The sequence below is a fragment of the Myxosarcina sp. GI1(2024) genome (assembly GCF_053543375.1).
This window is the reverse complement of the sequence record NZ_JBKGTY010000003.1, coordinates 708,464-754,267: the sequence shown is the minus strand read 5'-3', so window position 1 is coordinate 754,267 and position 45,804 is coordinate 708,464. Positions and strand designations below refer to the sequence as shown.

The 45,804-nt window shown below is 40.6% G+C and carries 44 protein-coding genes, 1 tRNA gene and 2 pseudogenes (1 of these 47 running past the window's edge); 23 read left to right on the top strand and 24 right to left on the bottom strand.

All coding sequences use genetic code 11. The features are described from left to right. Positions 1-1,224 (top strand): IS701 family transposase (locus ACLFKQ_RS17090; protein WP_448998431.1); only part of this gene is annotated, 1,224 nt, incomplete at its 5' end. A gap of 694 nt (positions 1,225-1,918) precedes the next feature. Here ACLFKQ_RS17090 and ACLFKQ_RS17085 read toward each other — a convergent pair. From ACLFKQ_RS17085 to ACLFKQ_RS17075, 3 genes are all read right to left on the bottom strand, one after another. Beyond that, positions 1,919-1,990: transfer RNA gene (locus ACLFKQ_RS17085), tRNA-Thr, on the bottom strand. A gap of 128 nt (positions 1,991-2,118) precedes the next feature. After that, a complete protein-coding gene (locus ACLFKQ_RS17080; protein ID WP_449001059.1) occupies positions 2,119-3,330 on the bottom strand; it encodes a glycosyl transferase in 1,212 nt (403 codons plus the stop codon). Between the two features lie 2 nt (positions 3,331-3,332). Further along, positions 3,333-4,160: an HAD-IIB family hydrolase gene (locus ACLFKQ_RS17075; RefSeq protein WP_449000962.1), complete on the bottom strand. Its 828-nt coding sequence runs from the start codon at positions 4,158-4,160 to the stop codon at positions 3,333-3,335. A gap of 242 nt (positions 4,161-4,402) precedes the next feature. On the opposite strand from ACLFKQ_RS17075, the gene ACLFKQ_RS17070 reads away from it, so the two are divergent. From ACLFKQ_RS17070 to ACLFKQ_RS17035, 8 genes are all read left to right on the top strand, one after another. Next, positions 4,403-6,370: an alpha-amylase family glycosyl hydrolase gene (locus tag ACLFKQ_RS17070; RefSeq protein WP_449000961.1), complete on the top strand. Its 1,968-nt coding sequence runs from the start codon at positions 4,403-4,405 to the stop codon at positions 6,368-6,370. A 266-nt stretch (positions 6,371-6,636) separates the two neighbouring features. Further along, positions 6,637-7,077, top strand: coding sequence for an Hsp20/alpha crystallin family protein (locus tag ACLFKQ_RS17065; protein WP_449000960.1), 441 nt, complete (start codon positions 6,637-6,639; stop codon positions 7,075-7,077). Positions 7,078-7,180: 103 nt separating this feature from the next. Then, positions 7,181-7,618, top strand: a complete 438-nt coding sequence (locus ACLFKQ_RS17060) for an Hsp20/alpha crystallin family protein (RefSeq protein ID WP_449000959.1) — start codon at positions 7,181-7,183, stop codon at positions 7,616-7,618. Between the two features lie 353 nt (positions 7,619-7,971). Further along, entirely contained in the window at positions 7,972-8,976 is a 1,005-nt protein-coding gene (locus tag ACLFKQ_RS17055) for a DnaJ C-terminal domain-containing protein (RefSeq protein ID WP_449000958.1), read from the top strand. A gap of 151 nt (positions 8,977-9,127) precedes the next feature. After that, positions 9,128-9,547: a hypothetical protein gene (locus ACLFKQ_RS17050; RefSeq protein ID WP_449000957.1), complete on the top strand. Its 420-nt coding sequence runs from the start codon at positions 9,128-9,130 to the stop codon at positions 9,545-9,547. Between the two features lie 455 nt (positions 9,548-10,002). Further along, complete coding sequence (locus ACLFKQ_RS17045) at positions 10,003-11,748, top strand: extracellular solute-binding protein (RefSeq protein WP_449001058.1); 1,746 nt, start codon at positions 10,003-10,005, stop codon at positions 11,746-11,748. Positions 11,749-11,771: 23 nt separating this feature from the next. Then, entirely contained in the window at positions 11,772-12,488 is a 717-nt protein-coding gene (locus ACLFKQ_RS17040; protein ID WP_449000956.1) for a hypothetical protein, read from the top strand. A gap of 216 nt (positions 12,489-12,704) precedes the next feature. After that, entirely contained in the window at positions 12,705-13,409 is a 705-nt protein-coding gene (locus tag ACLFKQ_RS17035; RefSeq protein ID WP_449000955.1) for a substrate-binding domain-containing protein, read from the top strand. A 335-nt stretch (positions 13,410-13,744) separates the two neighbouring features. Here ACLFKQ_RS17035 and ACLFKQ_RS17030 read toward each other — a convergent pair whose 3' ends face one another. The 6 genes from ACLFKQ_RS17030 to ACLFKQ_RS17005 form a co-directional block, all read right to left on the bottom strand. Further along, positions 13,745-14,155 carry an ArsR/SmtB family transcription factor gene (locus ACLFKQ_RS17030; protein WP_449000954.1) on the bottom strand — a complete coding sequence of 137 codons (411 nt, stop codon included), beginning with the start codon at positions 14,153-14,155 and terminating at the stop codon, positions 13,745-13,747. A gap of 120 nt (positions 14,156-14,275) precedes the next feature. Further along, positions 14,276-14,446 carry a metallothionein gene (locus ACLFKQ_RS17025; protein WP_449000953.1) on the bottom strand — a complete coding sequence of 57 codons (171 nt, stop codon included), beginning with the start codon at positions 14,444-14,446 and terminating at the stop codon, positions 14,276-14,278. A 142-nt stretch (positions 14,447-14,588) separates the two neighbouring features. Beyond that, positions 14,589-14,960 (bottom strand): hypothetical protein, encoded by a 372-nt coding sequence (locus ACLFKQ_RS17020; RefSeq protein WP_449000952.1) that lies wholly within the window; start codon positions 14,958-14,960, stop codon positions 14,589-14,591. 161 nt (positions 14,961-15,121) lie between these two features. Further along, entirely contained in the window at positions 15,122-16,075 is a 954-nt protein-coding gene (gene secF / locus ACLFKQ_RS17015; protein WP_449000951.1) for a protein translocase subunit SecF, read from the bottom strand. A gap of 18 nt (positions 16,076-16,093) precedes the next feature. Then, entirely contained in the window at positions 16,094-17,500 is a 1,407-nt protein-coding gene (gene secD, locus ACLFKQ_RS17010; RefSeq protein ID WP_449000950.1) for a protein translocase subunit SecD, read from the bottom strand. 284 nt (positions 17,501-17,784) lie between these two features. Continuing rightward, the gene (locus tag ACLFKQ_RS17005; protein ID WP_449000949.1) at positions 17,785-18,420 is read right to left on the bottom strand and encodes a TetR family transcriptional regulator; all 636 of its coding nucleotides are present in this window, start codon (positions 18,418-18,420) and stop codon (positions 17,785-17,787) included. 120 nt (positions 18,421-18,540) lie between these two features. Here ACLFKQ_RS17005 and ACLFKQ_RS17000 point away from each other — a divergent pair, with 120 nt between their 5' ends. Both ACLFKQ_RS17000 and ACLFKQ_RS16995 read left to right on the top strand, forming a co-directional pair. Continuing rightward, positions 18,541-19,524: a Rieske 2Fe-2S domain-containing protein gene (locus tag ACLFKQ_RS17000; protein ID WP_449000948.1), complete on the top strand. Its 984-nt coding sequence runs from the start codon at positions 18,541-18,543 to the stop codon at positions 19,522-19,524. Between the two features lie 224 nt (positions 19,525-19,748). Next, positions 19,749-20,588 carry a carbohydrate ABC transporter permease gene (locus tag ACLFKQ_RS16995; protein WP_449001057.1) on the top strand — a complete coding sequence of 280 codons (840 nt, stop codon included), beginning with the start codon at positions 19,749-19,751 and terminating at the stop codon, positions 20,586-20,588. On the opposite strand, the gene ACLFKQ_RS16990 is transcribed toward ACLFKQ_RS16995, so the two are convergent. The 4 genes from ACLFKQ_RS16990 to ACLFKQ_RS16975 all read right to left on the bottom strand — a co-directional run bounded on the left by ACLFKQ_RS16990 (position 20,585) and on the right by ACLFKQ_RS16975 (position 24,183). Beyond that, positions 20,585-21,007, bottom strand: a complete 423-nt coding sequence (locus tag ACLFKQ_RS16990) for a hypothetical protein (protein ID WP_449000947.1) — start codon at positions 21,005-21,007, stop codon at positions 20,585-20,587. The two genes, ACLFKQ_RS16995 and ACLFKQ_RS16990, sit on opposite strands and share 4 nt — an antisense overlap. An 86-nt stretch (positions 21,008-21,093) precedes the next feature. Then, positions 21,094-21,828 carry an FkbM family methyltransferase gene (locus tag ACLFKQ_RS16985; RefSeq protein ID WP_449000946.1) on the bottom strand — a complete coding sequence of 245 codons (735 nt, stop codon included), beginning with the start codon at positions 21,826-21,828 and terminating at the stop codon, positions 21,094-21,096. 103 nt (positions 21,829-21,931) lie between these two features. After that, complete coding sequence (gene gntT / locus ACLFKQ_RS16980; protein ID WP_449000945.1) at positions 21,932-23,251, bottom strand: guanitoxin biosynthesis MATE family efflux transporter GntT; 1,320 nt, start codon at positions 23,249-23,251, stop codon at positions 21,932-21,934. Between the two features lie 119 nt (positions 23,252-23,370). Next, a complete protein-coding gene (locus ACLFKQ_RS16975; protein WP_449000944.1) occupies positions 23,371-24,183 on the bottom strand; it encodes a Tab2 family RNA-binding protein in 813 nt (270 codons plus the stop codon). A gap of 304 nt (positions 24,184-24,487) precedes the next feature. Here ACLFKQ_RS16975 and ftsH point away from each other — a divergent pair, with 304 nt between their 5' ends. From ftsH to ACLFKQ_RS16955, 4 genes are all read left to right on the top strand, one after another. Then, positions 24,488-26,440: an ATP-dependent zinc metalloprotease FtsH gene (ftsH, locus tag ACLFKQ_RS16970; protein ID WP_449000943.1), complete on the top strand. Its 1,953-nt coding sequence runs from the start codon at positions 24,488-24,490 to the stop codon at positions 26,438-26,440. Then, entirely contained in the window at positions 26,440-27,288 is an 849-nt protein-coding gene (locus ACLFKQ_RS16965; protein WP_449001056.1) for an RNA methyltransferase, read from the top strand. Before ftsH ends, ACLFKQ_RS16965 begins: the two co-directional genes overlap by 1 nt. Before the next feature lie 271 nt (positions 27,289-27,559). Next, positions 27,560-28,768, top strand: coding sequence for a serine hydrolase (locus tag ACLFKQ_RS16960; protein WP_449000942.1), 1,209 nt, complete (start codon positions 27,560-27,562; stop codon positions 28,766-28,768). A gap of 2 nt (positions 28,769-28,770) precedes the next feature. Then, a complete protein-coding gene (locus tag ACLFKQ_RS16955) occupies positions 28,771-29,481 on the top strand; it encodes a response regulator transcription factor (protein ID WP_449000941.1) in 711 nt (236 codons plus the stop codon). 224 nt (positions 29,482-29,705) lie between these two features. On the opposite strand, the gene ACLFKQ_RS16950 is transcribed toward ACLFKQ_RS16955, so the two are convergent. After that, a complete protein-coding gene (locus ACLFKQ_RS16950) occupies positions 29,706-30,689 on the bottom strand; it encodes a phosphoribosyltransferase (RefSeq protein ID WP_449000940.1) in 984 nt (327 codons plus the stop codon). Between the two features lie 419 nt (positions 30,690-31,108). Then, the gene (gene cax, locus ACLFKQ_RS16945; protein WP_449000939.1) at positions 31,109-32,215 is read right to left on the bottom strand and encodes a calcium/proton exchanger; all 1,107 of its coding nucleotides are present in this window, start codon (positions 32,213-32,215) and stop codon (positions 31,109-31,111) included. A 155-nt stretch (positions 32,216-32,370) separates the two neighbouring features. Here cax and ACLFKQ_RS16940 point away from each other — a divergent pair, with 155 nt between their 5' ends. The 3 genes from ACLFKQ_RS16940 to ACLFKQ_RS16930 all read left to right on the top strand — a co-directional run bounded on the left by ACLFKQ_RS16940 (position 32,371) and on the right by ACLFKQ_RS16930 (position 35,456). Then, positions 32,371-33,111, top strand: a complete 741-nt coding sequence (locus tag ACLFKQ_RS16940) for a cytochrome c biogenesis protein CcdA (protein ID WP_449000938.1) — start codon at positions 32,371-32,373, stop codon at positions 33,109-33,111. Between the two features lie 36 nt (positions 33,112-33,147). Further along, entirely contained in the window at positions 33,148-34,524 is a 1,377-nt protein-coding gene (locus tag ACLFKQ_RS16935) for a cytochrome c biogenesis protein (protein WP_449000937.1), read from the top strand. A 104-nt stretch (positions 34,525-34,628) separates the two neighbouring features. Then, on the top strand, positions 34,629-35,456 hold the full coding sequence (locus ACLFKQ_RS16930; protein WP_449000936.1) for an EI24 domain-containing protein: 828 nt from the start codon (positions 34,629-34,631) through the stop codon (positions 35,454-35,456). A 78-nt stretch (positions 35,457-35,534) separates the two neighbouring features. Here the strand turns inward: ACLFKQ_RS16930 and ACLFKQ_RS16925 are convergent, their stop codons facing one another. After that, positions 35,535-35,675: a photosystem I reaction center subunit VIII gene (locus ACLFKQ_RS16925; protein ID WP_449000935.1), complete on the bottom strand. Its 141-nt coding sequence runs from the start codon at positions 35,673-35,675 to the stop codon at positions 35,535-35,537. Positions 35,676-35,849: 174 nt separating this feature from the next. Between ACLFKQ_RS16925 and ACLFKQ_RS16920 the strand changes: the two genes are divergently transcribed. After that, positions 35,850-36,335, top strand: a complete 486-nt coding sequence (locus ACLFKQ_RS16920) for a photosystem I reaction center subunit XI (protein WP_449000934.1) — start codon at positions 35,850-35,852, stop codon at positions 36,333-36,335. Between the two features lie 177 nt (positions 36,336-36,512). Further along, complete coding sequence (gene psb32, locus ACLFKQ_RS16915; protein WP_449000933.1) at positions 36,513-37,235, top strand: photosystem II repair protein Psb32; 723 nt, start codon at positions 36,513-36,515, stop codon at positions 37,233-37,235. Here psb32 and ACLFKQ_RS16910 read toward each other — a convergent pair. The 3 genes from ACLFKQ_RS16910 to ACLFKQ_RS16900 all read right to left on the bottom strand — a co-directional run bounded on the left by ACLFKQ_RS16910 (position 37,232) and on the right by ACLFKQ_RS16900 (position 38,482). Further along, positions 37,232-37,624 (bottom strand): DUF4346 domain-containing protein, encoded by a 393-nt coding sequence (locus ACLFKQ_RS16910; RefSeq protein ID WP_449000932.1) that lies wholly within the window; start codon positions 37,622-37,624, stop codon positions 37,232-37,234. The genes psb32 and ACLFKQ_RS16910 overlap by 4 nt on opposite strands. A gap of 70 nt (positions 37,625-37,694) precedes the next feature. Continuing rightward, positions 37,695-37,883 (bottom strand): CPXCG motif-containing cysteine-rich protein, encoded by a 189-nt coding sequence (locus tag ACLFKQ_RS16905; RefSeq protein WP_449000931.1) that lies wholly within the window; start codon positions 37,881-37,883, stop codon positions 37,695-37,697. An 11-nt stretch (positions 37,884-37,894) separates the two neighbouring features. Beyond that, positions 37,895-38,482, bottom strand: a complete 588-nt coding sequence (locus ACLFKQ_RS16900; protein ID WP_449000930.1) for an antibiotic biosynthesis monooxygenase — start codon at positions 38,480-38,482, stop codon at positions 37,895-37,897. A gap of 155 nt (positions 38,483-38,637) precedes the next feature. On the opposite strand from ACLFKQ_RS16900, the gene ACLFKQ_RS16895 reads away from it, so the two are divergent. Further along, entirely contained in the window at positions 38,638-38,997 is a 360-nt protein-coding gene (locus ACLFKQ_RS16895; RefSeq protein WP_449000929.1) for a hypothetical protein, read from the top strand. Between the two features lie 6 nt (positions 38,998-39,003). On the opposite strand, the gene ACLFKQ_RS16890 is transcribed toward ACLFKQ_RS16895, so the two are convergent. The 3 genes from ACLFKQ_RS16890 to ACLFKQ_RS16880 form a co-directional block, all read right to left on the bottom strand. Next, entirely contained in the window at positions 39,004-40,197 is a 1,194-nt protein-coding gene (locus ACLFKQ_RS16890; RefSeq protein WP_449000928.1) for an MFS transporter, read from the bottom strand. Positions 40,198-40,256: 59 nt separating this feature from the next. Continuing rightward, entirely contained in the window at positions 40,257-40,628 is a 372-nt protein-coding gene (locus ACLFKQ_RS16885; protein WP_449000927.1) for a TSUP family transporter, read from the bottom strand. A gap of 579 nt (positions 40,629-41,207) precedes the next feature. Further along, positions 41,208-41,618 carry a rhodanese-like domain-containing protein gene (locus ACLFKQ_RS16880; protein WP_449000926.1) on the bottom strand — a complete coding sequence of 137 codons (411 nt, stop codon included), beginning with the start codon at positions 41,616-41,618 and terminating at the stop codon, positions 41,208-41,210. Between the two features lie 418 nt (positions 41,619-42,036). Here ACLFKQ_RS16880 and ACLFKQ_RS16875 point away from each other — a divergent pair. Further along, positions 42,037-42,909, top strand: a pseudogene (locus ACLFKQ_RS16875) (SDR family oxidoreductase). Positions 42,910-42,971: 62 nt separating this feature from the next. Continuing rightward, positions 42,972-43,838, top strand: coding sequence for an SDR family oxidoreductase (locus ACLFKQ_RS16870; protein ID WP_449000925.1), 867 nt, complete (start codon positions 42,972-42,974; stop codon positions 43,836-43,838). 223 nt (positions 43,839-44,061) lie between these two features. Here the strand turns inward: ACLFKQ_RS16870 and ACLFKQ_RS16865 are convergent. Next, positions 44,062-45,410 (bottom strand): annotated as a pseudogene (locus tag ACLFKQ_RS16865) (erythromycin esterase family protein). Between the two features lie 63 nt (positions 45,411-45,473). Then, positions 45,474-45,804 carry the 3' portion of a phosphoribosyltransferase gene (locus ACLFKQ_RS16860; protein ID WP_449000924.1) on the bottom strand. Its footprint extends 329 nt past the window's final position, so the window shows 331 of its 660 coding nt (coding positions 330-660); the start codon falls outside the window, past its right edge; its stop codon occupies positions 45,474-45,476.

Sequence of the window (45,804 nt, the reverse complement as noted above, 5' to 3'; positions counted from 1 at the left end):
AGATGGTGTCAAAAGTTTGATGATTTACTGAGAACTAAAGCGCAAAAAAGGGAATTCAGACATTATTTAGGAGGATTATTAGGGGAAAGTGAGCGAAAAAATGTATCTCAAATGGCTAAAGACGCAGTAGAGGTCACATACCACAAATTACACCATTTCTTAACTGAAGCAACTTGGTCAGCGAACAAGATAAATGAACGTCGCTTAGAAGTGATGAACAAGTGTAATCAAACGAGAATCAGTAAGGGATTTAGTCTAATTGTTGATGACTCTGGGCATAGAAAAAGTGGTAACTTTACCGCAGCAGTAGGTCGTCAATATATTGGGGAAATTGGGAAAACAGATAATGGCAATGTTGTAGTAACAACTCATCTATATGATGGCCAAAAAAGCTTACCTTTAGACATAGAACTATATCAACATGGTAATTCGTTGCCCGAAGGAAAGAAAGACAGAGAATTCAAGAAAAAACCCACCTTAGCCTTAGAATTAATCGATAAAAGTTTGAAGAGGGGATATCGACCAGGACTAGTATTAATAGATTCGTCCTATGGTAACAACACAACTGTTTTACTCGAACTGGAAAAAAAGAAATTAAAGTATATAGGAGGAATCGCTAAAAATCGTAATATTTTGGTTAAAACTCCATCAAATCAATTAGAAAAAATCAGAGTAGATGAATATGCTCAATGGTTATCTGATGAGGAATTTAAGGAGATTCAAATCCAGGGTGAAAAACCTAGAACCGTCTGGGTAGCAATAATAGAAGCAGAAATATCAAGGCTAGAAGGAATCAGAAAAATAGCTATCGTCATGAGTGCACCAATCTTTGAAGATGCTGAAGATATTGACTACTTACTCACAAATGTTGAGGGAGAAATAGTAACCGAGCAATGGATAGTTCAAACTTATGCTCAGAGAAACTGGATAGAAGTTTTCTATCGAGAAGCCAAGGGATGGTTAGGATTAAAAGAGTATCAAGTTAGAGATAAGAAGAGTTTGGAAAGACATTTTATTCTAGTTTTTTGTGCCTATACTTTTATCCTTTGGCATAAGCTTACTGGAGGTTTAAGAAGACGTTGGGCGAACAAACCTTTGGAGACATTTCCTGAAGCATTAGAAGCTTTTCGTACAGGTATATCTTATCGTTTTGTCCAATGGTTGAACCAAAATCGCGACGTATTCGTAGCTTATAAAGCTAGTTTGGGCTTTGTTTGGGCTTGATTTTTGTTTAAGTACCGTTATCACAATACCAAATTCATGACTCTGCTATTGAGATGAATGGCAAGGGAGATACCTTTGCTCAATGGCACCGATTTAATTAACGATTTCTTAAAAGAATAAAATAACCAGCAATAGAAAACCGAAGAAAGATAGACTAATTTCGGCAAAAATGGGTAATTCTAAAGGTTTCACTCGATATTCTCCTTATAATAATTCTAAATAGAGTTAGTAGTTTGAGGCAGTGTTTAAACCGATCGCTCTGTTATAGGTTGAGACGAGGTAATTTATGCTTTTTCTGTTGCTAAGGCGATCGCAATTAGTCTGCTTAGTCTTTTTGAGGCAACAATGGTCAGAACAGATCGGCTTTTGTCAATCATGTTAAAAACATTTTAACATAAGTATATATTAGTTAACATTCGAGCTAACGAGCGAATCTTGGCGATTGCATACAGCGGCGTGAAAATAAGTAAATTACAGTTATAGATCTCAATCCTATTAAACGAGCCAACTAAGTCTACTTAGTTAACCCAAACACCGCTATAATTCAAATCACAATAGTCGAGTTGGACGATCGGTAAATCCAAATCCCAGCTAGCATGTTAGATTCTGGAATACTACACTTATTGCTAATATTTTAAATAATTTCTCCATATAAAATAGCTTGAGAATTAGCCCAACTAATTAACAGAGATGAAGCTCTCGACGGGATTTGAACCCGTGATCTCTCCCTTACCAAGGGAGTGCTTTACCCCTAAGCCACGAGAGCACTTATTTGCCTAAACGATTATAACATCTACCACTCAGATAAGTTAAATTTTAGTAGAAGCGAGCGAAATTATGACAGTGTTTCTTCATCTAAGACGAGCGACATTATAGTTCTATAATTTTACTCACTTACTCATTATCGGTTTCAACAGCTCGATATATTTTTCCTAAAATATCGGCATCGGCACTGATAACTCGATTCCAGCTAGGAATAACCGGATTTAGTTGGGGATTTTGCAAAAAAGCGTTTCCTGCCTGAACGATTGATTGAGAAAAAAGCTCGATCGCCTTTTCTTCACTGTGCCGGTCGAGAGTCAAACCATTCACGATCGCATCACTGTAATAGCGTTCTACATAATCGAGAGCGGTGCGATAGTAGCTGGCTTTAATAGTTCTAAAAATTTCTTGGGAAAAGACCTCTCCATTTGTTGCCATTTTACGAAATATCGCCTTGCAGATATCGATCGACATTTTCGACAAACCTCGCTGGCGATCGCTAAAAGAAAGCTCTTGATGTTTGTGATCGTAGGCATTAGCAATATCCACCTGACAAATTTTATTCAGGTGGTAGTTACGATAAACATCGTAAAGCACGCCGATTTCTAACCCCCAGTCATAGGGAATACGAATGGTATTGACTACCTCAGAAACCATCGCAAATTCTCCCGATAAAGCATAGCGAAAGCTGTCGATATAATCTAAAAAGGGATTATCTTCAAACATCTTCTGAAGCGTTCGCACTAGAGGACTGACTAATAGTCGCATTACTCTACCATGCAATTTATTATTAGCCTGACGATAATAATAGCCTTTGCAAAATTTGAATTCGAATACGGGATTGGCTACGGGATAAATAAGTCTGGCTAGTAATTTTCTCTTGTAGGTTAAAATATCGCAATCATGCAAAGCCAAGATCTTACCTATCTTAGAGGATAAAAAATATCCCATACAGTACCAAACATTATATCCTTTGCCACGTTCGCTAGGAGCTAACCTTTCATCTTCTAATAATTGATGGACGGCTTTCATGCGAGGACCATCATTCCACAAAATCTTGTGGTTTTGCGGTAGTCGAGCAAAGTATTTTTTAGCGTACTCGAATTGCTCTTCTGAGGCTCGATCTAATCCGATAATAATTTGGTCTAAATATTTAACCTTAGTTAATTCATCAACGATATTAGCCAAGGCAGAACCTTGCAGTTCTGAGAATAAACATGGAAGCAACAAAGTCATTGGTGAAGTCTGGGAGATATCTAACAGTTCTGCTTCAAGGGATTCCAAAGAACGATTATGGAGATCGTGAAGTGTAGTTATCTCACCATTTTGAAAAAAGTCAGCTATGTTCAACCTCCTGTAAATAAAACATGTATGTTTAAAATATATTTTAAATAAAAATCGATCGCTTCTTGCCAGCCATAGGGACCTGGTTGAGAAGCAAAAAAAACTCGATCGCGTTCTAGCTTGAGATGCTTGTTTTCTTTTGAAGGAATTACCACCGACCAGTCGGCTTGCTCCAGCATGGGAAGATCGTTGTGGCTATCCCCTAGAGCAATAATCTCAACCTCTTCGTGCCAACGTCGAGCATAATAATGTTTTAATTCTGCAAAACAACTCGCCTTGTTAAAATTTCCCATAATATGATGAAATCTACCACCTTTGACACACTGCAATTGTAATTTTGCTAACTGCTCCTCAAATTTGACCAATGTCAGTTGCGTATCGTCCCATAATATTGGCTCTGTCGCTTCCCGCTCCATTGCCTTTTGGGCATCGGCAACTGTGAGTCCCGTCCAGCGCACCAAATCTTCAACTGTAGCTTCGGCAAAACCTTGGTAGTTAAGATTTAACTGTTGTTTGAGCGATCGCAAGTCTTCTAGAAACTGATGCCTGGGAGTTCCTAAATACTTTGTAGATAATTCTTTGTCGTTCTTTGTAGTTTCTGTCTCAGGCTGAAGACCGCAGAGAACTCCACCATTTTCACAGACAAATGGTTCTTGGTTATTCAGTTCGTGGCGAATTGCTAAAATTTCGGCTCTAGTTTTACTAGAATTAAGAACTATCGGAATCTCTCGTTCGTTTAATGCGGCGATCGCAGTTAAGGCAGGAGTGTATTCATAAGTTTGATGGTCTAGCAGCGTTCCATCTAAGTCAGTGACGACAAGATACCTCATGAGTTATTTTGATTTTCATTTGCTCTACCAGATTATAATACGAACGATATTGCGCCACGATTAACGGCAAGTTATCAATTTAGAGAATTTTTGTCGAGCAAACCAGCTTGGCAAAAAGTTTAGTTTTGCTGGGAACGTAGTCAAGTTTCACTCAGCCGAAATTGGCTGTAACCTATCTTGCCAAAATCCCTATCTCAGGCTAAATTGCAGTTTTTGCACTCCCTAGAAAATAACCAAAACCCATGTTTGCTCGGCAAAAAATTAGCTTGACCCAGAAAGAAGTTCCCAACTCTCAAGCCAATCCAGGGACGAAAATTCGCCACTATGAATATCCAGATTACAATCGACCACTATTGGAAATCTCCCCTAAAGTCCGCGATCGAATTTTGGCTCGTCTGTGTTTCCTCTATGGAGAAGCAGAGGCAAAAAAATATTTACCCGAACTGGAGCGAATTTTAAAAGTTTACTACGCTCACAAACCACCAGAAAAAATCGCAGCAGAACGAAATTTTCTTCCGATTAACCGTTTTACAGAAAGAGATATTATCTTAATCACCTATGGCGATCTGGTTCGCAGTAAAAAATCTTCTCCTCTAGCCAGTCTGGTGCATATTTTAGTTTTAGAACAAGTACCGGGCTTTAAGAAGGTGATTAACACTCTGCATATTTTGCCTTTTTTTCCCTATTCTTCAGATCGGGGATTTTCCGTTACTGACTTCCGCACGGTCGATCCCAAGTTAGGTTCTTGGCAGAACATTGCTGAAATTGGTGATTCTTATCAACTGATGTTCGATGCGGTTTGCAACCATACCTCATCTAAAAGTAAGGCTTTCCAAAAATTATTAAATGGCAATCCTGAGTATCAAGATATTGCTACGGTTTATCGTTCTCCCGATGAATTGAGCCTAGAAGATCGTCAGAAGGTAGTTCGTCCTCGTACCAGCGATTTACTAACCAAATTTCAATCCATTAATGGTCCTGTCTGGGTGTGGACGACTTTTTCTGCCGATCAAATCGATTTGAATTATCGCAACCCTAAAGTTTTGCTTTGGGTTTTAGAAACATTGCTGCTATACGTGCGTCGCGGAGCAGATTTAATTCGCCTCGATGCCGTTACCTATCTGTGGGAGATTCCCGGAACTTCCTGCGCTAATTTGAAACAAACTCACGAAACCATCAAATTATTCCGCGATATTTTCAATCTAGTCGCCCCTGGTGTCGCTCTAGTTACGGAAACTAATATTCCTCACCAACAAAATATTGCTTATTTTGGTGACGGCAATGATGAAGCCCAGATGGTCTATAATTTTGCTTTGCCACCGTTAGTGCTGCATACTTTCTATCGCCAAGATAGTACGGCTTTGGCTAAATGGGCTCAACAGTTAGAATATCCTTCCCAGACTTGCACCTATCTCAATATCTTGGATACCCACGATGGTATTGGCTTAATGGGCGTAAAAAATATTCTGTCGACTGAAGAGATTCACTACTTAATTAGTAAAGCCAGAGAACATGGTGCTTTTGTTTCCTATCGTACGGGTGCAGCAGGACGAGAAGAAGCTTATGAAATTAACACTACCTCGTATAGTGCTTTAAATTTGGATGATGGTAGCAAATCACTAGATATCCAAATCAAACGTTTTGTAGCTTCTCGGAGTATCGCTTTAGTACTTAAAGGCGTACCGGGAATTTACTTACATGGCTTGATTGGTACTACTAACGATGTGGATACCGTTCTCAGAACTAAATCCAAACGAGATATCAATCGCCAAGTAATTTCCGAAGCTTCTCTAGATGAAGAATTAAGCTTACCCAATTCTAAATTGGCGCGACTGAGTAAAGCTTTGGGCAAAATACTGGAAATTCGAGTTCGACAGCGTGCCTTTCATCCCCAAGGAGAGCAACAAATTTTGACTCTCTCTTCTCAATGTTTCGTAGTTTTAAGAGTTTCACCCCAAGGTGAAGAACACGTTCTGACCGTAACCAACATTTCCGGTCGCCTCTGTCAGTTAGAAATTCCCCTAAACGAACTATTATTAAACAATTCACAGTCTGCTGCTAGCAATACATCAGAAGATATCTATTGGTACGATGCGATCGGACATAGAGGTTGGAGAGTTGAAGAGCAAAAGATTTCTCTAACCTTACAGCCCTATGATGTTGTTTGGCTGGTTCCTTTTATCGAGTTAGAAAAAAGTATCGAACATTGAGATTTAACTAAAGAGGAGCTAACTCTACGGGGTGGCGCTCGTTGCGGCAGAATAACCTCCGAGCGACACTCTTCATTCATGCTTCAAGATCGATTTTAATAAGGGAAATCTCAACCTCTAGAGGAGATAAAACCGAACCTTGTTTTTTGTCGAGGATCGTATATTAAATATTGTAAGCCTAGTAAATCTTAATACTTACAACCAAGCTTAATTATTTATCCAAATTTTTGTTTTAAAACTTAATAGCTAACAATTTTGGAGGGAACATGGCTTTAATTCGTTGGCAACCCTATTCAGAAATGGACAGCATACAAAGAGAAATTAATCGTCTCTTTGACAGTTTGACTACAGCTACTCAAAAAGAAGGCGATCGCGCAGGTTTTATACCTCCTGCGGAATTGTCAGAAACTCCAGAAGTAGTTCACCTCAAACTAGAAGTTCCAGGGATGGATGCCAAGGATATCGATATCCAAGTTTCTACTCAATCTGTTGCCATCAGTGGGGAACGAAAATCTATATCCAGAACTGATGCCAAGGGGGAAAAACGTAGTGAATTTCGCTATGGTAGTTTTCGCCGTGTAATTCCTTTAAAAGTCCGCATTCAAAACGACAACGTAAGTGCCGAATACAAAGACGGTATTTTGCACTTAACTTTACCTAAAGCCGAATCAGAAAAAACTAAAGTAGTCAAAGTTAATCTCAGCTAGATTACTGCAATTTAGAGCGCAAAATTAGATCGATAAAACCCAAAATTTTCATTTTCTTTGGCTCGAGTTTAAAAATTTACATAGGAATTAGGAGGTAACAATTATGGCTTTAATTCGTTGGGAACCTTTCTCTGAAATGAACGATTTACAAAGAGAAATGAACGACTTGTTTGATAGTTTAGCACCAAAAAGTAATGACAGATTGGCTGGAGGTTTTATTCCTCCTGCTGAGATGGAAGAAACTTCCGAAAAAATTCATCTCAAACTAGAAATTCCAGGTATGGATGCTAAAGATATCGAACTGCAAGTAAGTGCTGATGCTATTTCTATTAGCGGAGAGCGAAAATCTGAAGTTAAAACCGAAGAAAAAGGCATGACTAAAAGTGAATTTCGCTATGGTAGCTTTAGCCGCGTTATTCCTTTACCCACACGCATTGAAAATAACAATGTAAGTGCTGAATATAAAGATGGAATCTTAAATATAACCCTACCTAAAGCTGAAGAAGAGAAAAATAAAGTTGTCAAAGTAAATATTGGCTAGTTTTCTATTCTCCTAGTAATTGAACTTACCAATGTAAATTGAGAAGTTGAATGGAGCGAGTTAGAATTAGGCGATCGGGTTTCTTGAGTCATTATTTAAAACACTTAAAACTCGATCGATTTCTAGCGTTTTAAGTTAAAAATTAAGCCGAACAGAACAGCTATCTTTAAATTCCCATCGACTATCTAAAAAAAGCAATTAAGCAAAAACTAAAGATTATAGCTTTATCTATAATTAGTTATTCTAAGTAAAAAAACTAAAGATGTGAAAAGTAAATAAATAATTGAGATTGGTAAGAAAAATTTTTATTTTTAGATCCTAACTATAGCTACGGTCAGGAGGTGAAAACCAAGGTGCCAGCAACCGATTTTAAAGACTATTATCAAATTTTAGGAGTAAGTAAAACAGCGACTCCAGAAGAAATTAAAAAAGCCTTCCGCAAACTAGCACGAAAATATCATCCCGATCTCAACCCAGGAGATAAGGAAGCAGAACAGCGTTTTAAAGACATTAATGAAGCTCAAGAGGTGCTTTCAGATCCCGAAAAACGTGCGAAATACGACCAATTCGGACAATACTGGAAACAAGCTGCTGCAGGAACTCCACCTGGAGCGGGAATGGGTACCGCAGGAGTCGATTTCGGACAATATGGCAGTTTTGATGACTTTATTAACGAACTTTTAGGACGCTTTGGCGGTGCAGCTACTGGCGGTTCTTCGGGAAGAAGAACTTATACTTATCGCACTGGTACTCCAGAAGGATTTTCGGGATTTGGTGGTTTTGAAGATATGTTTGGCGGTGGTAGTTTTCAAGATATTCCTGCCGCCGATACCGAAGCTAGCATTACCCTTACCTTTGCTGAAGCCTTTAACGGCACTCAAAAACGCCTACGGCTAGATGGAGAAACTATTAAAGTCAGAATTCCACCAGGGGCAAAACCAGGAAGTCGGCTTCGTATTAGAGGTAAAGGACGCATCAGTCCTTACAGCCAGCAACGGGGAGATTTGTATTTAACTATCGAGTTACAACCCCATCCTCTATTTAGGTTTGAAGGGGATAATATTGTGAGTGAAATTCCCATCACTCCTGAAGAAGCGGTATTAGGTGCAGATGTCAAAATTCCCACTACTGAGGGTAGCGCCGTGGTGAAAATTCCACCAGGTGTAGATTCGGGACAATCCTTAAGACTGCGAAATAAAGGATGGCGCAATGGGAAAGGCAAACGTAGCGATCTAATTATCAAACTAAAGATCGTCACTCCCAAAGAATTAACCGCTCAAGAGAGAGAATACTACGAAAAACTTCGTCAGTCTAGTAGTTATAATCCTCGACGCAGTATAGAACAGATGCGGTTGTAAATTCAATGAAATCAATCGATCGCCCGTGCTAGGATCGAAGAAAAGCGATCGCTCGATCGCTTTTCAGCCAGCGGTCTTTCTTAACGGAACTATTAATTAGTCTCAATATTATTAAAATACTCATATATTAGTTAGCTCGAGAGAAAATACCATGAACGACGAAACCAACAAACCTGCTGACACTAAAGAAACAACTATCGTACCCGTCAGTCCAGAAACCGATGCTCTAGTCGAACAAGAAATGGCAGGAGAAAATGACCAAATGAAGGAAGAAACTAAAGCCTTAGTAGAAGCAATTAGAAGACGGGCGCAGTCTGAGATTGAAAATGCCCAAACTTTAACTCAGGATGCTTACCTGAATGCAGTTCGTAGTGCCAAGGAAGCGGTCGAGCAGAACGAACTTCTCGATCCCAAGCGAATCGAACATTCGGTAGAGATTATTCAGAAAGATGCCCAAGAAAACTGGCAAAAAATAGTTGAAGAAATTAGTGGTTTCGGCGATCGCCTTCAAGAAGCTGCCCAGACGGCATGGGATATTTTGATGGGTAAAGATGCTTCTGGCTCGAAATAGTTGTTTGTAGCGCTGGTGAATATCGGCAATACCTCAGTTATTTTTGGTATAGAAGTTTTAATTTTAGAAAAGTTATTTTAACTCAATGGGAGAAGATTCGATATCTTCTCCCATGCCCATTTTTGAGGCGATCGTTTCAGGAAGTTAGTTGGCACATAGCAAGCAATCTCATCGCCTTTGAAATTAGGATTTTTGTCTATCGCTATGCTCGGTGACACGCCAACGAACCTTGCTTACAGTATTTAATTATTCATTAATTTATTACGATAAGCGATCGCCACTGATAGCTAACCTCAAACCGACTATTTAGTTAGGTTAAAATCGTCACAGTATCCAATGTAATTTTGTGTATGCAAGCTGCTTTCAAAGGGGCGCAATTTTTGGCGATTACTTGTGGATTTTGTCAAGTAAAATTAATAATTCTTTACTTTGCTGGTCAGTATACTTGTTATTTTATGGGTATTATAGACTTTTTTTATAAAAAAAATCCAACCACTAAATTAGTTTGCCTGTTAGCTATTTTAGGATTGGCTGCTTGTAGCGATCGCACTTTGGTAACTAACTCTAATAATCAACAGTTAACGGGATTAGAAATTAAGTTCTTAGTCGGAAGTAACCTAGTTGAATTTTGTAGAGAAGCTGCATCTAAGTTTAATGCGACCAATCCCCAACTAGAAGATGGGCAAGACTATTATTTAAACTGTGAAGCTAAAGGCAGTGGCGATGTGGTGCAAAATGTACTTAACCTAGCTCAAAACTTAAAATCCGGGAACCTTTTAGAGGAAGATACTGCTTTTCCAACTTTACTTTCAGTGGACGGGGAAATATATCAAAGCCAGCTAATTTATCAGATGAATAAGTTATTTCCAGGGCAAAACTATATTCCTCAAATTACTGATTCTCCTCTAATCGCCTACAGTCCGATGGTGTTAATGACCACTAAAGAATTAGCATCTGGTTTGGAAAAAGTAAACGACCCCTATGCTGCTTTAGTCGATACTAAAAATCATCAACAATTAGATAGTAACGCTGCAGCCATACCCATTACTTACGTGCATACAGCCCCGACTCGTTCTAATTCTGGCTTGCAAACCTTGGTAGCTCAATTTGCTTCTATAGCCGGAAAAAAACCAGAGGAGTTAACTATAGCAGATGTCGAGGGATATCAAGATCGAGTCAAACAGATTCAAAGTAAAATAACTCGTTACGGCAAGTCTACAAGTTCGTTAGCGCAATCGATGGTAAATAACGGATTATTTTGGGCTTCTGTAGGTTCTGTCTATGAATCTTCTGTAATCGAAGCTAATAGCAATAATAACCATACTACTAATAATCTCAATCAATACCAAGCCGTTTATCCCGAGGCGACATTCAGTTCTAATATCCGGGTGATTTTGCCAGATGCACCTTGGATTAGCGACGCAGAAAGAGCCGCCGCGCGAGAGATAATTGACTATATTCGTACTCCTGAAATTCAGGCAATTGCGGTTAATTTGGGCTTGCGTCCCGGCGTACCTGGGGTAGCATTAGACGATAAGTTTTCGTCGCAGTTTGGTGTCGTTGCCAATCCTCGATACGAATCATATCGAGCGCCAGATCCAGAAGTAGTGGAGTCAATGCTGGAAAGCTGGCAAAATTACGCCAAAAAAGAGTCGCAGATCGTAATTTTAATCGACACTTCTGGTTCGATGGAAGGGGCAAAACTAGCCGCAGTACAGAATACTTTATATAAGTATATTCGCAATTTAGGAACGAAAGAATCCATTGCTTTAATTAGTTTTAATTCGGCGATTGACGAGCCGATAATAGTTGATGGTAGTGCGGCGGGAAAAGAAAAGGGAATTAAGTTTATTGGTAGTTTAAATGCTAGTGGAGGAACGCGGCTATATGACAGCAGCCTCTATGCCCGTAACTGGTTACAAAATAATTTACGTGCCGATGCCATTAATGCCGTTTTAGTTCTAACCGATGGGGAAAATTCACAGTCGAAAATCAATCTTAATATGTTAGAACGAGAATTGGCTAAAACTAATTTTAACTCCGATGCTAGAATTGCCTTTTTTACAGTGGGTTATGGCAATCGAGGAGAATTCAAACCCCAGGTTTTACAGCAAATTGCCAATTTAAATGGTGGTTACTATCGACAAGGAAGTCCCGAAACAATTAATAATTTGATGGCAGATTTACAAGTAGAATTTTAGGTTTATTTTACTATTAAAAAGCGATGAAATTAGCTAATCCCTTACCTTATCCTTTCGCGGTTTTAATCGGGGGAATTACTTTAATTATTGGCGTACGTTTAGTTCGCTTACCGAGCACGATTATGATACCCGTAGCAGCCGCGATCGCAACTGGTGCGGCAATACCTTTTAAACAAAAAGAAAGCGATCGCCCCAAGCTCGATAATCCTAGTTTAAGTAAGGAGTTAGAGCGAGTTCGAGAACGAGCTAATTTACTTGCAAAAAAAGCAGAAGTTTTACGTCATGAAGCCAAACAATTATTGACTGCATCGAGTCAATTAGAATTATATTCTGCTATTGAATATGCTTGCGATCGCGCTTCAGAATTACCCAGTCAAATAGATAGTTTGGCAAGGCGTTTATCTGGTTCGGATTCATTATTGTCCGTCTCGGAATTACAGCAACAGTTAACAGAAGTTAGAGACAAAATACGCAGCAGTTCTGGAGTTGCCAGACGGCAATTACAACAATTGAGTTTGAGTTTAGAAAACAATTTACGTTTGGCGCTTCAGGGAGCGGATGCCCGTCAAGCGCAGGTAGTTTCTCTCGCTACTTTGGTTATAGAATCGGCTGGTATTTTACAAAATTTACAAAATCGCTTGCGCAGTTCTAATTTAGATAATTCAAATGAAATAAATGAATTAAAAAATCTTAGTGAGGAACTAACTAGTATGCAAGAGAGTGTTAATGTTTTGGTTTGAGAATAGCTAGGAAATAATAGGTAAGAATAAATAATTGTAGTTTGTTTGAAACAAATTAAACAACGACCGACAAAAAATTTGCTTACTAGTTGACCAATACCTCGCACCAAAAGTAACTTATATAATTTACGTTTTTATTAAAAATATTATTAAAATGGCTATAGCAGAACAAAAAAAACCTGGATTTCTCTAGGCATAATTTTAGCTTCATTAGGTTTGACTTATATTCCCATACCGGGAAGCGAACAAACAATTGTGGTAGTTAGCGGAACGGAATTGCAAGAACCGTTAGAGGAGTTAGGAACCAAATTCGAGCAAACCCATCCCGCAATCGAGCTTCAACTCGAATTTCAAGGTTTTCAAGATATTATTAATAATTACTTAGATCGCAAAAATGATTTTACTCCTACGGTGATTATTCCAGCTAGTGAAGAGATTTTAGAAGAACTAACAAACCGTTGGCAAGCTACTAATAATAGCCAACCTTTCTATAATACTCCCCAACCAATTGCCAAAACTATTTTAGTAGGAATTGCCTGGGCAGAGAGAGGAAAACTTTTATTTCCCAATAATAACTTTGCCTGGGAACAAATCGAACGAGCTATGGAGAAACGTAACTGGGGTGAAATTGGCGGACAAGCAGACTGGGGAAGTTTTGACTTTGTAATTACCGATCCTACTCGTTCTAATAGCGGTCAATTAACCTTGAGCTTGTGGACGCGAGAACGTAATCACAATGCGCTCGATCCTAGCGTGTTTAATAATGCTTCAACTCAGTCCCTATTTACTTTAATTAAAAATTCCGTATATCAACCGCCTCGTTCTACGGATATTCTATTACAAGAATTTATTTCTCGCGGTGCTAACGATGCCGATGTAGCTATGGTGTACGAAAGCATTGCTTTATATCGTTGGTCGTAAGCCCAAACTACCCAAGGTAAACCATATCAAATTTATTATCCCGATCCCACCATTGAAACTACAGCAACTGCTGCGATCGTCCGTCGAGATGTCAATCGTAAAACTGCCGAAGCAGGTGAAAAGTGGATCGCTTTCCTAAGCGAACCCGAACAATAAGAAGTATTCGTCAAATATGGTTTTCGTCCCCTAATAGACAACCTCGATCTCACAAAAATTACCGATAGTCCTTGGGCGCAAAATATACCAGGTGCGATGGTAGATTATTCTTCAAGAGTAGAACAGCCTCCCGAACCTGCGATTATTGGGGAAATTAAGCGACTGTGGAGTAGGGCGAATTAATCAGTTTCAGCCAAATGTTCCGCTACTGACTGATAGAGATCGAATACGTGATGGTCTAATAAACGATAGTAAACTTTTCTACCTTGTTTGTGATAGCTTACCAGTCGCAGCGATCGCAACGTCCTTAGCTGATGGGATACCGCCGACTCACTCATATTTAGTGTAGCCGCCAGATCGCAAACACATAATTCTTCTTGGGCTAATAGAGATAAAATTCGCAGGCGGTTAGCATCCCCTAGCAAACGGAAAAACTCCGCCATACGCTGTGCTTCTTCGACCTCGATCGCGCCAAGACGAAGTTGTTCGATCCCTTCCGTCTGAAAACTGTGAGACTTTTGACAAGTAGGAACTGATAATGATTCTCTTGCTGACATAAAAAAGCTCGGACTCATTCGATCGACAGTCACAATAGGCAAGGGGTTTTAAAGCTTAACTTTCTCGCCCCTTTACCAACTTTACTCTGTCGTTCTACGGCGGAGTAATCGGTGACTATTCCAGTTGTAGCCTAACAAACAGTCTTGTTTAGATTAGCTGCCACCACAGTGACATTCCTGGTTTTTGCAGCTTGCGTCGTTTATATGACCATTAGCACAGGCTTCACAGCAGTAGTAACGGTCGTCTTTTTTAATCGCAGCTTCTAAGGAAACATCACACTGACAGCGATCGCAAGCACATTTTACTAAGTTGGCAGTAGTCATAACTTTCTCCTTTAAAATAAGCTATTCATATTATATATGAACATACATTCAATCTTTTCTTTTCATAGCCTTCGTACTTCCCCGTTCACTAGGGCAAGCATCTGTGAAATCGTTAAATAACTAAATGTAACTAATTGACGTGCTATTTAGCGATCCATTTCCAGAGAGGATGTTTTTTGCCTACAGCCAGAATTTTTTTAACTCTTGTTTCTAATCGTTTTCTTTCCTTAGTGGGTATCCCCCAAATAATATTTCTACTCTGTCGAACTAGAGCCGAGACAGTAACTCCAACACAAAAAGCCAAACAGAGGGTAGGAACTAAATTAAAGTGAAAAGTATAATATACTGCCGACCAGGTAAAGTAATCAAACCACAAAGCGATCGCCTCCCGCAATTGCCAAATGCCATAAACCCCAAAAGTCAGCCAACAGATTAAAATAAACAGCCAGCGAAAATATATGGTTAGGTTATATAGTCTGTCTACTTGCTGCTGAAATTTAGCTCGATCGCTCATATGCGGTTACGAAATTAATTTGATGATGTAGACAAAAGGGTATAGGGAACAGAAAAAGAAAACTAAAAGATAAAAAAGGGAGTTCACAAACCTTTTCCCTTTACCCCTTGCCCTTTTACCTTTTTTCTGGAATCTAGAGCCTAAAACTTTTTACTTCCTTCCTACTCACTCGATTCAGCGATCGTCATAGGAGTTTTACTTCTACTATTGCGCCACCAACCGAGTAAAGTGCTGGCGACAAAAATACTGGAATATGCCCCTAAGAAAAAGCCAATCATTAATGCCAAAGCAAAATACTTTAGGGTTTGTCCGCCAAACAAGAAAATAGCTAACAATGGTAGTATGGTTGTCAGAGTGGTATTAATCGAACGACTGAGGGTTTGCATGACGGCAAGATCGATAATTTCGCTTATCGGACGATTGGGATTAGCGGCAATGGTTTCGCGAATGCGATCGTAAATTACTACCGTATCGTTTACTGAAAATCCCACGATAGTGAGTAATGCCACTAAGAATAAACTATCTACTTCCAACCCCATTACCAACCCCAAGACGGCAAAAACGCCAGCCGTGATTATAACATCATGAAACAGAGCGGCGATCGCGAACAGGGCATAGTCAAACTGGAAACGAATGCTGAGATAGACAATAATGCCAAAGAAAGCCACGAGCAGGGCGAGAATACCAGACACGAATAATTCTTCCCCAATAGTGGGACCTACAGAGTCGATTTGAATCGTGTCGCGGTTAAACTGCCCAATTCTTTCGCTGAGAGCATCTAGCAAGTCAGTTCTCTGTTCGACATCGAGATTGGGGGTTCTAATCGAGAGTATTTGCTGGTTATCTCCCAATAGCTGAATGCTGCTATTGCCCAGATCTCGCTGGTCGAGAACTTCTCTGACTTCCGCCGTATCGATGGGGCGATCGCAATTATTTTCGACCGCACAATCCCGTTCGATTTGCAGGCGAGTACCGCCAATAAAGTCAATACCAGGACGTATGGGTGCGTTTAAGGTGGTGAAGGAGACAAACATGGCAGCAATGCTAGCGAGAATGGCTACTGCTGAAATTGCCCACCAAAGATTGCGGTTGTTAGTAACACTGAATTTAATCATAGATCGATAAATAGGTTTCTAGCGAGCGAGATCGGGGCAGAATAATTCAGGTTTTTGTCTGACTTTAGGCATACCCAACACTATTAGTAACATTAAGGTTCGGCTACAGGTAACGGCGGTAAACATACTCACTCCTACCCCAATTAGTAGAGTTACGGCAAAACCTTTAACTAAGCCAGAACCCAACCACAGCAACGCCAGGCAGGCGATCGCGGTCGTCACATTACTATCGAGAATACTGGAAAAAGCACGATAAAATCCCGACTCTACACCACGGTATAGAGTTTTACCCGCCCTTAATTCTTCTCTGGTGCGCTCGAAGATTAAAACATTGGCATCTACAGCCATGCCAATACTGAGGATAAAACCGGCAATTCCTGGTAGGGTAAGAGTAACGCCGATTAAAGCATAACAAGCCATCGTCAGCAAACCGTAGACTACTAGAGCGACATCGGCAAGTATTCCGGGCAGACGATAATAGACCCCCATAAATATCAATACCAAGACTAGACCAGCTACTCCGGCAATAATGCTGCGGCGAATACTCGCCTGTCCGAGAGTGGCTCCTACGGTGCGGTTTTCGACAACTTCTACGGGAAATGGTAGAGAACCACCTTTAATTTGAATTGCCAAGTCGCTAGCACTTTCTATGTCAAAATTCCCCGTGATTACGGCTCTACCCCCAGCAATTCCCGTGTCGGCAAATTCTGGACCGACTACTGGGGAACTAATTAATTCATCATCTAAAAATATACCAACACTGCGACCGGTACTAGCTAAATTTTTGGTCAATTCGGCAAACTTTTTACCCCCTTCATCGTCAAAGGTAATCGCTACTTCCCAGCGATTACCAGTAGCATCGGGTTGAGGACGAGCATCTCTGAGATTTGACCCAGTTAAACCTACCGATTGAAATAGTTCGGCGATCGCCTGGTTCGATTGTTGTAAAGATTCTCTAAGTTTATCGATTTGCGCTCGCTCTTCTTCCGTCAGGGACTCTTGGGAACTCAAAATAGCTAGCTGTAGCTGTTGTTGCTGTCTGACCTGAGATTCAGCAGCCAACTCGCCTTCGGTTCCTTGTTTTTGTTCTCTAAACTCTAATTTAGCCGTGCCTTTTAACCGTCTTTCGGCGGTTTGGGGATTGCTTTCTCCTGGTAACTGAACTAAAATTTTATCTTCACCGACAGTTTGTACGGTCGTTTCCGATACCCCAAATTCATTGATGCGATTTTCTAAAACTCTCTGTACGGCTTTGAGGTCTTCAGATTTTATTTCGGTAACTTCTAGAGTTGGTTTGACCCGAATAGTTAACTGCGCCCCACCTCTAAGATCTAAACCCAGTTGCGGCGGAATGGTTATCAAAGTCGCGATCGCTGCCGCTACCAAGACTAAAATTAAAATTATGTATGTTTGTTGTTTTTGCATTTACTCTTACCTGCCCTGGTATCTTTTATACAAAACTCCCGTTTTTTCCCCATCAAACTAGTATATTCTTCTGTAGATGATTTATCTTATGGGCTTTATTAGAGACTGTTCGTAAATTTAAGTTAAGCGAAACTAGTCTGAGGGATAGGCTTGACGCTTCATCAGCTGATTTATTACTGACACTAACCTCTGTGATATATCCTCTGATACTTGGAAATACCAGCTTGTTTACCATGATTTACGAACAGTCTGTCAGGGATGGATAAACACGAATATTATCCTATTCAAGAAGCCTGCATGTGAGGCTCGAGATAAGCGGTTAACAATTCTTTGGTTTGCGCCAAAAGTTTTTGACGATAATGAGTGTTACTTTGAAGTGCTTTAAACATCATTGTATTAAAACATTGCACACAGACATCTGCTAACAGATTACTCCTCTCTTTACTCAAAACAGGATTCATCTTTAAGAGTACACCTGATAAAAGTTTGACAAATTCTTGGGTAAAACTATCGTCAATATGATGAAATAGACTGGGATTAGTAAAATAGTGTACAAAGATAGCTCTAGAAGCAGGATGCTCAAAAAACTCAACGCATCGCTCTACCATCTGGTCTACAAATACTTTTAATGGCAGATTTGCCTTTTCTGGTGCGAAAACATTTTTTCCTAAACTACGTCCTCGTTCAATATGTCTTAGTTCTAGTGCTTGGAAAATAGCTTGTTTATCGGCAAAAAATTGATAAAGCGAACCAACAGCAGTATTAGCACGTTCGGCGATCGCGTGGGTTGTTGCTTCACCATATCCCACTTCTAAAAAAACTTCAGCAGCAGCATCTAAGATATCGTTTACTCTTTGTTTGCTTCTTGCTTGTTTGGGAAAACGACGCATCGAAGTAGCCTTAGGAAAAAAATCACTCATAAAACGCGAACAAAGTTACTTAATAAATCTTTACTCAAAAAATGCGAATAATTTGTCATATTTAAAAGATGAATAATCTGTCACGATTTTACCATTTTTAATTTCAAGTAGGAGAAAATAATGAAACCAGTTTTACCAGGCGCACCTTGGCTGATAGCTCATAAATCTATGTTGGGAGTAAATCAGCCTTATAAAGTGACTCTTAACGGTCAGGATTACGTATTATGGCAAAATGAGATGGGTCAAGTTTCGGCTCTCAATAATGTTTGTCCACATTTACAAGCTCCTCTTGCTAAAGGTTGGGTATGCCAAGAGAGAAACACAATCACCTGTCCTTTTCATGCACTAGAATTTGATGGGCAAGGACATTTCTATAACAACGGCAACAAGAGTAATGCATCTGTAGCTGAAGCTTTAGATTTAGTTATTATTGGCGATCTGATTTGGACTTATGGAGGCTGTGAGCCTAAACTGCCGATACCAAAATTACACGAGCAAGTTGCTGAAGAATATGATTTTATTGGAATTACCGCTCAAAAAAGTATTAAAAGTGATTTTCTCAGAAGTCTGTTAATCAATTACGACCACAACCATCAAAATGGTACTCATCGCGAGATGTTCAAAGTTAAATCCTGTCATGCTGAGTTTGTCGAGAAGAACGGTATTTACGCTCTCGTCACTCAAACGGCTGAATTAGCTGACTATACCCCAGAAGAAATTGCAGCTAACCCCTCTCTTGGTGCATTTCCCAAAGTGATGAATAATTTTTTAGAATATACTTTCCCTTCATCACAGTTTTTCCGTTTAAATACTCCTGACATCAAAACTTATCAGGGGCATATTCTTTATCCTCAGACCGAAAATTCTACCAAAACTTTTATTTTGATGTATGCCAAGTTTTCTAAACCAGAACTAAAAGAAATGCTGCAAGAATCTATGTTACAAACCGCAGCAGTAGTAGTAGAGCAAGATACGAGTTGTTTAGAAAGTTTGTATCCTAAAGCCAAACCAAGAATTCGTCTTAAGAGTGAGGATATTATGTACTATGCTCAAGAACTTTATCAAGGTTGGGAAAATTTGACTGTTGCGGGGTTAACCAACTAATTAACTTTTGCAGCCTTTAACCAAAGGCTGCAAAAATAGCTGATTCGCTCTGATTTGATTTTTCTACAATCAAAGTAAGACAAGCTATTGAGGGAGGGCTGGTTATGGCTAGTGCTCTTAGCTTTTGCATTAATAAATGCTATGATAAGGTTTTTGTTTGTCGACATCAAAGCTACTAGCACCAGAGATTAGAAGCGGTCAGAGCTATGAAAGAATCTTCAATTATGTCAAGGCGATCGCCAATACTATCTGGTTTACTACTTAATAAATTATTAATTTTATGCCTTTTAATTTTGGGTGCGATTATTGTCTTATTTCCTCTAGGAATAGTTATAATTACTTCTTTTTCTGCGTCTCAAAGCATTACTAACGAAGCTCTATCTACTCGCATTTTTACTTTGGATAATTACCGAGAAGCTTGGACTAGAGGTAAGTTTTTACTCGCTTTTGCCAATTCTACCTTGGTAGCTTTAGCCGTAACTGCAGCACAAATTATTACTTCTGCTCTAGCGGGATATGCTTTGGTCAGACTGGAATTTCGAGGTAGAGAAGGTATTTTATTACTAATACTAGCTACTTTAGTAATTCCTTTTCAATTATTAGTAATTCCCATATTTATTATCTTAAAATGGGGTAGTTTAATTAATAGTTATTGGGCGTTGATTTTACCCACGGCGGCTAATGGCTTCGGAATTTTTTTAATGCGTCAATATTTTGCTAGCATTCCCATTGAATTAGAAGAAGCGGCAACAATTGACGGTGCCAATCGCTTCCAAATTTTAACTCGTGTGATGTTGCCTTTATCTCGTCCCGCTTTAATAACTTTATTTTTATTTACTTTTATCGGCGAATGGAACGATCTATTCAAACCTTTGGTATTTACTACTAAACCGGAGTTAAGAACAGTACAGCTAGCACTATCAGAATTTCAAGAACAGTTTACTAATGATTGGTCGCTACTGATGGCAGCAGTAGTTATCGCTACTATTCCTGTATTAGTCTTATTTTTAATCGGACAGAAGCAGTTTATTCAAGGTATCGGTACCACGGGAATTAAGAATTAATTTGATTTGTCTGTCGATTGAAATTTTTGTAGCAGCCAAGTGCTAACTTCTGTATGATTGTTATGTCGCGATCGCCTCAAAGCCTCAGTTAATAGTTCAATTTTTAATCTCGGCAAAACTATAGATTCACTAATTCTTCTACTTACTTGATTTTCGATTTTAAAAATAAGAAGCCATTTAGAGGAATATTTATAAGAGTAGCGTATAAATAAATTGAGAGTAGCGTATAAATAAATTGCGTGATTGATTATAGAATGATCTTGTGAATGGTCGTTACCAATTAGAGTCATTTCAATTCTGTATCTGCCATCGTAATAGTAACCCTTTGCTTTTTGGCAATCAGGACGTTCTATGTGTTGTAAATACTCATCCCAGGTAGCTGATACCCAGGTATCTATTATGAGTTTGGTTGCATACATAAGTAGTAATCACGTTAGTAAAAAAACTAGTAGAAGTTATCCAAATTTAAATCAACTATTGTTTGCGAATTGTTGTTTCATTATTTCTAATAATTAACCGTATTTTTGACAAAGGTATAGTTACCGTTGCCTTGAGCACAAACCAAGGAATAGCCATTGGTTACCAAGCTATTTACTGATACTCTTATTCTATTTTTGTACTGACGATCGATAGGGTTAAAACACTCGTCATACTCAATGCAAATCACGTTTATATCTATATTATCTTCAATGATAGATTGAATAACTTTATACTCAGCACCTTCGATATCAATTTTGAGCAAATCGATTTTATAATGACCTAACTCCTCCATTAGGTTTTTAAGTCTTTTAACTTCGACGTATATAAAATCTTCTGTTCTCTGCAAATTCAATAGAGAATGAGAAACATGGACTGGATTTTTGGGAACGAAAAACTTTAATTGGTCTTGCTTATCCCATAGCCCAATTTCATAAAAATGATATTTAGGATTTTGTCCAGCTACATTGTTCACGTGGTTAATAGCTCTTGGAGTTGGATCGAAGCCATAAACATCACAATCAAAATAATCGATTAATCCAAGATCAAATGATATATCTTCGCCACAACCAACACAGTAACAAATTGAATTTGATTTAATCAGACTGACTGGAACTACCCAACCACCATAATCCGTTCCAATTTTCTTTAAATCGTTTCTGCTAACAATCTTTACGCGAGATACTGAGTCCCTGCCCAATAGTTTAAAATTATAATTTAATAACTTCTTGACAAACTTTGAAGGTATCTGTTGAAGGTTCATATGCTATTCGTCTTGGTAAAATACTAACTATATTAGATATTCACCTAAAAACCATACATACACGCTCGGAATTTTGCTCGATATCTCTCTAATAATGCTTCATTTAGTGCGATCCCTTCAAAGTTTGTGATACCTTCAATCCTAAAGTTAGCACTCTTCCTACCATAAACATAGACAAAGCCAGCCACAGTAAATGAGTGTTTTGCAACTGCCAAGCAGCGATCGCCACAGGAGTAAAACCTAAGAGAGCGGCAACTACGGTTGAGGTACGTAAGATTTTCCCCCGAGTCAAACCGAGAAAGTAACCATCGAGCATGTAGGCAATGGAGCCAAATCCCAATACGGGAAATAACCAAATTGTATAGTTAGTCAGGCGATCGAGGACTTCTTGATGATTGGTGAGCAAACTAAACAAAGATGGTGAGCTCCAAAACACAAATGCAAAGATCGTACCTGCAAATACACTAGCTCCTACTGCAAGCCTAATTAGGTACCATAGCTGACGAATGTTTTTCTGAGCGTAAAGATTACCGGCAATACTCTCCGTAGCAAAGGCAATACCGTCGATAAAATATGCTTCTAAAGTAACTATCTGTAAAAGTAAAGTATTGACTGCCAGAACGTTAGTTTCTATTGCGGAACTTAAATTAGTAAAGACAGCAAAAGTAGAAATCAAAGCCAGAGTACGGATAAAAATATCGCGGTTGAGGGCAAAGGCGGCTTTAAAAGCTGAAGCGCCGAAAATTTTGTTGGTATATATTTGTAGGGAACCTAAGTGAAATTCGCGAAAAATTAAAATTAATCCCAACAGTAAATTAAGATACTGACTAATAGCGGTTGCGGCGGCGGCTCCAGCACTTGCCCAGCCCAACTGCACGATAAACAGGTAATTTAAACCGACATTGGTACTTTTATCGATTATCGAAAGTATTAAGATTTTTGTTCCCTGTTCCCGTCCTAAAAACCAGCCTAAGATGACAAAATTTAGCAGTGTCGCCGGTGCGCCCCAAATTAGCATGTTATAGTAGTCTATTCCTGCCGCCAAGACTTCTGGTTCGGCACTAAGTAAAGCAAAACCGATTTCCCGTAAAGGATACTGCAAAATTAAAATAACCAAAGCAATACAGACGGCAATTAAACCATTACGCAACAGAGTCAAGATAACGGTATCGCGATCGCCCGCTCCCGAAGCTTGGGCAGTCATCCCAGTGGTACCCATGCGGAGAAAGCCAAACGACCAATAAATATAATTGAAGAGAATCGAAGCGATCGCCACTCCTCCTAGATAACGGATATCTGCTAAATGACCTAAAAATGCCGTATCTATTAGACTTGCTAACGGTACCATTAAGTTGGAGAGAATATTAACTAGAGCCAATCGCCAAAAACGACGAGCAAAGCGATCTCGTTGAAATTCGAGCATAAATAGAGTGCGGTAAATTTCCTACCTATACTGTTACTATTACCTTAAGTCTTCTAAAAGTTCGATCGAGTTTTTGGTTTTCAGCTGCGTTTGCTATTTAATTTTTCTTGACTATTGCACTATTCATCTTTAAGTAGCCAAAAACCCGTATAGGTCATGCCAGAGTTATCGGGTTGAATCAACAGAAAATGCAATCCTTTGCTAGCTCGTTTTTTCTGTTGGTAATCTTCTGCTACTCGAATCGTGTTTTCTCCTTCAAAAGTGTTAAAAATCCAGCGGTCTACTAAACCCGTCTCTAAAACCAAACCTCCAGACTTTCCTACTTCAGTAGCGACATAGTTTAAGGATACGGGGTTTTGTCGCTGTAGCCAACTGGCTAGAACCATAGAGTTTTTACCGCCATAAACTACAATTCCCGGCAGCGGTACGTTAGAAGCAACTCCCATATTTATAGGCAAAAAAGCCTCTGGTAAATCGAGAATCGGAATTGGACGCTCGCCAAACAAATTTATTATTTCTCCTGCGGCAATACTGGCAAAGTTTAATTCTTCGCCCCGAATATTTTCTGGTAAAGGTTGTGGTGGCGGCTTTTCTAGGGCTAGAGGATGGTAATTGGGTATGGTTTTAGCTCGCTGGGCGAGGGCAATTTTTAAAGTTTCCGTATGCCTGGTGGCTTCTACCGCAATTCCCAACTCTTCAGCAGCTAGACCGATTAACCCCAAAGCTTGGGGGCGAAATACCTGAATCAGATCGGGTAGCTCATTTTGCGCTACGATCTTAAATTGAGCTGCCAACCACTGGGAATTAGCTTGAGATGAGTCACAGTTTGCACTATACACTCGATCGCGATCGCAAATTAGTAATTCCCACTGTCTCGATGAGCTAGTTTGAGTAATAGGGAGATGGTTAAAATCAACTTGCCAAATTTTCATAGAAATATCTTGTCTACTTCATGGGAATTTTGCCGAGAAAGGCGAGATAAAATCTGTTTCGATTTTAGATATTAGATAAGGGACAATGGGCATCGATCGCGGAAGTAGCGCAATAAAGGATAATTTCAGTCAGAAGCTCGAGTACTTTTTAGCTTTTCATAACTGTAAAATCGATTAATACCATTTAAGATAGAGGTTTAGGGGAATTTATTCTCAAAAATGCCACCTTTTAGTAGCGAAAACTAAAATATTTTGGTTAGGCTTAAATTACTGCAAATAACAATTTTTTTATATAAAACTACCTATGAAAAACAATGGTCGGATACCTAAAAAAGAATTAACTTTTACTACTAATATTAAATCAACTACCGCTCGAAAATTGCCCAGGAAAAACTCGATCGCTAATGCTTTGGGTCGCTTGGCTGTAGGTTTGACCATCTTACAAACCATGTTACCAATAACACCTGCTTTAGCACAGCAAAAATCGAATAACGAATTAAGCTATAGCCAGTTTAAAGAAAAATTGGCAGCAGGAGAAGTTACTAGAGTCGAACTAGATAAGACTACGAATACTGCTAAGGTCGAACTAGAAGGGCAACCAGAAAATGCCGAACCCAAAGAAGTAGTTTTATTCGATCGCAATGAAAGCTTAATTGCCGAAATTCGCAATCGAGGAGTAGATTTTAGTGTTAGCGAGTCTCTCGATCGCTCCACTGCAGTGGGCGTTTTGCTCAATTTAGCCATCATTTTTGTCTTACTCGCAGGATTAATTTTAATCATTCGCCGCTCGGCTAATGCTTCCGGTCAAGCGTTTAGCTTTGGTAAATCGAAAGCTAGATTTCACATGGAAGCCAAGACCGAGATTAAATTCGACGATGTAGCGGGAATTGAAGAAGCCAAAGAAGAATTACAAGAAGTAGTTACTTTTCTCAAAGAGCCAGAAAAATTTACTGCCGTAGGGGCAAAAATACCTCGAGGTATGTTGTTAATCGGTCCTCCTGGAACTGGTAAAACTTTGCTGGCAAAAGCGATCGCCGGAGAGGCAGGAGTACCTTTCTTTAGTATCTCTGGTTCGGAATTCGTAGAAATGTTTGTCGGTGTCGGTGCTTCTCGCGTCCGAGATCTGTTTAAAAAAGCTAAAGAAAATGCTCCCTGTTTGATCTTTATCGACGAAATCGACGCTGTCGGTCGTCAACGAGGTTCGGGAATTGGCGGCGGTAATGACGAACGCGAGCAAACTCTCAATCAGTTGTTAACTGAAATGGATGGCTTTGAAGGTAATACGGGAATTATTATTATCGCTGCTACCAACCGTCCCGACGTTCTCGATCCCGCTTTGTTGCGTCCCGGTCGTTTCGATCGCCAAGTAATGGTCGACTATCCCGATTTTAGGGGTAGATTGGGCATTTTAGAAGTTCACGCTCGCGGCAAAAAAATCGCTCCTGAAGTCTCTCTAGAAGCGATCGCTCGTCGTACCCCTGGTTTTAGCGGTGCGGATCTAGCCAATTTGCTCAATGAAGCGGTAATTTTGACTGCCAGAAGGCACAAGGATGCGGCTACGATGTCAGAAATCAACGACGCGATCGATCGCATCGTAGCGGGAATGGAAGGCATACCCTTAATCGATAGCAAATACAAACGCCTGATCGCCTATCATGAAATCGGTCATGCAGTGGTCGCTACCTTAACTCCCAGTCACGATCCCGTAGAGAAAGTAACTATTATCCCCAGAGGTGGTGCGGGAGGCTTGACTTGGTTTACTCCCGATGAAGAAATGGGTTTGGAAACCAAATCTAAAATTATGGCGCAAATTACTTCGGCTCTAGGGGGAAGAGCCGCCGAAGAAGTTATCTTTGGTAAAGATGAAGTGACCCAAGGTGCGGGACAAGATATTAAAGTCTTAACCGACATGGCGCGCAAAATGGTAACTAAGTTTGGCATGTCCGATCTCGGTTTACTGGCTTTAGAAGACAGGGAACAACCAGTATTTTTGGGAGGAGAGTCGATGCAGCGAGCCGAATATTCTGAGGCAATTGCCGCTCGGATCGACGCTCAAATTAGAGTGATCGCCGTAGAATGTTACGAACGGGCTAAAACAATTATTCGTGACAATCGAGTAGCAATAGATCGCCTAGTCGATTTGTTAATCGAACGAGAGACTATCGACGGCAAAGAGTTTCGTCAGCTACTTACCGAATACTCTGCACTTCCTAAGCCCCAACTCGACCTATCTAAACAACAATTGACACCTAGTTAATCTTAGTGACTCAATTAGCCAACATTAAAATTGTTCTGGTCGAACCAGCAGGAGCTTTAAACGTTGGTTCGATCGCCCGAATTATGAAAAATATGGGCTTGTCAAACTTAGTCTTAGTCAATCCTCAATGCCGCCATCTCGATAATGAAGCGAGGAAAATGGCAGTACACGCCGTTGAGGTTCTAGAACGGGCTACTGTAGTCGATAGTTTGCCCGCTGCACTGACGGGATGCCAAAGAGCGATCGCCACCACCGTTCGCAATCGCTCTTTACCTACTAAATTAGAATCTCCATCAGTCGCCCTGCCGTGGTTATTAACGCCAAACTTTAAGGCGGCTTTAATTTTTGGTGCCGAACAGAGAGGTTTGAGCAATAGCGAACTAAAATACGCTCAAAGATTCGTTTGTATTAACTCCAATCCTGCTTATCCTTCGCTAAACTTAGCCCAAGCCGTGGCTATTTGTGCCTACGAACTGTATCAAAGCTGGCAGGATCTTGACAAGCCAGAAAGCTATGTTACCGTACAAAAGGAAGAATCGCGCAGTCTTGCCCAACCTGCGGTTGACGTTCCTCAAAATGCCAGTTCCACAAGTAACTTCGAGCCAGCCAACAGTGCGCCCCTAGAAGTTCTAGAAGCTTATTACCAACATCTCGAAACTGTACTGTTAGATATTGGCTATCTCTATCCTCACACAGCTACAGCCAGGATGAATAAGTTTCGGCGTATCTACAATCGAGTCAATCTTACAGATAACGAGGTGGCAATGTTACGAGGAATACTCCGTCAAGTACAGTGGTCGATAAACGAGTCGTCAGAATCTCCACGATCGAGGGACGAAGAAAAGTAGAAAATATCGTGTTTCTCAGAGGTATGAGATACAGTCAACATCCTAGTCGATTGTCGCTCGTTAATTGCAAACTGATGAGAGATCGAGGTGTACCTCACTTATTGGAGAACTGCTATAGAGAGTAGAAACTTAAAAGCAGGAAGTAGCAAATAATTATGTCTTCGTCTGCTTTCTCTGCTTCTTCCCTCTTTAAGTTACTCAGTCACTCAGTCTCTCTGCCCCATGCCTTTTCCCTTCTGTCTTGATTTAATCTGTGTCGGAGAAATTAGCCGTGAGTCGTAAAGCCAAAAGCCCCCTCTCTAAATCCCCAGCTAGAAATCGCAATTCATCTAGCGATAAGAGAAAGCCTAAAAGTCGCAGCTACCCAAAAAATTTCAATCGCGATAACTTAGTTCCTGCCGATTGGAGGAAGAAAACAGCTCGACATTCGATCTTTAACAATTGGCACGATCGCTTTCGCGCTTCTGCTTTCTACGTACCATTTTTACTGACGGTAAATTTAATTGCAGTTGCTATCGGTCTGTGTACTATTTTGGGTACGACAATCGCGATCGCTAATTCTTTTGGAATAACCAGCCCCGATTCTACTAGTCCTTCTGCCGAGCGAGTTTTGACAGAAAACGCCTCTGAAAATACCACTAGACTCAAAGAGTTATTTCCCATCGCGGCTGTAGGCAAAGAAATTTCCGCTCTTAAAACCCAACTAGAAGACTTAGCAGCCAAATATCCTCAACTCGAGCCCAAAATTTTCCTTGCCGACCTCGATACTCAAAGCTACGTCAGTATCGATAGCCAAACACCCCTCGCCTCTGCCAGCACGATTAAGTTACCGATTCTAGTCGCCTTTTTCCAAGATGTAGACGCAGGTAAAGTCGATTTAGAAGAACGACTAACTGTAACTAAAGACGTGGTTGGTAGTGGTTCGGGTTATATGCAGTACGAACCATTGGGGACGACATTTTCCGCTCTCGAAACTGCTACTAAAATGATTACTATCAGTGATAACACGGCGACTAACATGCTGATCGAGCGTTTGGGAGGTCAAGCCGCTTTAAATCAGAGATTTCTCGATTGGAGTTTAACTGCTACTAGACTACGCAATCCACTACCAGATTTGACTGGAACTAATACTACTAGCCCAGAAGATTTGGCAAATTTACTGGTGCGACTCGCTCGGGGAGAGTTAGTTTCGCTCAAATCGCGCGATCGCCTACTACAAATCATGAGAAGTATCGTCCGCAATACTCTGCTACCTGAAGGTTTGGAAGAAGATGCAATTATCGCTCACAAAACAGGAGATATCAAAATGGTTTTGGGAGATGCCGGAATTATCGATATGCCTAATGGCAAACGTTATATCGCAGCCATACTCGTCAAACGTCCCGACAACGATCCCCAAGCTAAAGAATTTATCCAGCAGATGTCTCAAGTTGCTTATCAGTATTTTAAATTGCAACCAACAGGTTCTTTTACTAATTAAGCATGGAAATTTTAATTGTTGAAGACGAAAAAGAAATTGCTCAACTGATCGAACAAACTTTAGCCAGAGAAAATTTTAGTTGTGCGATCGCCAATAATGGCTTTGCAGCCTTAGAAAGCTTCGAAAAACAAAAGCCCGATTTAGTTATTCTCGATCTGATGCTGCCAGGATTAGATGGCTTAGAAGTATGTACTCGCATTCGCCAACAATCCTCTGATAAAGACCCCTATATTTTGATGCTTACCGCTAGAGGAGAAGAAATAGACCGAGTTATTGGACTCTCTACTGGTGCAGATGATTATTTAGTCAAACCATTTAGTCCTAGAGAATTGGTTGCCAGAGTTAGAGCTTTATTAAGGCGCAGTCTAAGGCATGGAGCGCAGGAATCATCTCAAGTATACCGCACCAAACATTTTGCGCTCGATCTAGACCAGCGGGTCGCTACGCGTCAGTTAACCTCTCAACCAGCCGAAACTCTCGATTTAACTACTCTAGAATTTAACCTACTGGCAACCTTTATTAGTTATCCAGGTCGAGTTTGGAGTCGCAGCCAACTAATCGATAAGCTGTGGGGTAATGATTTTTTCGGTGACGAACGAGTAGTTGATACTCATATCAGACGCTTGCGTAAAAAAATTGAGCCCGATAGCGCGAATCCCACTTTTATTAAAACTGTAGTGGGAGTGGGCTACAAGTTTGAAGATGAAACTTAAGCTCATTCTTTGTGTTGCAAGAGGTTGCATTAATGTCACCCCGAGAAACGAGATTTATTCTAAGCGATCGCTCTAAACCCAATTATCTGGTTCTTAGCAGAAGCAAGCCCACAGAACCAGCAGCAGAAATAACTGGCTAGAGCCGTAGCTGGATTTACCAATTGGTCTGGGGGACAATCGCCCAGGAAATAAAAGAAAGAAAAATAAAGGTTCTGAATCATTTTTTATTGGCTCAATTTCAACTTGCGGGGTAATGAAGTCAGCTTAGCTCGAATTCTTTTAACCGAACTACCGGATTTTCTCAAAATATCCCCTCCCTTTCCATCCAGAGTCTTGGCTTGAATAAACAAACGGTTATCTACGCAAAATACTGCCTTACCCGTTCGCTTGGCAATTTCCTGAGATTGCCAGACCGAGCTTTCGATAAAAAAGAAAGCATTTAAGGAATCATATATCTTGGCTTTAAACTTGGCATCGGAATTTAATTTACGCCGCGTTTCGAGGTCGGGCAAATCTTGCATAATCAGATTTTTATATCGGACACCATGTCGTTTCAGCCATTTTTCTGTTTGAGCTCTGTATTTTTCCAAGCGGCTTGTAATCAGCCAGCCTATTTTTACAGTGGGAATAATTCTAGGCTCTACATTTTCCAAAAAATTGAGATAGCGTTCTCCGTCGTCATCTTCCTCTTTAGTTGCATCTCGACATAATACACCGTCGATATCGACACAGCTATTTATCAAGTGCGGGTGGTGATACATATTCCATTCAAAAATTTGAGGAGGATCGATTATTTCCAGTGCTATGTTTACCAATTCACATGCCGAACTGCTAGCATAAGCAGCGAGAAATACGGTTTCATGATTCAAATTACAGCTAGCAACCTGCTCTCGAACTCGGCGCATTTCCCACCCAGATGATACGGAATCATCTACGATTAAAATTTTTTGTTTGTCTTGGAAATTTAAATTAAATCCCTCAGTTCTCCGACCGCCTACAGGGACAGATTGAGTTAAATACTCATTGAGGGAACATATTGGCAAATTCAGGTTAAGGGCAATCAGACCGGCGATAATGTATCCACTACGAGGCACTGCCACAATTAGGGTAATATCTTTTGGTAAGGTAGGGATGCTGGCAATGATGAGCTGATTGAGATCTTCTACACTTTTAAAATTAACTTTTTTACGTTTGTGAATCATTGTCATTGTGGGCTCGAACTCCGTTTAGTTTTTGCTTCAATCGACACTATAAATTTACGTTTCAACCCTTTGCCATAACATAAATTTAATCTAAAATCTTTGCTTCTAATGTTTTTTAAAAACCTTATACATTTGATATATCTCTGGTAGGTGTTTATAAATTACAAATAGTTTTCGATACAGTTAGCTGGGAAGAGGGGGCATTGGCGAAACCATTTCACCCGCAGCAACATCGTTAGTAATCCCAGTTTGTCCAATAGCGATCGCGCGATCGCTAATTTATCCTTTAGACTATTCAAGCTTCAAAAAAAATGTTTATTACAAACTATCATTAGTAAGTTTTAATAACTCTGAGTAAAGCTATATTCAAACAGCGATCGCAACTCTACAGGAGGGACGTTCCCTCGAACGTCCCGACGAAATAACTAAGATATTCCTGCTACTACAGGATGGAAATAAAAAGCCAGACCCAATACGACATAAGTTGCCAGCAATAAACTACCTTCCAACCAGTTAGATTCACCGTCAGAACTAATAGAATTGGCAATTAATACCGCTACCGCTACTGCTACTAATTCAAAAGGATTGAAATTTAAATCCATCGGTTGACCGATAACCCAACCGGCAATTACTAATACTGGCGCGACAAACAGGGCAATTTGCATACTCGAACCCACCGCCACCGATACGGATAAATCCATTTTATTTTTCATTGCGACGGTTACAGCCGTAGCGTGTTCGGCGGCATTACCGATAATTGGGAGTAAAATCACCCCAGTAAACAAAGCAGTCAAACCTAATTCCTCGGTGGCTACTTCAAGAGAATCTACTAGCAGTTCTGATTCTACCGCTACGGCGATAGTTACTACCAATAGAATAAACATCCACAACCATAAGTTGGGCTTCTCGGCTGACTCTGAGTTTTCGACTGTATCTTCTACTTCAAACTCAGCTACGCCTACATCATAAAGGTAAGCATGAGTTTTCATGGAAAATAGTAACGTCAGCAGGTAAACTAAAATTAGCACTACAGCTACAGCTACCGATAATCGTTGTAAAGTAATTTCTCCGATCCCTGTGGAAGTATATTCCACTGCCGTAGGTAATAAAACTGCAATTACCGCTAAATTCATCGTAGAAGCGTTCATACGAGCGGCGGTAGATTGAAATTTTTGTTCTTTATAACGCAAACCACCTAGCAGCATGGAAAATCCCATTACAAGTAATAAATTGCTGACGATTGAACCAGTAATAGTTGCCTTGACCACTTCAACCAATCCTTCTTTTAAAGCGATATAGGCAATAATTAATTCTGTAGCATTACCAAAAGTAGCGTTAAGTAACCCTCCTAAATTTGGACCGGTTACTACAGCAATTTCTTCTGTCGCCGTACCCATATATCCCGCTAAAGGAACGATACCCAATCCCGCAGTAACAAAAACGATTGTCTCACCCCATTCGAGAAAATGGGCTGCAATAGAAACGGGAATAAACAATAGCAAAACCAGAAAAATTGTATTTTTATTGAACATTTACTTTTTCAATCGTTTAGGCTGACATGTTACCTGTCATAGCACGAGCGCCAAAATCTTGGTGGAAATTCTAGAAAAAGTCGCTCCATCTGTCTGGTAGCTGAATTTTGTTAAAATTCAAGAGCGATAAGCTTTTAAAGATCGTAACTTTATTAATGCTGGAATTTTTACAAACTCAATTTTATTTACTAGAAAGATTTGCCGATCGCCTGGTTTCGACTCAGCTAGACCATCTCAGCCTAGTTAGTCTGGGGATCGTTCTGCTGGCGGGACTGTTGACTAGCCTTACTCCCTGTATGCTTTCAATGTTGCCGATTACAGTTGGTTATATTGGGGGTTACGAATCTCAGGGAAAATTACAGGCTGCGGCGCAGTCTAGTTGGTTTGCCTTGGGGTTGGCAACTACCCTGGCAATGTTAGGTATTATCGCTACTTCTCTGGGTAAAGTTTACGGACAAATTGGTAGTGGCTTACCAATTATCGTCAGTTTGGTAGCAATCGTCATGGGACTGAATTTACTGGAAATCTTACCCTTACGCTTTCCTTCTTTAGGTGCAACCGACTGGATCGCCCAAGATTTGCCCAGTGGAGTTCGTTCTTATTTACTCGGTTTGACTTTTGGCTTGGTAGCTTCTCCCTGTAGTACCCCAGTTTTGGCAACTATACTTGCCTGGGTAGCTTCTACCAAAGATTTAGTAGTAGGTGGAGGATTATTGATTGCCTATGCTGTTGGCTATGTCGCACCATTAGTCTTAGCAGGAACTTTTACAGCTTCGATAAAAAAAATTTTAGAATTGCGGCGTTGGTCTGGCTGGATTAATCCGGTAAGTGGTGCTTTACTTCTAGGTTTTGGTATTTTCTCGTTGTTGACTCGCGTTAGCGCGATCGCTTTGTAAATAAAATAATTTCGTTTAACATCGTTATTTTAATTAATGTCGGATTCAACTTCTATTGGACAATCTCGTTCGATTTTCCGTCGTTCCCTGGCTATAATTGCCGATTTGCGTTTGGCAATTGTCATGCTATTAGTTATCGCCGTATTGAGTATTGCCGGTACGGTTATCGAACAAGGAGAATCTTTAGCTTTTTATCAGCAAAATTATCCCGAATCCCCTGCTTTATATGGCTTTTTAACCTGGAAAGTCATTCTATCCTGGGGCTTAAACCACGTTTATAGTACTTGGTGGTATTTATCTTTATTGGTGCTGTTTGGCAGTAGTTTGACCGCTTGTACTTTTACCCGACAGCTACCAGCCCTCAAAGCCGCCCGCAAATGGAAGCACTATCAACAACCCCGTCAGTTTGAAAAATTAGCCTTGAGTACGGAATTAGATTCTGGTTCTCTTAAAGGTTTAATTCCCCTATTAGAGCAAAATAACTATCGGGTTTTTCAGCAAGATAATGCCGTCTACGCCCGTAAAGGTCTAATCGGACGCATCGGACCGATTATCGTTCATGCAGGGATGCTAATCGTTCTTCTCGGCGGAATTTGGGGCATATTCACCGGATTTTTCGCCCAAGAAATGGTTCCCAGTGGTAGTAGTTTTCAGGTCAAGAATATTATCGAGGCAGGACCTTTAGCCAGCGCCCAAATACCTACAGACTGGGGGATAAAAGTCAATCGCTTTTGGATTGACTACACCGAAGACGGAGCGATCGATCAGTTTTATTCCGACCTTTCTGTAATTAGCGATCGCGGTGAAGAATTAAAACGCCAGACGATCTATGTCAATCAACCGCTGCGTTATGATGGGGTAACTTTCTATCAAACTAATTGGGCGATCGCTGCAGTCAGAGTACAGTTAAACAACAGCCCCATATTCGAGTTGCCGATGGCTAAGTTAGACACCCTCGGAGGCGGTAATATTTGGGGAACCTGGCTACCCATCAAACCAGATCTCAGTCAAGGAGTTTTCTTATTAGCTAAAGATTTACAGGGAACTGTTTTAGTTTACGATCGCGCTGGCAAATTAGTTAACGCAGTCCGCAGCGGTCAGGGTATCGCCGTTGACGATATTAATCTCAAACTAATTGAGGTGGTTGGCAGTACGGGGTTACAAATTAAAGCCGATCCTGGGGTTCCTATCGTTTATACGGGCTTCGGTTTGTTGATGGTAGGAGTAATCATGAGTTATTTTTCTCACTCGCAGATTTGGGCATTGGAAACCGAAGATAAATTCTATTTTGGTGGTAAAACTAATCGCGCTCAGGTTACTTTTGAAAGAGAAATTATGAATATTATCGAACGGCTAGAAGCATCATCTCCCGTCAGCGATTCGGTTGCCGAAAAAAATAAATCGCCAGTTTAATAGTACTAGGCACTAGGCACTAGGCATTAGGCACTAGAAAGTATATTTTCCTCTGCTTTCTATCAATCGCAATATTTAAATTAAATACTTGACAGCTTAGTTCTATGGGGAAGATTGTCAGACAAATTTTAGGTGGTTTTGGTACCTTAGCAGGGGCGAGTTATCCTCTCAAAGCATTACTCGCTTTCAAACGAAACCCTCGGTTGTGGCAATACGTAGCAGTACCAATTTTTGTTAATTTTATTATCGCGATCGCACTATATAGTGGATTGCTTTTTTTCGGCTGGCAAGTTGTCGATGAACTAAAACTGGATTTGGCTTCCTGGCTAGATAGATTAATTGTCGACTTACCTCAATGGCTAAGTTTTTTACAGTATGCCATTTCAGGATTGGTTTTTTTATTTCGCCTAATTTTAATCGTTATCTTATTAATTGCTACGGGATTTGTACTGACACAATTTGGAGTTTTACTAGGGGCACCTTGGTATGGTCAACTATCAGAGCAACTAGAAAAAATTCGTATTGGTAAAGTAGAAATTATTGAAATAAATATTTTTAGCGATTTGGCTAGGGCAATTTTATACGAACTCAAAAAATTAGTTTTAATTGCCATAGTAGCCATTCCCTTAATTTTATTAGGTTTCTTTCCCGGTATAGGTACTTTAATTTCTACGATTATTTCTTTTATTTTAACTGTTACTATCGTTTGCCTCGATTTTCTCGATTCTCCATTAGAAAGAAGAAGACTCCGCTTTCGCCATAAATTAGCCATTGTCGGGCAAAGCCTTCCGGCAAGTGGGACTTTTGGACTGGTTTGTTTGGGTTTGATTAGTATTCCTTTAGTTAACTTGGTAACGATTCCTCTCTGTGTCGCTTCGGGAACTTTGTTTATTTGCGATCGCGTCTTACCTAAATTACCAAAAAATCAATAAAAAAATGCCCTACCTTATTTGGTAGAGCTAACTAGAACGAAAACTATTTATCGTTAAAAATGCCAATGTTTGCTATATTCAGGCTTTATTTTCAAGATCTTCAATGTCTTCATTTTCAATGTATATAAATAACAAAGCCATAGCAATTCCGGCACTGACTAAGCCGACTAAAGGAACCAGAGCTACAGGGAGCCAAGCTGCTGCGTAATCACCAATCATATTTTACTTTACCTATTTTGTATTAAAACGTTCACAACATGGATATTACTGCGAACCTCGTCTAATTTCGCCAGTTATAAAGATTCTTAACAAAAATGGGACTGAAACCAAGTTAAAGTGGTGCTATTTCAAGGATTTGTAAAATACTATATTATCCAAGGAGAAATCAATTTTATGGACGAATATACTGCAATTCAACCCGCTAGCGATCCTCAAATAGGAAATTTAGCCACTCCTTTAAATTCATCTGATTTTAGCAAAGCTTTCATCCGCAATCTTCCTGCTTACCGTTCGGGGATATCCTCATTTCGCCGGGGATTAGAGGTGGGAATGGCTCACGGGTACATAGTCTATGGACCTTTTCTAGTATTAGGTCCACTACGGGATACGGCAAGTGCTGATATTGCTGCTTTGCTATCTTCTCTAGGTTTGGTCACAATTTTGACTGTGTGTTTATCTCTATATGCCTATGCAATGGGCGGTAAACCCGTTGCTACCATAACTACTCCCGAAGTTCCCGAAGGTTTAAAAACTAGAGAAGGCTGGAGTGAATTTGCTAGCGGCTTCTTTGTCGGTGGTGTTGGCGGTGCGTTTTTTGCCTATTTTTTGTTGTCTACGGCATATATTGGAGACATTAGAGAGCTAATTCCAGGTTTTTAATTAGTTTGGTTGTTATTCCAAACAGCTGAGTTAGAAAGCGTCAGTCGTTCGAACTGAATTTTGGAATAGATTCTAAGTCCAGAGGAAACTCTGGGCTTTATTATTTAATTAAGATAATTAATACAGAAATTTTAGAAAATCTTTGACTATCGTTAAGCAAGATTTACGTTCTTCAAAATGACACAAGATCTCATGTTAATCATCAAACAGGCTTCTGCTATGCTAAAAGCTCTAACCAAATGGCTATTATTGCTGGTATTTGCTGTTTTCTCTATGGCAACGCCAGTTTGGGCTACTGGAATTTATGACTTACCCAATCCTAATACTGACGATGTTTGGGTTGTAGATACTGCAGATGCAATTAGCTTCTCTAATGAAAGCAAGTTGTCCAATACTTTCAAACAGTTAGCTCAAGATACGGGTCAGCAAGTCAGAATGGTGGCAATCCGTCGTTTAGACTATGGAGAAACAGTAGATAGTCTGGCTGATGAAATATTTTCTACTTGGTACCAAGAACCAGAAAAGCGCGCCAATCAGACTCTGCTGCTGGTAGATACTTTGACTAACAACGTAGCAATTCGGACGGGAGAGTCGGCTAAAGAACTAGTTAACCAAGAAATAGCTGACAGCATCGTCAATGATACTGTAGGTTACAATCTCAGAACGGGTAACAAATACAATCAAGCTTTTCTCGACTCCAGCGATCGCCTAGTAGCGGTACTATCGGGACAGGAAGACCCAGGACCTCCAGAAATAGTCGATAATATTCAAGTTGCAGGTACCTTTACCAAAGCTGAAGATACCGAGCGAGGTAGCGCGACACTTTGGATTGTTGGCTTTTTGGTCTTAGCAACGATTATCCCGATGGCTACCTACTACTGGTACGTTAGTGGTAGTTAATCTTGAATATACTCTTCGTCGTTAATTAAGGCATACTCAGCCCTGGCAAATTCCCGACCTAAATAAGCAGCATGATCTAACTTAGTGATGGGACAGGGTTGGGGTTCTTCAATAACTTTGACGCAAAGTTCTTTAGCAGTTCTGCCCGTATATAATTTTGTCGCCTGACGCTCGACCTTTTGACCTCTAGCGGCAATTACTTTGCCCGTGTCTGGGTCTACTGCCAATCCCTTAGCATTGATAACATTAGTGTAGTGTTTGGCACAGATTAATCCTGCTTGGCGGTCTAAATAAATAATATAGTATCCTCCCGGATCTAGCGCGATCGCTCGTTTGGAAAGTCGGTCGTCTATAGCTTTGAGTTCCTGAGTATCGATCTTAGTTGTCATTTAAAATCCGCTTTTTGATAAATACATCAATACTTATGATAGTAGGTTGAGACGATGTATATTCAGTGGTTTACTGTTCGTAGTCGCTATCAATTTCCACATCGAGAGTATCTTCATCGATGCGTACGTATAAAATATTAGGGCGACAACAAACCTGACAGTCTTCGGTATATGACTGCTGCATTCCCCCACTAAGATCGACAAAGGTAGTATTGGGTTCGCCACAAAACGCGCAGATATATTCAGAGGTTGTTTGCATTGGTAAGTATTTTATCGATTGTAATGATGATGGCGCGATCGCTTTTTCGGATAGAGCCAACGAGCAAAAATTTTGGTCATTCTGGGCATGACTACATAAGTCATGAGGAGAACGATAATTGCCGTGAGCGTCAAACTGGCGATTAATGGGGGAAAAGATTGAACCAGTGGCGCTAATAGTAAATTGACTATTTGAATTAGAGGAAAAATCGCCAGTAGAGTAATTGCAGCCATTTTGTAGCGTGGCGGAGGAATAATTGGTCTGGGAGAGGGTAAGGTAAACCAAGTTTCTAAACCCGTAATTACTTTAACTGTAGGTCTTGCCAAACGCAGACTCTCAGCGCGAGCCAGCCACTGACGACGACATTCTGACTCTTGCCAAGCGCGAAGATTACTAGCGCGATCGAATTTAAAAATAATCTTATATTCGTTATCTTCCGGAGTGCTCGGACGAAAAATATTGGTGCCTAAATGTCCCTCAAACGTCATCGCTGCCGCCGTAATACCCGAAATAAACTTCTCAAACGCTGCTTCGCATCCAGGCTTGACCCGTCGTGAAATAACTACAGTAACTGGCGGATCTTCTTGCTGTTCGTTCATAAGATGAATATGTCTAATATGTCAAAAAATGGCGGTTTTTTCCAGAGCGAAAATCCAGATAGAAATGGCGTAAAACCCCTATAACATTGGGAATCAAGCCAGTTTTATAATAAAGATAATTCATTCAAAGATCGAGCTTCAATTTTTAACTCTACATGAAAATACAGTCATCAGTAATCGTACCTCTAGGTTTTGGTAAATACGTGCGTTCAGATCGCGTTACCGCCCTAGTGCCTATAGAAGCAGAAAGAGGACCTGGAAAACGAACCTTCGTTCATTTAGAAGGAGAAACTAACCCTTTGGTAGCATCCCGTTCGGAAGCGACAATTCTGCGCGACTTGGTGCAAGAACCGAAAGAAATTACTCAATCTCGCCAGCAACAAGAAATTTTGCAGGATTTACTCAGCGATCTGACTCAGGTAAACGAAACGGTTCGCCGTATCAGCCGCGACCAGGGTGGTTTGGATTTAGATCGTCTAGAACAACGTATCCGTCAGGTTATTGAAGAAGAATAACTTCAGCTACTTGATTAGTTGGAGTTTTACTAGTTGCCACCAACAGCAGCTACCTGCTAGTAAAATTAAACAGCCGGCTACTGCTAATGCTACGGATAGGGAATAAGCTGACGCGATCGCCCCAATAACGACACCGACAATGGCAAAACTCAAGCTAAAGGTAAAACTATTGAGAGACAGAACTGTCGCCCGCACTGAAGAGACTGTTTGCCGATTAATTACGTCCACCATTAGCGGTGCAACCGAACCTCTTACTATATACACGGTAGCAATAAAAATCGTCCCCCAATAGGTGCGGGTAATTGACAGTAACATATAAGAACCAGCGAGCAGTAAGATTAAACTAAATAAAGCCCTGCTCATTCCTAATGTCTGCTTTAGTCTAGCTGCGCCGATCGAAGCCAAACTCATCAACAGATGGAATACTGCCCAAACTATGCCAAAAGCCCTAACGGGCAAGTCGATTCGTTCTAAATAGGCTTGGGATAGCCAAACCATTAAAAAGCTGGCTGTAGAAAAAGTAGCACTCAACAAAATCAACCATCTAAGCGAGGGACGTTTTAAAGTTTCTACAATAATATTTTTTAAGGCGAGCGCTTGTCGGGGTTTGGCAGTAGGCTCGTGACGCTCTGGTTCGATAAGAGTTATTGCTAAGAGAAAGTAAACTATCAGACAGGCAGTCTGTAGAAAAAAAGGATAAGCAAGATTGTGTTTTGCGATCGCCGCACCGATTAAGCCAGATATAGCTTCGCTAATTCCTGCAACCGCTGCCAATCTTCCTGCAAAGACGGGATAGAAGTCTTCTCGGTTTAACTGCATTAAGGATTCATAAGCTATAGCAGTATCCGCGCCACTAATTAAACTTGCAGCTATTCCTGCTAAAATTTCTGCCAGCGCAAACCAGTAAAACGAGTCGCAAAACCCATAAATTAGCCAGCCCACAACCCAAACTCCACTGCCGGCTACCAAACAGGCTTTTCGTCCAAAAATGTCGGCTATATAACCCGACGGAACTTCTAATACTAAAACCGAGAGAGAAAGTATGGTTTTCAGCAGTAAAATCTGTTCGATATCTAGTCCGTGACTTTGATAGAACAGAACGATAGTGGGAATGGGAAACCAGGCAAAAGCTAATCCTTTGAGAATGTAAAGTTTATTGAAATTAGATTTTAAAAAGTTAATCTTGGTATTGGGTTGCACTTAAATTGGAATCGAAGGATGACAAAAAGAGGAAACGATCGAAAATAGAAAGAAAAAAATTAACCACTACTTCCAGAACTAAAAATCATTTTTAGAGAAATTAATAGCAGTGCTATGCCAAAAATTTTTTCTAACAGGTCACTTGGCAAACCTACTGCTAATTTAGCTCCTAATAAACCACCCAAAACAAAACCCAAACAGATTAAACCTGCTACTTTAAAATTTACATACCCCTGTTGATAATAAGTCCAAGCGGCTAAAATTCCAATTGGTGGTACTAACAAACTTAAAGTCGTTCCCTGAGCTTCTTGCTGAGAAAATTTAAATAAGAAGATTAAAGAAGGAACGATAATTACTCCACCGCCAATACCAATTAGTCCGCTTAAAACTCCAGCAAATATTCCTAGAAGTATGTAGAGAAAACCAATCATAGATAAAATATTTACCAGGCTATATTATTTTCAGGGTAAACGCACGAAAGAAAAAAATTAAAATAAGCTAGGATTTGCAGAAGGAAGTTATTATCTAATCCAGCTTGATAAGGCTTCATTAAATTACCGCTAGTAAAGATATCGCGATGATGTCTACAAGTTTATGGGCTGTTTTTCCTGTTACTCTCGTATCTGTAAGAGCTCCCAAGCATTGCTCTATCGACTCTTTTAATGATTCGCTGCTCAGTGTAGATGACATTTTGCTTAAATGTCTTTATTTTCGCATTTTTTATCTCTCTGGTTTCATGCGATTACCCTGATTTTTTACCTATGGTGATTAATAGTTTAAATACAAAAGATTTAAAAACCTTCTAACAAGTGATTTATTATTTATGTTAATATTTATAGGGTTTTGATAATAGCTGGATATTTCTGACTGGCGTCCGAACGAAAAAAAATAAAAATAAAAACACAAAAGGAGCGAGTCTTCAAAAGTTAGGCTTTTTTACACTTGCTCCCATATTGCTAGCAAAATATTTAATTTAGCGCAGTTCCGATAATCAAGTATCGGAAAAAATTTTAAACATCTCTGTCGGTGCCTTCTGTAGGTCCGCCAATGGCTTTCCAACCAGCTAGACCGCCTTGCAGTTGAGATACTCTTTTAAAGCCTGCTTCTCTTAGTTGTTGAGCTGCTTCTGCAGTTTTTTCGTCAGTTTCTCCGTAAACGTAGATGGCACGATTGGGTGCCAGACTATCGGTAATTCTCTGAGAAGTATTCTCGGAGAATATCGGCATTGCACCCATAATTCGCTCTAGTAAATAGGCTTCGCGATCGCGAACGTCAATAATAGTTAGAGCGGGTTCGCCCCAATCCAAACGCTCTTTGAGTTCTTGAGCGCTAGCAACTGTATGTTGTTCTGGAGGACTGGGAACTACTTCTTTGATCTTGTCTTTAGCTTCCGAAATGGTTTTAGCTTCTGCTTCTGACATAATTTTAAAATTTTTTCTTTCATGACTTATTAAAAATATATAATAGCAATTTTGTTTATTACGCCTCCTACCATCGAAGGATAAATAAAAAATATCTAACTATAGCTATAAAATTGCGGGAACAAAGGCACGCTTCGTACGAGGTTTACTTTTTACCGAACGATAAATAATCCTACGATCTCAATATCAATCGAGCAAATCATTCTCAAGACTCATTTAAAAGTATCGGTTATTTTTTATTCTAAAAATTAATCGTACAGTCGAACGAAAGGTACGACTAGCAAGCGATAAAGATCTACAATTCTCAATCGCTCGCCGCAAGTCTCCGAGCGAAAATATTAATTTAGTTCGCCGAGGGTTTTGACGATGTCATTGTCATTGCCAGAGACTCAATGCTTGAAAACTAAGAACTGACCTCATGCCTACAAAAGAACGCCGTCCAACTCCCAATGATATTCCTCCACAGAAGCAGGACTATCCAGCTTCCCAAAGGGATATGACACCCCAGCCAGACAGCAATCTATCAAATTATCAACCTGCTGAAAAATTGCAAGGCAAGGTAGCCTTTATTACTGGTGGCGACTCGGGTATCGGTCGCGCCGTAGCCATCGCCTATGCTTTAGAAGGAGCAGAAGTAGCGATTTTTTATGACCAAAACGATACTGATGCCAAAGATACCAAAAAAATGGTCAAAGAAATAGGCAATAAGGACTGCCAGATCCTTAAAGGAGACGTGCGTAACTACGAAGATTGTCAACAGGCGATCGCTTCAGTAGTAGAACGTTTTGGCAAGCTCAATATTTTGGTTAATAATGCTGCTTAGCAGATGACGCAAAAGAAATTTGAAGACATTTCTCTCGAACAGTTTCGACGCACGATGGAAACTAATGTCTTTGGATACTTTTACATGGTCAAAGCTGCCTTGCCCCATCTGCAAGCAGGAGACGTAATTATCAACACTGGTAGCGTCGTCGGCAAAATGGGTAAAGCTATGTTAATCGATTATGCCACTTCCAAAGGAGCAGTCCATACCTTTACCAAGTCTCTGGCATTAAATTTAGGCGATCGCCAAATTCGGGTTAATTCGGTAGTGCCAGGACCCGTTTGGACTCCCAATATTCCCGCAACTATGCCCGTCGAAAAGGTAGATAACTACGATACTGATGGCATTATCAAACGCGCCGCCCAACCAGAAGAACTAGCTCCCGCCTATGTTTTCTTGGCTAGTTCCGACAGCAGCTTTGTGACTGGCGCACTTTATGACGTAACTGGCGGTCAACTGTCAGCTTGATTTCATAGCAAATTGATTGACTTTTAACTTCTAGCATTCAGACAATTAACGAGGATACTTGTATGACTATTACTCCAGACAAAATTCCCCCTCAAAGTCAAGAACGAAAGCCAGGTCTCGAGTCAGAAATGACTCCCAAGCCAATTTACGATCGCGATAGCTATAAGGGTAGTGAAAAACTTAAAGGCAAAGTCGCTCTGATTACGGGAGGCGATAGCGGTATCGGTCGCGCTACAGCAGTATTGTATGCTAAAGAAGGGGCAAATGTGGCTATTTCTTATTTAGACGAACGGGGAGATGCTCAAAAGACTAAAGAACTAGTCGAAGCTCAAGGACAAAAATGTTTGTTACTGCCTGGCGATATTAGTAACGAGCAATTTTGCCTAGAAGTCGTCCAAAAGACCGTAGATGAACTGGGCAGGCTCGATGTTTTAGTCAACAATGCTGCCGAACAGTATTTAGAAGATGCGATGACGCTTGAAGATATCGACTCAGCTCGTTTGGGTAGCGTTTTTAGCACTAATATCTTTTCGATGTTTTATCTGTGCAAAGCGGCTATTCCTCACCTTAAAGAAGGTAGTTCGATTATTAACACTACTTCAATTAATGCCTATAAGGGGAATGCAGGACTACTGAGCTATTCGACCACTAAAGGTGCAATTTTGGCATTTACCCGTTCTCTATCCCAGTCTTTAGTAGAAAAAGGCATTCGCGTCAACGGAGTTGCTCCCGGTCCAATTTGGACTCCTTTTATCCCCGATGCGATGGATGCTGAAATGGTTGAAGGCTTTGGCAAACAAGTACCGATGAAACGTCCCGGACAACCGGTAGAAGTGGCTACGGCTTTCGTCTTTTTAGCGTCTGAAGATTCGTCTTATTTTACAGGACAAGTTCTTCATCCCAACGGTGGTGCAGTTGTTGGTGCTTAGATGGACTAACACTATTTTTTTTTTTAATCTTGTCAATTGGTGCACCCCCACAACTAATTGCCAAATAGCTTGGACTCCACAGATGTTCTTTGTGGGGTCTTATATAGTTTTATTTTATTTTTAGTTAATACAGATGATTAGTAGGGAGATGGGGAGATAAAGGAAATAAGGAGAAATTATCTGTCTCATGTAATTTCTAAATTGATATTAATTCTAACTCAGTCTAGATTCCCGAAGGGAAAGTCTCGGGTGCTTCACCTGTTTCCCACTGAGGTGTGCGTTCCAGTGGCTCTAGTGCCCGGGTTCGATCGAAATGAAGTACGGCATCGAACTGCTCGGGCAACCGCGCCTGAAAGTAATGGCTAATGCGCTCTGTCTCGGGACGATAGATCGCGCTGATCGCTCTTTCTAACCGAGGCGGCTTACCTAAACCGGCTACAGCGGAATTTTCGGCTCGTAAATTCAACAAAAAGCGCGACAAATCCGTATCGTGAAACAGTGCTTCATAACTTTCTGGTAGTGCCGGTCGAACTCGCTTACGCTCGGCTGACGCGCCCCAATTTGAGGCAGCAGTAACCGTTCCCTGGTAGGTGGTCGAGCCAATTAAAATGGCATCGCCCTGGTAACGCTGGCGCACTAACTGACCCAGATTTAGTTCTCCTGCCGCACCCATATCCGTAGCTCGTGCATCTCCCAAGTGAGAATTATGTTCCCAAACGACAACCTTGGAAGTTTGTCCTTGTCGGTCGAAGTGAGTGACAAGACGATCTAAAGTTTCAGCCATATGGCGATCGCGCAAGTTCCAAGAGGAAACTCGACCGCGAAACATAGTGCGATAGTATTGCTCAGCATTTTTAACAGTCGCGCATTCTGTTCGGCATAGAAAAACTCATCTTCTGGCACGCGACCATCTCGTTGGGCATATTCTGCGGCACGACGCTGCAGTTCTACAAGTTGACTGACTACTTCCTCCTCACAGGGTTCGCTCAGTCCAAAGCTGGTAGCATAGCCGTAAGATTGAGTATCGTCGCCAAAATGATCGAAACAGGAATAACGGTGACGAGCGCGTTTAGCTGCCTCTGGATCGACGCGATCGAGATAGTCTAGAACTGCTTGGATCGAGTTATACAGGCTATAAAGATCGAGTCCGTAAAAGCCTACTTTAGATTCGTTTTTCTCTAAAGAATCATTGTATACCCGCAGCCAACCGATAAAATCGAGCACGTCGGCATTGCGCCACATCCAAGTAGGAAACCGTTGAAAGTCAGCCAGAGCGTCGATACTTTCAGCGTTATCGCTAGCACCACGAACGTAACGGTTGATGCGGTAGGCATCCGGCCAATCGGCTTCTACGGCAACGGCAGTAAAGCCTTTTTCTCGAATTAACCGTTTGGTAATTTCAGCCCGCTCGCGATAAAATTCGTGAGTTCCGTGGGAGGCTTCGCCGATAAGGACGAAACGAGCATCGCCAATCATTTCTATCAAAGGATCGTAGTCGGTAGACTCACCTTTAAGACGATGTGCATTTTGACGCACGAGATCTACTAGTTGAGTAGTTGTTTTCAGTGCCATGGTTTCAATTATTTTCGCTACGGCTTCATTTGTATGTATGGGGGATAAGCTTAACTCACTTATTTATCGCGCAGTCAAAGTTTCTCGATTACCAGCCCGTTGGAGTAAGTCTCGCACTTCGGCATCGGTGGTTTGGGAAAACTTCTTATACCAAAGACCAACTGCATAAAATGGTCTTGGCGTTTCGGCACAAATAATTTCATCCACCTCAACTTTAGTTTCATCGCAGGTTTCGGGGGCAGATACTGGTACGGCAGCAATGATTTGTTTGGGGTGCAGCTTTCTGATGGCTACGGCAGCAACGTGCATGGTAGCACCAGTCGCCAAACCGTCATCGACTAAAACTATCGTGCGTTCCCGCAAATCTAAAGGAGGGCGATCGCCTCTGTAAGTA

Coding starts and splice junctions, on each gene's coding strand:
- ACLFKQ_RS16935 (WP_449000937.1), top strand. CDS start 33,148: ATGTCGGATTCAACTTCTATTGGACAATCTCGTTCGATTTTCCGTCGT.
- ACLFKQ_RS16900 (WP_449000930.1), bottom strand. CDS start 38,482: ATGAACGAACAGCAAGAAGATCCGCCAGTTACTGTAGTTATTTCACGA.
- ACLFKQ_RS16995 (WP_449001057.1), top strand. CDS start 19,749: ATGTCAAGGCGATCGCCAATACTATCTGGTTTACTACTTAATAAATTA.
- ACLFKQ_RS17045 (WP_449001058.1), top strand. CDS start 10,003: ATGGGTATTATAGACTTTTTTTATAAAAAAAATCCAACCACTAAATTA.
- ACLFKQ_RS16985 (WP_449000946.1), bottom strand. CDS start 21,828: ATGAACCTTCAACAGATACCTTCAAAGTTTGTCAAGAAGTTATTAAAT.
- ACLFKQ_RS16905 (WP_449000931.1), bottom strand. CDS start 37,883: ATGCAAACAACCTCTGAATATATCTGCGCGTTTTGTGGCGAACCCAAT.
- cax (WP_449000939.1), bottom strand. CDS start 32,215: ATGTTCAATAAAAATACAATTTTTCTGGTTTTGCTATTGTTTATTCCC.
- ACLFKQ_RS17050 (WP_449000957.1), top strand. CDS start 9,128: ATGAACGACGAAACCAACAAACCTGCTGACACTAAAGAAACAACTATC.
- ACLFKQ_RS17065 (WP_449000960.1), top strand. CDS start 6,637: ATGGCTTTAATTCGTTGGCAACCCTATTCAGAAATGGACAGCATACAA.
- ACLFKQ_RS16930 (WP_449000936.1), top strand. CDS start 34,629: ATGGGGAAGATTGTCAGACAAATTTTAGGTGGTTTTGGTACCTTAGCA.
- ACLFKQ_RS17020 (WP_449000952.1), bottom strand. CDS start 14,960: ATGAGCGATCGAGCTAAATTTCAGCAGCAAGTAGACAGACTATATAAC.
- ACLFKQ_RS16920 (WP_449000934.1), top strand. CDS start 35,850: ATGGACGAATATACTGCAATTCAACCCGCTAGCGATCCTCAAATAGGA.
- ACLFKQ_RS16940 (WP_449000938.1), top strand. CDS start 32,371: ATGCTGGAATTTTTACAAACTCAATTTTATTTACTAGAAAGATTTGCC.
- ACLFKQ_RS16975 (WP_449000944.1), bottom strand. CDS start 24,183: ATGAAAATTTGGCAAGTTGATTTTAACCATCTCCCTATTACTCAAACT.
- ACLFKQ_RS17005 (WP_449000949.1), bottom strand. CDS start 18,420: ATGAGTGATTTTTTTCCTAAGGCTACTTCGATGCGTCGTTTTCCCAAA.
- ACLFKQ_RS17070 (WP_449000961.1), top strand. CDS start 4,403: ATGTTTGCTCGGCAAAAAATTAGCTTGACCCAGAAAGAAGTTCCCAAC.
- ACLFKQ_RS16895 (WP_449000929.1), top strand. CDS start 38,638: ATGAAAATACAGTCATCAGTAATCGTACCTCTAGGTTTTGGTAAATAC.
- ACLFKQ_RS16885 (WP_449000927.1), bottom strand. CDS start 40,628: ATGATTGGTTTTCTCTACATACTTCTAGGAATATTTGCTGGAGTTTTA.
- ACLFKQ_RS17060 (WP_449000959.1), top strand. CDS start 7,181: ATGGCTTTAATTCGTTGGGAACCTTTCTCTGAAATGAACGATTTACAA.
- ACLFKQ_RS16950 (WP_449000940.1), bottom strand. CDS start 30,689: ATGACAATGATTCACAAACGTAAAAAAGTTAATTTTAAAAGTGTAGAA.
- ACLFKQ_RS17000 (WP_449000948.1), top strand. CDS start 18,541: ATGAAACCAGTTTTACCAGGCGCACCTTGGCTGATAGCTCATAAATCT.
- ACLFKQ_RS16955 (WP_449000941.1), top strand. CDS start 28,771: ATGGAAATTTTAATTGTTGAAGACGAAAAAGAAATTGCTCAACTGATC.
- ACLFKQ_RS16870 (WP_449000925.1), top strand. CDS start 42,972: ATGACTATTACTCCAGACAAAATTCCCCCTCAAAGTCAAGAACGAAAG.
- gntT (WP_449000945.1), bottom strand. CDS start 23,251: ATGCTCGAATTTCAACGAGATCGCTTTGCTCGTCGTTTTTGGCGATTG.
- ACLFKQ_RS17025 (WP_449000953.1), bottom strand. CDS start 14,446: ATGACTACTGCCAACTTAGTAAAATGTGCTTGCGATCGCTGTCAGTGT.
- ACLFKQ_RS16990 (WP_449000947.1), bottom strand. CDS start 21,007: ATGTATGCAACCAAACTCATAATAGATACCTGGGTATCAGCTACCTGG.
- ACLFKQ_RS16925 (WP_449000935.1), bottom strand. CDS start 35,675: ATGATTGGTGATTACGCAGCAGCTTGGCTCCCTGTAGCTCTGGTTCCT.
- ACLFKQ_RS17040 (WP_449000956.1), top strand. CDS start 11,772: ATGAAATTAGCTAATCCCTTACCTTATCCTTTCGCGGTTTTAATCGGG.
- ACLFKQ_RS17075 (WP_449000962.1), bottom strand. CDS start 4,160: ATGAGGTATCTTGTCGTCACTGACTTAGATGGAACGCTGCTAGACCAT.
- ACLFKQ_RS16880 (WP_449000926.1), bottom strand. CDS start 41,618: ATGTCAGAAGCAGAAGCTAAAACCATTTCGGAAGCTAAAGACAAGATC.
- psb32 (WP_449000933.1), top strand. CDS start 36,513: ATGACACAAGATCTCATGTTAATCATCAAACAGGCTTCTGCTATGCTA.
- secF (WP_449000951.1), bottom strand. CDS start 16,075: ATGATTAAATTCAGTGTTACTAACAACCGCAATCTTTGGTGGGCAATT.
- ACLFKQ_RS16910 (WP_449000932.1), bottom strand. CDS start 37,624: ATGACAACTAAGATCGATACTCAGGAACTCAAAGCTATAGACGACCGA.
- ftsH (WP_449000943.1), top strand. CDS start 24,488: ATGAAAAACAATGGTCGGATACCTAAAAAAGAATTAACTTTTACTACT.
- secD (WP_449000950.1), bottom strand. CDS start 17,500: ATGCAAAAACAACAAACATACATAATTTTAATTTTAGTCTTGGTAGCG.